Source organism: Kordia aestuariivivens, assembly GCF_014397005.1.
GTDB classification, from domain to species: domain Bacteria; phylum Bacteroidota; class Bacteroidia; order Flavobacteriales; family Flavobacteriaceae; genus Kordia; species Kordia aestuariivivens.
On sequence record NZ_JACGWS010000007.1, the window covers coordinates 57,672 to 115,342 of the forward strand.

The 57,671-nt window shown below is 34.7% G+C and carries 54 protein-coding genes (2 of these 54 cut by a window edge); 30 read left to right on the plus strand and 24 right to left on the minus strand.

Annotated elements, in window-relative coordinates:
* The 17 genes from H2O64_RS12285 to H2O64_RS12365 form a co-directional block, all read left to right on the plus strand.
* A protein-coding gene (locus H2O64_RS12285) for a S53 family peptidase (protein ID WP_187562498.1) crosses the window boundary here: on the plus strand, nt 1–1,312 show its 3' portion. It extends 227 nt beyond the left edge of the window; 1,312 of the gene's 1,539 nt are visible here — the last part of the coding sequence; its start codon lies beyond the left edge, outside the window; it ends in the stop codon at nt 1,310–1,312.
* A gap of 22 nt (nt 1,313–1,334) precedes the next feature.
* Nucleotides 1,335–1,748, plus strand: coding sequence for a hypothetical protein (locus H2O64_RS12290; RefSeq protein ID WP_187562499.1), 414 nt, complete (start codon nt 1,335–1,337; stop codon nt 1,746–1,748).
* 83 nt (nt 1,749–1,831) lie between these two features.
* Nucleotides 1,832–3,076, plus strand: coding sequence for a hypothetical protein (locus H2O64_RS12295; protein WP_187562500.1), 1,245 nt, complete (start codon nt 1,832–1,834; stop codon nt 3,074–3,076).
* A 204-nt stretch (nt 3,077–3,280) separates the two neighbouring features.
* Nucleotides 3,281–4,360, plus strand: coding sequence for a phosphotransferase family protein (locus tag H2O64_RS12300; RefSeq protein ID WP_187562501.1), 1,080 nt, complete (start codon nt 3,281–3,283; stop codon nt 4,358–4,360).
* Nucleotide 4,361: 1 nt separating this feature from the next.
* Entirely contained in the window at nt 4,362–5,420 is a 1,059-nt protein-coding gene (locus tag H2O64_RS12305) for a T3SS effector HopA1 family protein (protein WP_187562502.1), read from the plus strand.
* On the plus strand, nt 5,413–6,678 hold the full coding sequence (locus H2O64_RS12310) for a lanthionine synthetase LanC family protein (protein ID WP_187562503.1): 1,266 nt from the start codon (nt 5,413–5,415) through the stop codon (nt 6,676–6,678). The genes H2O64_RS12305 and H2O64_RS12310 overlap by 8 nt, the downstream gene beginning before the upstream one ends.
* A gap of 793 nt (nt 6,679–7,471) precedes the next feature.
* Nucleotides 7,472–7,807, plus strand: coding sequence for an arsenosugar biosynthesis-associated peroxidase-like protein (locus H2O64_RS12315; RefSeq protein WP_187562504.1), 336 nt, complete (start codon nt 7,472–7,474; stop codon nt 7,805–7,807).
* Between the two features lie 231 nt (nt 7,808–8,038).
* Complete coding sequence (gene arsS, locus H2O64_RS12320; RefSeq protein ID WP_187562505.1) at nt 8,039–9,094, plus strand: arsenosugar biosynthesis radical SAM (seleno)protein ArsS; 1,056 nt, start codon at nt 8,039–8,041, stop codon at nt 9,092–9,094.
* A gap of 3 nt (nt 9,095–9,097) precedes the next feature.
* On the plus strand, nt 9,098–9,613 hold the full coding sequence (locus H2O64_RS12325) for a rhodanese-like domain-containing protein (RefSeq protein ID WP_187562506.1): 516 nt from the start codon (nt 9,098–9,100) through the stop codon (nt 9,611–9,613).
* A 5-nt stretch (nt 9,614–9,618) separates the two neighbouring features.
* The gene (locus H2O64_RS12330; RefSeq protein WP_187562507.1) at nt 9,619–10,227 is read left to right on the plus strand and encodes a TIGR04282 family arsenosugar biosynthesis glycosyltransferase; all 609 of its coding nucleotides are present in this window, start codon (nt 9,619–9,621) and stop codon (nt 10,225–10,227) included.
* A 26-nt stretch (nt 10,228–10,253) separates the two neighbouring features.
* Nucleotides 10,254–11,066 (plus strand): purine-nucleoside phosphorylase, encoded by an 813-nt coding sequence (locus H2O64_RS12335; protein ID WP_187562508.1) that lies wholly within the window; start codon nt 10,254–10,256, stop codon nt 11,064–11,066.
* 124 nt (nt 11,067–11,190) lie between these two features.
* Nucleotides 11,191–11,616, plus strand: coding sequence for a DoxX family membrane protein (locus H2O64_RS12340; protein ID WP_187562509.1), 426 nt, complete (start codon nt 11,191–11,193; stop codon nt 11,614–11,616).
* Between the two features lie 14 nt (nt 11,617–11,630).
* Nucleotides 11,631–12,599, plus strand: coding sequence for an arsenosugar biosynthesis arsenite methyltransferase ArsM (gene arsM, locus H2O64_RS12345; RefSeq protein ID WP_187562510.1), 969 nt, complete (start codon nt 11,631–11,633; stop codon nt 12,597–12,599).
* A complete protein-coding gene (locus H2O64_RS12350; protein ID WP_187562511.1) occupies nt 12,590–12,907 on the plus strand; it encodes a hypothetical protein in 318 nt (105 codons plus the stop codon). Before arsM ends, H2O64_RS12350 begins: the two co-directional genes overlap by 10 nt.
* A 3-nt stretch (nt 12,908–12,910) precedes the next feature.
* A complete protein-coding gene (locus H2O64_RS12355; protein ID WP_187562512.1) occupies nt 12,911–13,789 on the plus strand; it encodes a sterol desaturase family protein in 879 nt (292 codons plus the stop codon).
* A gap of 8 nt (nt 13,790–13,797) precedes the next feature.
* A complete protein-coding gene (locus H2O64_RS12360; protein WP_187562513.1) occupies nt 13,798–14,724 on the plus strand; it encodes a DUF547 domain-containing protein in 927 nt (308 codons plus the stop codon).
* Complete coding sequence (locus tag H2O64_RS12365; protein WP_187562514.1) at nt 14,717–15,487, plus strand: TIGR04283 family arsenosugar biosynthesis glycosyltransferase; 771 nt, start codon at nt 14,717–14,719, stop codon at nt 15,485–15,487. The genes H2O64_RS12360 and H2O64_RS12365 overlap by 8 nt, the downstream gene beginning before the upstream one ends.
* A gap of 307 nt (nt 15,488–15,794) precedes the next feature.
* Here H2O64_RS12365 and H2O64_RS12370 read toward each other — a convergent pair whose 3' ends face one another.
* The 9 genes from H2O64_RS12370 to H2O64_RS12410 form a co-directional block, all read right to left on the minus strand.
* On the minus strand, nt 15,795–16,418 hold the full coding sequence (locus H2O64_RS12370) for a hypothetical protein (protein WP_187562515.1): 624 nt from the start codon (nt 16,416–16,418) through the stop codon (nt 15,795–15,797).
* A complete protein-coding gene (locus tag H2O64_RS12375) occupies nt 16,408–16,911 on the minus strand; it encodes an RNA polymerase sigma factor (RefSeq protein ID WP_187562516.1) in 504 nt (167 codons plus the stop codon). Before H2O64_RS12375 ends, H2O64_RS12370 begins: the two co-directional genes overlap by 11 nt.
* A 12-nt stretch (nt 16,912–16,923) precedes the next feature.
* A complete protein-coding gene (locus H2O64_RS12380) occupies nt 16,924–17,775 on the minus strand; it encodes a TraB/GumN family protein (RefSeq protein ID WP_187562517.1) in 852 nt (283 codons plus the stop codon).
* Between the two features lie 581 nt (nt 17,776–18,356).
* On the minus strand, nt 18,357–21,122 hold the full coding sequence (locus tag H2O64_RS12385) for a glycoside hydrolase family 38 N-terminal domain-containing protein (RefSeq protein ID WP_187562518.1): 2,766 nt from the start codon (nt 21,120–21,122) through the stop codon (nt 18,357–18,359).
* 98 nt (nt 21,123–21,220) lie between these two features.
* A complete protein-coding gene (locus H2O64_RS12390) occupies nt 21,221–21,661 on the minus strand; it encodes a RidA family protein (protein WP_187562519.1) in 441 nt (146 codons plus the stop codon).
* A 251-nt stretch (nt 21,662–21,912) separates the two neighbouring features.
* Nucleotides 21,913–23,175 (minus strand): BamA/TamA family outer membrane protein, encoded by a 1,263-nt coding sequence (locus tag H2O64_RS12395; protein ID WP_187562520.1) that lies wholly within the window; start codon nt 23,173–23,175, stop codon nt 21,913–21,915.
* Nucleotides 23,176–23,179: 4 nt separating this feature from the next.
* The gene (locus H2O64_RS12400) at nt 23,180–24,181 is read right to left on the minus strand and encodes a glycoside hydrolase family 113 (protein ID WP_187562521.1); all 1,002 of its coding nucleotides are present in this window, start codon (nt 24,179–24,181) and stop codon (nt 23,180–23,182) included.
* A 35-nt stretch (nt 24,182–24,216) separates the two neighbouring features.
* Nucleotides 24,217–25,146, minus strand: coding sequence for a hypothetical protein (locus H2O64_RS12405; protein ID WP_187562522.1), 930 nt, complete (start codon nt 25,144–25,146; stop codon nt 24,217–24,219).
* A gap of 74 nt (nt 25,147–25,220) precedes the next feature.
* Nucleotides 25,221–25,937 carry a DUF547 domain-containing protein gene (locus H2O64_RS12410; protein ID WP_187562523.1) on the minus strand — a complete coding sequence of 239 codons (717 nt, stop codon included), beginning with the start codon at nt 25,935–25,937 and terminating at the stop codon, nt 25,221–25,223.
* Between the two features lie 280 nt (nt 25,938–26,217).
* Here H2O64_RS12410 and H2O64_RS12415 point away from each other — a divergent pair, with 280 nt between their 5' ends.
* The 7 genes from H2O64_RS12415 (at nt 26,218) to H2O64_RS12445 (ending at nt 34,298) form a co-directional block, all read left to right on the plus strand.
* The gene (locus H2O64_RS12415) at nt 26,218–27,561 is read left to right on the plus strand and encodes an NAD(P)/FAD-dependent oxidoreductase (RefSeq protein ID WP_187562524.1); all 1,344 of its coding nucleotides are present in this window, start codon (nt 26,218–26,220) and stop codon (nt 27,559–27,561) included.
* Between the two features lie 9 nt (nt 27,562–27,570).
* Entirely contained in the window at nt 27,571–29,160 is a 1,590-nt protein-coding gene (locus tag H2O64_RS12420) for a 4Fe-4S binding protein (RefSeq protein ID WP_187562525.1), read from the plus strand.
* Nucleotides 29,161–29,253: 93 nt separating this feature from the next.
* On the plus strand, nt 29,254–29,730 hold the full coding sequence (locus tag H2O64_RS12425) for a toxin-antitoxin system YwqK family antitoxin (RefSeq protein WP_187562526.1): 477 nt from the start codon (nt 29,254–29,256) through the stop codon (nt 29,728–29,730).
* A gap of 164 nt (nt 29,731–29,894) precedes the next feature.
* Nucleotides 29,895–30,581 (plus strand): glycosyltransferase family 2 protein, encoded by a 687-nt coding sequence (locus H2O64_RS12430; RefSeq protein WP_187562527.1) that lies wholly within the window; start codon nt 29,895–29,897, stop codon nt 30,579–30,581.
* Nucleotides 30,582–32,087 (plus strand): cellulose synthase family protein, encoded by a 1,506-nt coding sequence (locus H2O64_RS12435; protein ID WP_187562528.1) that lies wholly within the window; start codon nt 30,582–30,584, stop codon nt 32,085–32,087.
* Entirely contained in the window at nt 32,084–33,484 is a 1,401-nt protein-coding gene (locus H2O64_RS24290) for a mannosyltransferase (RefSeq protein ID WP_187562529.1), read from the plus strand. The genes H2O64_RS12435 and H2O64_RS24290 overlap by 4 nt, the downstream gene beginning before the upstream one ends.
* Before the next feature lie 94 nt (nt 33,485–33,578).
* Nucleotides 33,579–34,298 carry a hypothetical protein gene (locus tag H2O64_RS12445; protein ID WP_187562530.1) on the plus strand — a complete coding sequence of 240 codons (720 nt, stop codon included), beginning with the start codon at nt 33,579–33,581 and terminating at the stop codon, nt 34,296–34,298.
* Nucleotides 34,299–34,389: 91 nt separating this feature from the next.
* Here the strand turns inward: H2O64_RS12445 and H2O64_RS12450 are convergent, their stop codons facing one another.
* The 3 genes from H2O64_RS12450 to H2O64_RS12460 are packed head-to-tail and all read right to left on the minus strand — an operon-like array spanning nt 34,390 to nt 37,223.
* Nucleotides 34,390–35,055 (minus strand): response regulator transcription factor, encoded by a 666-nt coding sequence (locus tag H2O64_RS12450; protein WP_187562531.1) that lies wholly within the window; start codon nt 35,053–35,055, stop codon nt 34,390–34,392.
* Nucleotides 35,056–35,065: 10 nt separating this feature from the next.
* Entirely contained in the window at nt 35,066–37,021 is a 1,956-nt protein-coding gene (locus tag H2O64_RS12455; RefSeq protein WP_187562532.1) for a tetratricopeptide repeat-containing sensor histidine kinase, read from the minus strand.
* A 37-nt stretch (nt 37,022–37,058) separates the two neighbouring features.
* Nucleotides 37,059–37,223, minus strand: coding sequence for a hypothetical protein (locus tag H2O64_RS12460; protein WP_187562533.1), 165 nt, complete (start codon nt 37,221–37,223; stop codon nt 37,059–37,061).
* Between the two features lie 386 nt (nt 37,224–37,609).
* Between H2O64_RS12460 and H2O64_RS12465 the strand changes: the two genes are divergently transcribed.
* A complete protein-coding gene (locus H2O64_RS12465) occupies nt 37,610–38,362 on the plus strand; it encodes a hypothetical protein (protein WP_187562534.1) in 753 nt (250 codons plus the stop codon).
* 55 nt (nt 38,363–38,417) lie between these two features.
* Here the strand turns inward: H2O64_RS12465 and H2O64_RS12470 are convergent, their stop codons facing one another.
* The 6 genes from H2O64_RS12470 to H2O64_RS12495 form a co-directional block, all read right to left on the minus strand.
* A complete protein-coding gene (locus tag H2O64_RS12470) occupies nt 38,418–39,350 on the minus strand; it encodes a pseudouridine synthase (protein ID WP_187562535.1) in 933 nt (310 codons plus the stop codon).
* A 120-nt stretch (nt 39,351–39,470) separates the two neighbouring features.
* Complete coding sequence (locus H2O64_RS12475; RefSeq protein WP_187562536.1) at nt 39,471–40,427, minus strand: carbon-nitrogen hydrolase family protein; 957 nt, start codon at nt 40,425–40,427, stop codon at nt 39,471–39,473.
* A gap of 91 nt (nt 40,428–40,518) precedes the next feature.
* A complete protein-coding gene (locus tag H2O64_RS12480; RefSeq protein WP_187562537.1) occupies nt 40,519–41,433 on the minus strand; it encodes a geranylgeranylglycerol-phosphate geranylgeranyltransferase in 915 nt (304 codons plus the stop codon).
* A gap of 12 nt (nt 41,434–41,445) precedes the next feature.
* Entirely contained in the window at nt 41,446–42,375 is a 930-nt protein-coding gene (locus H2O64_RS12485) for a mevalonate kinase family protein (protein WP_187562538.1), read from the minus strand.
* 49 nt (nt 42,376–42,424) lie between these two features.
* On the minus strand, nt 42,425–43,507 hold the full coding sequence (locus H2O64_RS12490) for a diphosphomevalonate/mevalonate 3,5-bisphosphate decarboxylase family protein (RefSeq protein ID WP_187562539.1): 1,083 nt from the start codon (nt 43,505–43,507) through the stop codon (nt 42,425–42,427).
* Nucleotides 43,508–43,786: 279 nt separating this feature from the next.
* Nucleotides 43,787–44,995 carry a BaiN/RdsA family NAD(P)/FAD-dependent oxidoreductase gene (locus H2O64_RS12495; protein WP_187562540.1) on the minus strand — a complete coding sequence of 403 codons (1,209 nt, stop codon included), beginning with the start codon at nt 44,993–44,995 and terminating at the stop codon, nt 43,787–43,789.
* Nucleotides 44,996–45,269: 274 nt separating this feature from the next.
* Here H2O64_RS12495 and H2O64_RS12500 point away from each other — a divergent pair, with 274 nt between their 5' ends.
* The 4 genes from H2O64_RS12500 to H2O64_RS12515 all read left to right on the plus strand — a co-directional run bounded on the left by H2O64_RS12500 (nt 45,270) and on the right by H2O64_RS12515 (nt 47,994).
* Nucleotides 45,270–46,127: a hypothetical protein gene (locus tag H2O64_RS12500; protein WP_235982868.1), complete on the plus strand. Its 858-nt coding sequence runs from the start codon at nt 45,270–45,272 to the stop codon at nt 46,125–46,127.
* Between the two features lie 78 nt (nt 46,128–46,205).
* The gene (locus tag H2O64_RS12505) at nt 46,206–46,844 is read left to right on the plus strand and encodes a GH25 family lysozyme (RefSeq protein WP_187562541.1); all 639 of its coding nucleotides are present in this window, start codon (nt 46,206–46,208) and stop codon (nt 46,842–46,844) included.
* Between the two features lie 55 nt (nt 46,845–46,899).
* Nucleotides 46,900–47,640, plus strand: coding sequence for a 23S rRNA pseudouridine(2604) synthase RluF (gene rluF, locus H2O64_RS12510; protein WP_187562542.1), 741 nt, complete (start codon nt 46,900–46,902; stop codon nt 47,638–47,640).
* A gap of 135 nt (nt 47,641–47,775) precedes the next feature.
* Nucleotides 47,776–47,994 carry a hypothetical protein gene (locus H2O64_RS12515; RefSeq protein WP_187562543.1) on the plus strand — a complete coding sequence of 73 codons (219 nt, stop codon included), beginning with the start codon at nt 47,776–47,778 and terminating at the stop codon, nt 47,992–47,994.
* Between the two features lie 65 nt (nt 47,995–48,059).
* Here H2O64_RS12515 and H2O64_RS12520 read toward each other — a convergent pair whose 3' ends face one another.
* From H2O64_RS12520 to H2O64_RS12535, 4 genes are all read right to left on the minus strand, one after another.
* Nucleotides 48,060–48,782 carry a LytR/AlgR family response regulator transcription factor gene (locus tag H2O64_RS12520; RefSeq protein WP_187562544.1) on the minus strand — a complete coding sequence of 241 codons (723 nt, stop codon included), beginning with the start codon at nt 48,780–48,782 and terminating at the stop codon, nt 48,060–48,062.
* Between the two features lie 2 nt (nt 48,783–48,784).
* The gene (locus H2O64_RS12525) at nt 48,785–49,846 is read right to left on the minus strand and encodes a sensor histidine kinase (RefSeq protein WP_187562545.1); all 1,062 of its coding nucleotides are present in this window, start codon (nt 49,844–49,846) and stop codon (nt 48,785–48,787) included.
* Between the two features lie 77 nt (nt 49,847–49,923).
* Nucleotides 49,924–51,324, minus strand: coding sequence for an alpha/beta hydrolase family protein (locus H2O64_RS12530; RefSeq protein ID WP_187562546.1), 1,401 nt, complete (start codon nt 51,322–51,324; stop codon nt 49,924–49,926).
* 116 nt (nt 51,325–51,440) lie between these two features.
* Entirely contained in the window at nt 51,441–52,346 is a 906-nt protein-coding gene (locus H2O64_RS12535; RefSeq protein ID WP_187562547.1) for an SIR2 family protein, read from the minus strand.
* A gap of 119 nt (nt 52,347–52,465) precedes the next feature.
* Between H2O64_RS12535 and H2O64_RS12540 the strand changes: the two genes are divergently transcribed.
* The gene (locus H2O64_RS12540) at nt 52,466–53,296 is read left to right on the plus strand and encodes a class I SAM-dependent methyltransferase (protein ID WP_187562548.1); all 831 of its coding nucleotides are present in this window, start codon (nt 52,466–52,468) and stop codon (nt 53,294–53,296) included.
* Nucleotides 53,297–53,303: 7 nt separating this feature from the next.
* Here H2O64_RS12540 and H2O64_RS12545 read toward each other — a convergent pair whose 3' ends face one another.
* Both H2O64_RS12545 and H2O64_RS12550 read right to left on the minus strand, forming a co-directional pair.
* Nucleotides 53,304–53,981, minus strand: coding sequence for a DUF6090 family protein (locus H2O64_RS12545; RefSeq protein ID WP_187562704.1), 678 nt, complete (start codon nt 53,979–53,981; stop codon nt 53,304–53,306).
* A 45-nt stretch (nt 53,982–54,026) separates the two neighbouring features.
* Nucleotides 54,027–57,671 carry the 3' portion of a metallophosphoesterase gene (locus tag H2O64_RS12550; protein ID WP_187562549.1) on the minus strand. 45 nt of this gene lie beyond the right edge of the window, so only the last 3,645 of its 3,690 coding nucleotides appear in the window; its start codon lies beyond the right edge, outside the window; it ends in the stop codon at nt 54,027–54,029.

Genomic DNA, 57,671 nt, shown 5'->3' on the forward strand with positions numbered 1-57,671 from the left:
GGTAACTTATGATAAAAAAGCACGCGAAATTACAATCAAAGTCAAATCAGAAAATGGTATTGGTTCAGACAATACAAATCCTTCTCTTCATGAAGCATTAAAATTCTTAAACACACAAGGCGACATTCATTTAGATTCGAAAGATCAAGAAAACAGAGATACTGCTAGCCCAGAAGACATTGTAGATCCTACTAAAAAAACTGGTTTCGTAAAAACAAATCAAGAAAAAAGAGTTGGTAGAGGAACTGCTATTCCAATTCAAGAACCAAAGCACGGACATAGCGCCCTTGAAATTGCAGAAGTATATAACTTTCCTGAAGGAGATGGCGCAAAACAAACTATTGGAATCATAGAGTTAGGTGGGAAATTTGAAGAAAGTGATTTGAAAACTTTCTTTGCGCAATACGACATGAAAGTTCCAAAGATTCAAGTGGTTGGAGAACCTGCAACAACACCAATAAACGATAATGTAGAAGTAACAGCAGATATTCAAGTTGCTGGAGTTTTAGCTCCAAAAGCAAAATTAGTTATCTATTATGGAACTTCTATTTTGAATGCAATGAAGAGTGCATTGGCAGATACGAAGAATAAATTATCTGTAATTTCTATTAGTTGGGCTGGATCAGAATTGGGCTATTCACTACAAGAAATTACAGAATTAAATAACGTATTCAAAGAAGCTGCCTTAAAAGGAATCACCGTTATTGGAGCTTCTGGAGACAATGGCGCATTAAACAAACTGAAATTTGCAAATGTAAATGTTCCCGTAAACTTTGAACACGTATTAGGTTGTGGAGGAACAAAATTAAATATTGCAAATGATGAAATCATTTCAGAAACTGTTTGGAATGAATCAACTCCACAAACACAAATAGGAAGCGGTGGCGGATTTAGCCAACGTGTTTCTGAACCAAGATATCAAAAAACAGCTATACAAAACTATATTACAAAATACCCTCAATTTGAACCATACCAAAGAGCTGGCGGAAAAGGAATTCCTGATGTTGGAGCAAATGCTGCAGATGCTTCTGGATATGCCGTTTTCTTTGAAGGAAATTGGGTAAAAATTGGAGGTACAAGTTTAGCAACTCCACTTTGGGCTGCTTTAATTGCACGTATCAATCAAAACTTAGGCTACAATCTAGGATTTATCACTGAGCATCTTTATGAATTAATGGATTCGCCTGCATTTGATCAAATCATAGAAGGGAACAACAATCTATACCTCGCAGCATCTGGCTGGAATCCATGTACTGGTTTAGGTACTCCAAATGGACAAAAATTAATGGAAGCTATTGAAGGCTTAGAATAAACAGTAACTCAAACAAAAAATCATGGCAAAAAAATTAGCATTGGATGAACTTCCAAAGCGCTTAATCGTTGATGGTAAAAAAATAGAAGATGTAATTATGATATACGGTTTTGTTGCAGAAGGACCAGATGATGATAACATCACATTCTATTTAGACACCTTATTAAAAACTTCCGTAGTCATCAAAGATGAAGACATCATTCACGATGTAAATATTACCAAAACGCATAGTGCCATTGGTGGAACCATTATATGGGTTAAAAACGCTTCCACATACCTACAAGGAAAACCAGCACAATCACAGGAAGATGCAGCACAATTTTTTCAAGGAGACATCTATCAACAATATGCCAATACTGTGCAAGGAAACACTGCTACACAACAACCAAATGGAGTAAAAACGCCTATTTGTGGGTGTGGTCAATGCGGAAATTAAACAATAACTGGCATACAATTTATATTAAGTATAAAAACTCTTTAGAGTTTAAACCATATTATTAACCTTTAAATTTAACTATTATGTTTACATTTTTTCAAGGATGTGGAATTCCTCCTGTTACCCTAACTTGTGGTGACGGTACAGGGCAAGCACAAAATGTTGGTGTTACAGGATGGCAAGGATGTCATTTATTAGGACCAACAGGTACGCAGCAAGGGTGTACGCCTCCTATCATAGGACCAACAGGTACACAAGGGTGTACGCAACCAGGTCAGTGTGTTGGGTCAACTGGAACACAAGGGTGTCACCAAGGTGGTGCACAAGCACAGACTTTAATTACCACACTATTTCTTACACACGTTGGAGCGCAAGCTCAAAATGTAGGACCAACTGGTTACCAAGGATGCACTGTTGTTGGGCCAACTGGAACGCAACAAGGATGTACGCCTCCTATCTTAGGACCAACTGGAACACAAGGGTGTACAATGCCTCCTCAATGTGTTGGACCAACAGGAACATTAGGTTGTACTGTTGTTGGACCAACTGGAACACAAGGATGCACTATGCCACCTAACTGTTTAATTGGACCAACAGGTACGCAAGGATGTCACCAAGGTGGTGCACAAGCACAAACGTTAATTACGACACTATTTCTTACACACGCTGGAGCGCAAGCTCAAAATGTAGGACCAACAGGAACACAAGGTTGTACGCAACCAGGTCAGTGTGTTGGACCAACCGGAACGCAAGGATGTCATCAAGGTGATGCACAAGCGCAAACACTCTTACCAACATGGTTTGGAAGTTGTGGAATTCCACCAGTAACAGCAACTTGTAACCAAGGTGGTGCACAAGCACAAACGTTAATTACCACACTACTTCTTACAAGAGCAGAAGCTCAAAATGTAGGACCAACTGGTACGCACGGATGTACAGTTGTTGGACCAACTGGAACACAAGGATGTCACCAACAAGGAACTGCTGCTACAGTATGCACACAAATAGGATGTGATACTACACAAAATATCGGATATACAGGATGGGAAGGATGCCAACCACAAGGAACTGCTGCTACAGTATGTACACAAGTAACTTGTGAGGCTGAAGCACAAACCATTGGACATACAGCATATCCAGGTTGTGGAGAAGCAGGAACTGTTGCTACAGTGTGCACACAAGTAACTTGTGAGGTTGATGCACAAACATTGGGACATACAGCTTATGAAGGATGTGGACAAGCAGGAACTATAGCTACGGTTTGTACGCAAGTTCAATGTGGACCAACACACCTTTTAGGATGTACAGGTTACGAAGGATGCCACTAATCAGCAGGAACTACTGCTACAATGTGTACGCAAGTAGGATGTGATAGTGGAAACACACAAATTATCAGTATTCCAACACGTAATTGTACAGAAGGATCCAGCATGTTAATAATAGCGTATCTACACTAGATACTACTATTTTTATGTATAGAGCTGCCTGTTTATCAGGCAGCTTTTATAACCCAAACCAAAAAAATATTTTTTATGCGCTTAACAAAGAAAAATATCACACATTATCTTTTAGACAAAGGTTTTTTAGAACCTTCTTCATTCATGTCAGGAGATTATATGCTTACCCAAACTCATAGTAGAAATTCTATCTTTAAAATTGAACAACAAGAAGCCAAAGGATTATTTGTTAAGCAACTCATCACACAAGATCCTACCAATAGTTACTTAATGCAGAAAGATGCAACAAGTCACTATTTAATTCATCAATCTAATTTATACAAAGAAACATCGAATCATATTCCAGATTATTACGGATATGATCCTTATCATAATATCTTGGTTACTGAATATTTTGCCAACACAAAAAATGTTCATGAAGTCATTTATCGAGATAAAAAACTATCAAAAACACATGCAGTTAAAATGGCGCATATTTTAGCTTCTTTTCATTTTGATATTAGTGAAGAACTCAAAAAAAATAGTTCATTACAATTTTTCAGCAAACAATTACCTTGGATTTTAAACACAAGTCAGTTACTAAATACTGATCCGAAAAAAATTACCAATAGTGTGATTTCCCAAATTCAAAAACATCAAGATTTAGTCAAAAAAATTGAGAAAGTAGCTTCGCAATGGGAAACTACAAGTTTGATTCACGGTGATATTAAGTGGATGAATTTTATTGTGATGCCAAACAATGAAGATGTAAAATTAGTCGATTGGGAAATTGCTGATTTAGGCGATCCATTATGGGACGTTGCAGGCGTTTTTCAATCGTATTTTAGTGCGTGGGTTTTAAGTTTCAATAATCAAAACATTCAACAACATCAGCAAGTACAAGGAACCGAATTTTTATCTATCGAAGCCATTACTCCTATTGTAAAAATACTTTGGGATACCTATGTTGGGAAACAAAAATTTACACCTTCGGAAGCAAAAGAAAAAGTACAAAAAGCACTTTCATACATGGCAGTCAGAATGATTCAAACTGCTTTTGAAAACAACACGAAACAAAACCAAATTCATCCAAACTCGGTACGCATATTACAGTTCTGCAATCACATTCTTGGAGACGCAGAAGCAATCGCGAAACAATGGAAATTAATAGCCTAAGATGATGAAAGACACTACATACACACAACAAATAAAAGCAATTACCTCAGCAATAGAAATCACTTCTTTAAGCACCTATAAAGTGCATGAAGAAGAAACGTATGTAAAAAATCAGATGCCGTATCAAACGTTCGCGGAAGATTTTAAATCGTTCGGAAGTAACGCTACGGTTGACACCAATCAGCAACGCATCAACCTTACAAATGCATTAACAAATACAATTTACGCTCAATTCTATTGTGGAATCAAAGATGGTGACCATAACTCTAAAATTCCTCCAAAAGGAGAACGAGAAGCATTTATGGACAAACTTTCACCAGCAAATACGTCCACAAATGGTTTGGATTATAACTGGAATATTTACAATATAGATGCTGCTTCAGGCAATGCGTATATTCAAAAAAATGACGAATTGCGTTGGTTGCAACCAAATGGATATCATTTTGTAAACCCAAATCAAAAACAAGCAGTTGTCAATACAAAAGTAAACTTGATTCGCTCCAAAGAGAAAAGAGACATTCAACCTGTATTCTATCATGTATTTAGCAATGAAATGTTTCCACAAGAAGTAGAATTGGGACGAATTTACTGGAATGTTTCGCCAGAAGGAGCACCAAAATTGATCAACTTACTCACAACTACGCTGAATGATTATAAAATTCCGTTTCAATTTAAATGTTTAAATCATCCTGAATTATATGTACGATCAGATTCTGCAGTTTTATACCTGAGTAAAAAACACGTGCAAATCGTCGCTATTATATTAAATGCTGTAATTCCAAATTTAGAACCGTATCTTGTTGACGAAATTCCGATGTTTACCAAACGGCTTCAGAAAGGTGTTGGGTACGCGGAAGACCCTGGGAAAGGACAAAGTTTTGGAATGAGTAGGTCATCAACCATTGCAGAAGCACTTGTAGATGCTTTTCAGAAAGAAATGGACCAAAAGCAAACGTTTGACAATGTAATTCATTTCTTATCGAAAAAAGGAATGATGCTAGATCGTTTACACTTAAACAAACATACAACACTAACGCCAACGTTCCCGACTTATGAATAACATTGAAATCACTCCAAAAACAGACGTACAAGTGTATATAAAAACAGCACACAACATTGGGAAATATTTGGCTAAAGAAGCTATTTGGTATAAAGATATGTGCAACTGGACAGGTCATGAAGTATCTGTCGTTGGCGGCAAATACGAAACTGTTGTAAAAGCATGTAGCATTGATTTATACAGCGGACTTACAGGAATTGCATTATTTCTAACCGAACTCGTTCACAAAACACAAGATCCGATCATATTACACACATTAAATGGTACGTTAAATACTATTTATTATAATCTGGAAAAGAGCAAAGTAAACAACTTTGGATATTATTCTGGGAAAATTGGTGTGGGTTATACGCTGTGGCGGATTGGAAAAAAAATGCAAAACCCACAACTTGCAGCAAAAGGATTGGAATATGTAAAATCTGTAAAAGACGAAGAAATCACCGATCATGAAGTAGATATTATTTCTGGAGCTGCCGGATCGATCTCAGTATTACTAAAACTATATTATGCTGAAAAAGATGATGAATTTTTAGACATTGCAAAAAAATGTGGTCAATTTCTACTAAAAAAAGCCATCAAAAACGGAGAAACTTGGTCTTGGATGACGGTTGATCCAAAGCGTGCACTCACCGGATATTCGCATGGCGCATCCGGAATTGCTTCTGCAATGATGGAATTATACGCAACTACCAAAGATGAAGAATATTGGCATGCGGCTATTGGCGGATTCAACTATGAAAAAACATGGTACAATGATCAGGCAAAAAACTGGCCCGATTTACGTCAACATGAAGAAAACAAACCCTTAAACTATGGAACCATGTGGTGTCATGGTGCACCAGGAATTGCAATTGCAAACCTAAAAGCATACGAAATGACAAAGCTTGACTATTTCCTAAATGAAGCTAAAATTGCCATAGAAACCACTAAAAGAAGTGTCATCAGAGAAACGCAACCAAACATTGGCGCAAACTTTTCATTATGTCACGGATTGGCTGGAAACGCAGACATCTTACTATACGCAAGTCAAATACTTGAAACTCCTGAATATGCACAAATTGCACTAAAAGCAGGCGATTTAGGAATTTCACTATACGATACAACTGGAACCGTTTTTCCAAGTGGCGTCAACGATCCAAGCGGAGTAACGCGCGGACAACAAGAAAATCCGGGACTCATGTTAGGACTGTCAGGAACAGGAATGTTCTACTTACGTTTAGCTGATATGATAAGTATTCCGTCTGCGTTAGTTCCTTAAAATACATTAAAACTATATATATAAATTGTCTCAATTTTTCTTTCGTTAGAGAAGTTGAGACTTTCTTTTTAAAACGATATACAAGTTTTGAATCATTCTCGATACAATTTTTCTCCATTCCATTACGAAAAATCACTCGAATTGACGTAATAATTATAGAACGTCACTTCGAGTATTATTGAGATCAAAATATATTTTGATTGAAAATACCTAGCGTAGCTATGTGAAACAAATTAGTATCGAGAAGTACTTGAAGTGTTAAATATTTTTTCATTTACAAAACAAATTTCCTACAACCAAAACTTCATAATATGGGTTATTTTCCCTTTTATTTCTAAGGTATTCCCTAAGGTATAACTTCCTCGAAGCGCGTACATTTACCATCTAAAAGTTCGAGGAAATAATCTGATTATAAATGTATTTATGAATAGAGGTTGTAGTCATTCATAAAATTGTAAATGCATTTTCAACATCGAACTTCCGAAAATCCTAAGTCTCGTACTTAGGATTTTTACTTCAATGAAACTCAAAATTGAAAGTTGAACTGATCCCGTTGCAGAACGGGATCTCAAGCTTAATAACATAAGTCCATTCGCTAAGTTCAAAAAACCTATCATTTTATCTCATTCGTCTATATTCTTGTATCTAAAAGCGTAGCGATCTTTTATCTTTTGACAGACAACAATGATTTTCTTTCATTCCACTGTAAAGTATCTAAAAAAATCTCGTCTTACCATAGACTATTTGATTTTGCGTATTTTTGCAAATCTCAAAACACAAACAAGCGTACAACATGGACAAATCATATTACAACCCTAGAGACTTAAAAAAATTCGGAGCAATCTCAGAATGGAGCGAAGAACTTGGGAATAAATTCTTTGACTATTACGGAAAAGTCTTTGAAGAAGGCGCATTAACACCGCGTGAAAAATCGTTAATTGCATTAGCTGTTGCACATACTGAGCAATGTCCGTATTGCATTGATGCCTACACACAAGATGGTTTACAACGTGGAATTACCAAAGAAGAAATGATGGAAGCACTCCATGTTGGTGCAGCAATCAAAAGTGGCGCAACATTAGTACACGGTGTACAAATGATGAACAAAGTGAATAAGTTAGAGATGTGAGCAGACTGTTGATTTTGCTTTGCAAAATCTTACAGATCGCTCATACTGACGAAGGTCAGTATCTCATAAATTTGAATCTTGTGTTTCTAAACAAAGAGATTCAGTATAAGTAAAACAAAAAAGATAGTAAATATTAGATCCTGACTTTCGTCAGGATTAGTTCAACTTACAATTTTGAGTTCGTCTTTCAGACTTCTCAAAATCGAGTTTCACTAAAAATAAAATTGATCAATGGCGACAAAGTCACTACAAAAAAGAGAAAGCGAACTTGCAAATAGTAACAGGCAATTGGAAATTCTATCGAACGGAATTTTTCAAAATGGTGAATTGTCAACGTTTGCAAACAAAATAAAAGAAACAAATCAATTTCCCCTAAGACCTAAAAAAATTGAAATTTTACAAATCAATTTGGGCTACATGTGCAATCAAGTATGTTCACATTGTCATGTAGATGCAGGTCCAGATAGAAAGGAAATCATGACGCGTAAAACCATGCAACAATGTTTGGATGTTATTGCAAATACAGGCGCGCATACACTCGATTTAACTGGCGGCGCTCCAGAAATGAATCCACTCTTTCGTTGGTTTGTAGAAGAAGCTTCCAAAGTTGGTGTAAAGGATTTTATTGTACGATCGAACTTAACGATCATTCGTGCCAATAAAAAATATCACGACTTACCTGAATTTTTCAAGAAGCATAACGTTCATGTCGTTTCTTCCATGCCACATTGGACACGTGGAAAAACAGACAAACAACGTGGTGACGGAGTTTTTGACAAATCAATCAAAGCCTTGCAAGAGCTCAACGCAGTTGGGTACGGAATCCCTGGAAGTTCATTACGATTAGATTTAGTGTACAATCCATCAGGTGCATTTTTACCAGGCGATCAAGTCGCGATGGAAAAAGATTTCAAAAAAGCATTAATGGACGAATTTGGCATTCAATTTCACAATCTATTTGCTATCACGAACTTGCCAATCAGTCGTTTCTTGGATTACCTAATTGCTTCTGAAAACTACGAAGATTATATGTATTCGTTGGTGGAAGCCTTTAATCCGAGTGCAGTTGCAAATGTGATGTGTACCAACACCATTTCTGTCAGTTGGGACGGTTGGTTATACGATTGTGATTTCAATCAAATGCTCGATTTAAAAGTGGCAAGTAAAGTAAAACACATCTCAGAATACAACGAAGAAGCGCTTCAAAACAGAAACATTATCATCTCACAACACTGTTACGGTTGTACAGCTGGCGCAGGAAGTAGTTGTCAAGGAACTGTGGCTTAAATCATGAAACATATAATCTACATAACTGTTTTTCTTTGTTTCGCTTTCGCGAATGGACAAACGGCATTAGACAGTCTGTTGCAAAAAGAAAACAAACAATCTGTTCCCTACATCACGGTCGAGGAATTGGCAAAAAAGAAAAATTTCGTACTGCTCGATAGTCGCGAAAAAGTAGAATATGAAACGAGTCATATTGAAAATGCAAACTTTGTGGGTTATGACAAATTCAAACTAAAAAAAATAAAACAACTACTTCCAAAAGATAAAAGTGAACCAATAGTAGTTTACTGTTCTTTAGGAATTCGCTCAGAAGATGTTGCCGAAAAACTTCAAAAAGCAGGTTATACCAATGTGTACAATCTGTATGGCGGAATATTTGAATGGAAAAACAAAGACAATCCTGTCATTGATCCTGAAGGAAACGAAACAGAAAAAGTGCACACTTTTGATGAAGATTGGAGTATTTGGCTCAAAAAAGGCATCAAAATCTTCGAAAAGAAATCTAAAAAAGACAAGTAATACACATGCACAAGAATACAACGCTTCTCATGACGTTTACACGAAATCCTGAGCTTGGGAAAGTCAAATCGCGCTTAGCAAAAGGGATTGGAGAAAAAGCAGCTTTAGAAGTGTACATCAAACTTTTAGAACATACTGAAAGTGTCCTTCAAAAAGTAAACACAGACAAATGTGTTTGGTATTCCGTTTCCGTTAGAGAAAATGATCTCTGGAATGATGATGTATATCAAAAAAAGACACAAGTTGGAACTGATTTAGGCGCACGTATGTTGTATGCATTTCAAGATGCTTTTGACAATAACTACGAAAAAGTAATGATCATTGGAAGCGATTTATACGATTTACAACCCAAACACATTGAAGAAGCCATCAAAGCTTTAGACACAAATGATATGGTCTTCGGTCCGGCGCAAGATGGCGGCTATTATTTATTAGGCATGAAAACATTGCACGAGAAAGCATTTTTACCTAAAAATTGGGGAACAGAAACGGTTTTGGCAGACACGCTAAACGATCTGGACAACCAAACAATTCACTTTCTAGAAACATTAAACGATATAGATCACGCGGAAGATTTAGTACCTTACGACGCATTTAAAAAATACCTACACTAAATTTATACGTAATAAACGAATTACTTATGTTAAAACACATCACAGAAACTACAGAATACTTAGTAAATAAAGGATTTGACAAACCAGAAATCGGAATCGTTCTCGGAACTGGTTTAGGAAAATTGATTGACGAAATTGAAATCATCGCGGAAGCACATTATAACAACATTCCACATTTTCCATTGGCAACCGTAGAATTCCACACAGGAAAACTCATCTATGGAACAATGGCAGGGAAAAAAGTGGTGGTGATGCAAGGACGTTTTCACTTATATGAAGGTTATGATTTTATAGATATTACATATCCGATTCGCATCATGCATCAACTAGGAATCAAAAAACTATTGGTTTCAAACGCTGCAGGAGCTATCAACCTAAATTATAAAAAAGGTGATATTATGATTATTGACGATCATATCAACTTACAAGGCGGATCACCGTTAGCATTTAAAGGTGTGAGTGAATTTGGCGAACGTTTTGCAGATATGAGTGCGCCTTACGACGCAGAAATGATTGCAACTGTTGAAAAAATTGCGGCAGACAAAAATATCAAAATTCAAAAAGGAGTCTATGCAAGTGTTGTGGGTCCACAATTGGAAACACGCGCCGAATATAGAATGCTCAAAATTATTGGCGCAGATGCTGTCGGAATGAGCACAGTTCCGGAAGTCATTGTAGCCAATCATCTAAACGTACCGTGTTTGGCAGTTTCCGTTTTAACGGACGAATGCGATCCTGATAACCTAAAACCTGTAGATATTTCAGATATCATTGCAGTTGCAGGACAAACAGAACCAAAAATGATTACACTTTTTAGCGAATTGATTAAAACATTATAAAATCATTAGTAATGAGATCTTAGTATTGAGTATTAAGAAAAATGGCATTGAAGTTTAATAGTTTATAGGTTTAATCAAATCCACAAAAAACAAAAGCGTCAACGACAAAACCAACAACAACAAAATGAACACCAACAAAAAAATTGCATTACTCACCATCAGGCTTTTACTTGGGTTTATATTTTTCTTTCAAGGATTTGGAAAAATATTCAAGTTTGGCGTTGACAATGTGTACAACAACTTTTTTGCAAAAACGTACGACGGTATTTTACCTGAATTCTTATTGCAAGCTACAGCGTATTACACATCATATATTGAATTTATTGGTGGCGCGTTGTTAATTATAGGTTTTAAACGCGACTATACATTGTATGCATTAGCTTCGGTGTTAGTCATTGTAACCTTTGGACATGGTTTGGTAGAACCAATTTGGGATTTATCACATGTACTATTTAGAGCGATACTATTACTAGCTTTGCTCCTATTACCTCAAGAATGGGATCATTATCGATTAGATACAATATTAAAAAAAAATAAAAATATACATTAATTTTCATACAATAAATGAGTTATTTAGATACTACACACGACGTTTATAAAGAAGCAGCTTTAACACCTGATGTTGGACTTTGCTGTACGACGAATCCAATTTGGGAATTGCCAGGTTTAAAGATTCCTAGAATCATGCAAGAAATGAATTATGGTTGCGGAAGTACGGTTCATGCGCGCGATTTGACAAACAATCCGACGATGTTATATGTTGGTGTTGGCGGCGGAATGGAATTGTTGCAATTTTCATATTTCAATCGTCAAAAAAGTGGCGTTATTGGATTGGATGTTGTAGATGAAATGTTGGAAGCTTCACGTAAAAATTTCGTGGAAGCGGAAGCACAAAACGATTGGTTCAAAAGTGAATTTGTTGATCTTCGTAAAGGTGACGCGCTCAACTTGCCAGTAGACGATAATAGTATTGATGTCGCAGCGCAAAACTGCTTGTTCAATATCTTTAAAACAGACGATTTAAAAAAGGCGATTGCCGAAATGTATCGTGTGTTAAAACCACATGGAAAACTTGTCATGAGCGATCCAACCTGTGAACAACCAATGAACGAAACGCTTCGCAACGACGAACGTTTACGTGCATTATGTTTAAGCGGAAGCTTACCAATTGGGGAATATGTGAAAATGTTGACTGATGCAGGATTTGGAACCATTGAAATTCGCGCTAGAAAACCCTATCGTATTCTCGATCCAAAGAGTTATCCAACAGACGAATTGATTTATATAGAATCTATTGAAGTTGCCGCAATTAAAGATCCAATGCCAGCAGATGGACCTTGTATTTTTACTGGAAAAGCAGCAATTTACTTTGGTACAGAAGATTATTTCGATGATGAAAAAGGACATATTTTACTAAAAAATCAGCCAATTGCTATTTGCGATAAAACCGCAGGTGCATTAGCTGATTTAGGTAGAGATGATGTTTTCATTTCAGATTCTACCTATCATTATGATGGTGGTGGATGTTGTTAGAAAATAGAAAAAAAGAAATCACCGCAAATCATTATGCGTATGTAATTACAGAACTGACAAATGGAACTTTAAATTTGTTTGATTTGAGAAAACCCAACACAAATTTACTCGAACATGTAGATGAAATAACGCAAGTTGGCAATTGTATCCGTTTTAAGAAAGACAACTTATACGGATATTATGGAATGCACACGAAAGTTCACTTCAAAAAACTCGACCAATTTCAAGGTTTTTATGCCCGTTTTGAATTGCCAAACGGAAAACGAGGTTGGCTCGATAGAAACGGAAAAGAATACTTAAATTTGTAGTCTATGGAAAAGTATCTCGAAATCATCAAACAATCATACAATGACTATTGGAATTATTTTCAAGGTCAAGTATTTTTTCAAAATTGGGAAAACTATTTTTATGGTTTAATCGCGATTTCGTTGATCGTTTGGGTGTTGGAAATCATCTTTCCATGGCGAAAAAATCAATCGATCTTTCGGAAAGATTTTTGGTTGGATACCTTTTACATGTTCTTCAACTTTTTCATCTTTAACCTCATCATTTTTGTGGCACTTTCCAACACGGTTGCTGCATTTTTCAATGATCTTTTAGGAACAATTGGTTTATCAATCGGAAGTTTTCAATTGTTTGATGTTGACGATTTACCAAAATGGCTTGGCTTACTCATTTTCTTTGTCGTAGCAGATTTTGTACAGTGGAATACACACAGAATGTTGCACAGAGTGAACTTTTTATGGAACTTCCACAAAGTACATCATTCGGTAAAAGAAATGGGCTTTGCAGCGCACTTACGGTATCATTGGATGGAAACCGTTGTCTACAAATCAATGTTGTACATTCCAATGGCAATTATTGGCGGATTTAGCGTGAATGATGTTGCGTTTGTGTACTTTTTTACGATTGCTGTCGGACACTTGAATCATGCCAATTTAGGTTGGGATTATGGTTTCTTAAAATACATTTTCAACAATCCAAAAATGCATATTTGGCATCATAGCAAAAAGCTTCCTGTAAGGTATGGCGTGAATTTCGGACTAACGTTAAGTGTTTGGGATTACCTATTCAAAACAAATTATGTTCCTAAAAACGGACGTGATATTGAACTCGGTTTTACGAACGATGAGTCGTTCCCACAAGATTTTTTACAACAAGAAATCTATCCCATCAATCTAAAAAAATAATACCTTTTATGATTCGATCTATATTATTATTTTCTGTATTATTCTTTGCCTGCGGAACTAACAAGAACGTTATTGAAGCTTCAGAATTAACAACTAAAGAAATTACACAACAAATTGAGGCTCCTAGATTACTTAAATCAGTTGATTCATTAACTATTGTACAGAAAGGAGATTTTCTTTTTGTAAAAAAACCTAATGACAGCACGATTTTAGCAGGTGAATTAACAGTAAAGAGCGATAGTGTAACTTTTATAAAAAACGCCAAATTTACAAGCAGTAAACCATTTGTTGCTTCCAATCACAATTCTTGGAATACACTATTGCAAAAACATGTTACCAAAGATGGCGTTGTAAATTATAAAGGATTCAAAAAAGATCACGCACAGTTACAATCATATATCTCTTCATTAAGTGATGATAGTGATTCTCATAAAACTTGGTCTAAAGAAGATAAACTTGCCTATTGGATCAATGTGTATAATGCATTAACTGTTGATTTAATTTTACGAAATTACCCTATAAAAAGTATCAAAGACATTAAAAAACCTTGGAATCAACGTTTGTGGATGATTGGATATTTGAGGCAAAATTTAAATGATATTGAACATAAAATTCTTCGCAAAATGGGCGAACCACGAATTCATTTTGCCATAAATTGTGCTTCTTTTTCATGTCCACCTTTATTGAATGAAGCGTTTACCGCAGAAAAACTAGAAAGCCAATTAACACAAGTTACAAAAGCATTTTTAGCCGATTCAAAACGAAATACGATTACTCCAAACAAACTTGAACTTTCTAAAATTTTTAAATGGTTTTCGAAAGATTTTAAACAAAACGGTTCACTGATTGATTTTTTAAACCGATATAGCGACATCAAAATTAACGCAAACGCAAAAAAGAGTTACAAAGATTACAATTGGAATTTGAATGAATAGCATTTCTATTATTATACCAATTTTCAACGAAGCTAACAATATTGTTTCGTTGCTAAATCATGTACTAAAATCATTAAAATATCAACACCATGAAATTTTGTTGATTGATGGTGGAAGTACAGATAACACGGTTGAAATTGTTACTGAATTCATTTCCACATTTCACACACAACATAATTCCTCTCAAAAAAGATGTGTCGATTCATTGTTTGAAAACAAAACTTCAAAGCTTCACATTCAACTCTTTTCTTCTGAAAAAGGGCGTGCCAAACAAATGAATTTTGGCGCACAAAAAGCTACTGGAAATATCTTGTATTTTTTGCATGCAGATACGTTTCCACCAAAACATTTTGACGCGTTTATTCTCACGGAAGTAAAAGAAGGGAATCAAGCAGGTTGTTTTCGTTTAAAGTTTGATTATCCACATCCTGTGTTGTTGGTTTCACAATTTTTCACACGTTTCAATATCAGTTGGTGTCGCGGCGGCGATCAATCTTTATTTGTGATGAAATCTTTATTTGATGAATTAAAAGGCTACAATGAAACCTATTCCATTTATGAAGATTGTGAGTTTATCAATCGGCTGTACGATGAAGAAGAATTTACCGTGATTCCTAAAAGTGTCAAAACATCTGCCCGAAAATACAAAGTGAATGGCACTTGGAAATTACAATATCATTTCGCCATGATTCACATTAAAAAATCCAAAGGCGCCACACCTGAAGAGTTGCATGCGTATTATAAAAAACATATTGCTTCATAGACTCGTTCCTCTTAGACGAGAATCTCTTGGACGCGCTTTGCTTTTCGATTGTTGGACTTCTTAGACTTCTCGGACTTATTAGAACGTCAATTCGAGTGATTTTTTGAAATGAAATGAAGAAAAATTGCATCGAGAATCTCTTTGAAAATTCTGAGAAGATCTCGATACAAATTTGTTGCACAAATTCACTCGATCTGACGGCTTCTGCTTGTTAATCAATCTGTCAGTTTGAGTAAAATATTGGGAAGGTTTTGTATCAAGAACCTTTTAAAGTAAAAGCTAAAAGCAAACAGCTAATAGCCAAAAATTATTCCTCCATTTGTACTAAAATTTCTTCTAATTTCCGAATATGTACGCCATACAATTGATCTGCCCATTTTACAGTAATGTAATAAATAAATACTCCTGAAAGTAAATACCCAAAAATGACAAGCAGTAACGTTGTGGTTGGCATTTGCAATAAAAACCATTCCGAGAAACGATCAGGACCATACTTTTCGATTCCCATAAACATTGCCGTTACAGAAACTGGCAACAATAGTGAACCCGCAATAATTCCCGTTTTATACACTTCCATGGTCAATTTAATATCGTGAATAAAATTCAAAATTGTTTCTTTCGTTTGCTGTCCAACATTGGAAGTTCTTCGTAAAAACCAACCCATTTTTGCCAAATATCCTAAGGTCATCAAACTTGTAATGAACATAAATATAAAGTAAACGGCTCTCGGCAATTCGTACATTTTCACTAAAAAAGGAAAGGTGAAAAAGACAACGATTCCGACTAATTGCATGACAATTTCACCTTTCATGGTTTTGCGAATTTTGGCAATTGGCATTTGACTTTCTTTTAAGTTTTCTAAACTTGTTGGCAACTGAAAATCATCTCGATTTTCGTCGTCCATGAGTTCTTTTATTTTATCAAAATCCATGATGCTGATGTTTTATAATTTCTTGTAATTTTTTCTTTGTTCTATTAAGCTTTACGCGAACATTTACAGGTGACATTCCTAAGTTTTTCGCGATTTCTTCTCCAGAAAATCCTTCGATAAATTGAAAAATCAATGCTTTTTCTATCTTGTTTAATTCCTGAACTGCTTTATAGAAAACTGTTAATTGCTGTTCTTTTTCATCAGAATACGCTTCATGCTCTAACTGAACATGTTCGGGCATTCTGTAATTGTCAGGTTTTCGTTTTTCTTTCTTAAAAAACACAATCGCTGTGTTTAATGCCACACGATACATCCAACTTGAAAATTGACTTTCCCCATTGAATGATTTCAGCGATTTCCAGAGTTGCAAGATGATTTCCTGTACCAAATCCTCACGGTCAATCGCATCTTCAAAATAGATGCGAGAAACCTTATGGATAATCCCTTTATGGACCGTAATTGCTTTAAGAAATTCTTGTTCGGTTAGTTCCAACGAATGTGCGTTTTAATATACAGGAGTTACTTTATATCCTTCTTTGCGCAATAATTTAATCACGCCATTTTCACCTACTAAATGTGCTGCGCCAACGGCAAATAAGTTCGATTGTTTTTTCATCATTTCAGGCATTATTTCTATCCAATTTGTATTTCGAACGGTTAACATCCAATGTTCTGCATTTTTATTGAAAAAGCGTTCATCTTTTATACCTTCAACTAAAGTGCTAATATCTTCATTTTTATACGATGTTACCATCTCTTGAAAAGCAACTTTGTATTCATCATACAATTCTATTTGTTGCCATAAAAATTCTGTTGGATACGCTTTCGCGAAGAAATCAACCTGACCGTTTAAGGTTTCCAATCCAGCAACTTTTTTATTTTTAGCTTTCGCTAGATTGATCAATTCAAACTCATACATTTTCTTAGTTTCGCATGGTAAACTATGTTGAATCAATAAGGAGTAAATGGTCATTAAGCTATAATTATCAACCATTTTTAAAGACATTTTCAATTCTTTTTTCAGTAAGTTGTCTAAATATTCTTGTCGTTCTTTAGGTAATATTTCGCTTAGTTTTTCTTTGGAAATCATTGATTTTTGCATTTCCATCAAAGCGGCAGTATCTGACAAATCTACTTCCAATACTAAATTTTCAGTAGCATTAAAAGCTTTCGTTACTTTTTCAGGAATGGAGAAATCATCTTCACATAAAATATGAATCGTTCCTAAAAGATAGGATGGTTTTGCTAAATCTTTGTGTTCAATTTTCCACAATACGGAATTTTCAAGTGTTGCATCTTGCGCATTTCCGATGAAGCTACACATAATAAAAGCGATAAGAATATATAATTTTTTCATGTTTTTGTTTTTACGGTTTTTCGTCATGCTGAACTTGATTCAGCATCTCACTCGCGATTTTGAGATCCTGAAATAGATTCATGACGCATCATTTATAATCTATTTGCTCCGTAAGTATCGACTTTGAAAATATGTTACAAGAAAATATAAAAATTCTTTTCAGCCAGCATAGTTTTGACTTAATCACCCTAATTAAAAAAGCATTTACACCTATTATAATCAGCCTTTTAACTATTTCAAAAACAGTAAACTTCATCTTTCTTTGTATCGAACATAAAATAGAAACATTATGAAAAAAAGAAACTTAAAGGGTTTATCGCTTAAAAAAACATCTATCTCAAATTTGGAGAAAACAAAAGGAGGCATTATCGATTCACAAAATAGTTGTTATGGTTCATGTCTACCAAACAATACGTGTTATTTAAATTGTCAGTATGATCCTGTACCTCATCAACCTCTTCCTGTACCAGCTTCATCCTTACTCTTTTGGCTATGTCCTAGATAAAAAAAGAAGTAAAAAAACAGCGTTATGAAATGGTATTCATAGCGCTGAATGTTAATAACATAATGTTACTATATTATTAATAGTTAACTTTCAAAGTTGTAACTGCTTTCTCCATCGTAACTTTTACTGTACTTATTGAAGTATTACAGTTGGAATTTGGAATTGAATTTACAAATGATTTTTCTAACGCCGTTACAATTTCACAACCCGAAGGTGATTTTGCTAAATTGATGGTTTCTGTTGTCGTAGTATTTGAAGCTTGGTAGGTTCTCAAAATTAAATCATCAGTATTTACAGAAGACCATTTTGCCGCAGTAATGAGCGTATTTGTGTTTCCAGTTGTAGAAGCTAACGAATATTGACTTGGCAAGTTACCATTTCCAGTTGCTGCAATGGCAACCATTGGTGTATTGTATTGTCGTGCTTCTTTTAATGGATTTCCTGTTTTGGCAGATGCCAATCCACTTGGAATTCGCAATGCGTATTCTTGTGTGTGTTCATCTCTGTCACTTCCGTTAGCTCCGTAACCGTGACTACAATTTCCTCCGGGTGTATTTCTTAAAATAACACCATATAACATATTACTATCAGAAGTCCAAGCTGGCGTTGCACTGTGATAAATAGCTCCTAAAGTTGCTCCGTTGGAATCTTTAGGTACAACAAAATCATGTGTTGCCCACATCGTTGCATTAAAATCTGTATTACTGCCGTATTCCATTGGATATACTGTATTCCAATGATATGGCGTTCCAACATCCATAGCATTCACTTTAGATGCTAAAGGAAACTTTACCATTACCGTATACGAAGGTTGTGGATATACCTGACTATTTGGTGCTGTTCCTGTTGTGGAAATTCGTAAAAATGGTTCTCCTTGTCGTAAACTATACGTAATTGTATATGGAAATGTTATTTTATCAACAGTATACTGTTTCTTAATCGTGATGGACTTGTTTAGTGCATTTGTTGTATCTGCTGTAATTGATTGAATCGTATAACTAACATTTGTATCTTCTGTGAATCCGCAACCTGTTTCGTATCCAAAACGATAAATATCTCCAGAATCTTTATAAAAAACGATTTCATTTGCATTCGCTGAAAGAATATTATTTCCGGTAGCTTTATCTATTACACTACTAATTTCTCCTGTTTTTTGATCGAATGTTGCCGTCAAAAAACTGTTTTGAAAATAATAATCGCCATTCGGATTTATTGCCGATTTTAAGCTTCCATCTCCTTTAGAAGCTGCTGCAATATCATTCAATTGGTATCCTAAAGATGGTGCTTCTACATTCAAGTAAGAAGTTTTTCCTCCAGAATCATACGCTACAATTCCTTTATTTGACATTCCAAGTTGATTAAATACTGCGATTGCTCCAGGGATTTGTTTAATATTATTTGTGATGTTTTGCATAAAATTTTGTGTCAAACTAGTTCCTTGGGTTAATGTTTGATCCAGCATTGGTAGTTGCTCATTCATATACACCCCATCAACAGCTGTCCCAGTTATATAATCGTGATGTGTACTCGCTGCTAAGGTATTCCAAGCATTATAAATAGCTGCTGATTGCGTTTTTTTCTCCGTAGCATTTGTTCCCAAAAGTGTATTTTCTAGTACTTGAAAAGATTCGGCACTCAATAAACTTTTTGTGGCTTTATTGTGTAAAATTTTCAATTCAGGTCTGCTTGCGTAATATCCCATCCAATATGGATTTGGCGCAAAATCTGTGGCTGCTGAAGCTGCATTATAGGTTCTTGTTTTCAACTTATTTTTATGATTATCAACCAATCGAATGTATTCATCAAAAGTAGCTACAACTACATACACACCTGTTTTTGCATATCCCTCAGCACTCTTATTCCAATCAATAGCATCTTGAACAAGATTCTGATGAGGAAGTAAAAAATCACTGCTTACATGAACATAAATATATGGTGTTGGTGATACAGGCTGATTCGCTCCTATATACGATGTAATATGTCCTATATTTGTAGATGAATTAACTTTATTCCCACAATTTATAATCGCTTGCGGAGTTGCATAATCTGATGCGGTTACGTCAATATTATTTCCTTGATCGTAATGATCTTCCAACCAATGCGCAATGACTTCAGATCCATCTGCACCTTGCCAAATAAAATCTACATCACCATTGTTTGTGTCTAATAAATTTTTTGCTGTAGTATTGAAACCATCTTGAGGATTTCCATCACATGCACCAGGAATTCTAGCAAATCCAACGCCCATAGCGTCCATAGCATTTAGCATGACAGGCAATTGTGGATCATGACCAAAATCGTCTGGAATCCAAACTTGTGTTGACCATGGAACTTGTGCTTCATCTAACCAAGTATTGGCTACTAAATAATTTCTGAAAAAAGTTTCTCCGTTTGGCAGTAAATTATCTGGTGAGGTTATTCCACCACCAACAACACGCATGCGTCCAGATGCTTTCATTTGACTAAAAAGTGATGGTTTATTTTTTGCAAAAGCTCTTAGGAAGCCCATTTCACACACAGAATAATAATATGCGGAATTTTGCAGATTCTCTGTAGCTTTTGATAGTATACTATCCGCAGGTTGCGTATTTCCTCCAAAGTAATAAGGATTATACGCCTGTCCGCTTTCATCAACATTATAAGGAAACATATTTAGCCAATCCCAATCCATGTGTGCAGCATGACTTAGAATTAAAACCTGCTTGGCAGAATTTGGAATGTTTAAACTTTGTCTGATTGTTTGCTCTGTTGTTTCTACAACATCTGATTCTTTTGGATTACACGCCATAAGAAGAAATGAAAAAGTCAACAATAGAAATACGAAAGCTTTTAAGGTTTTCATCTTTATTGATTTAATTGGTTATAAATCAAAAATAAATAGAAAAAATCACCTTTGTAAGCGTACAACTACCTGATTTTCAATAAAAATAACGAAAAATACTACTTTGCAGCAATCACATCAATTTCAATTTTTGCATTCGCTGCTAATCCGCCAGCAGCAAAAGTTGTGCGCGCAGGTTTGTTTGGAAAGTATTGTACGTACACACTATTAAAATCAGCAAAATCGTTGATATCTGCTAAAATCACGGTACATTTTACCACACGATCTAAGGATGAATTATGTTGCGCCAACACCGCTTTGATGTTTTCCAACACTTGTTTTGTTTCCGCTTTGATTCCGCCAGAAACTAACACGCCTTTTTTATGATCTTTCCCTATTTGACCCGATAAGAATAATAAGTTTTCAGTTTCTACGGCGGCACTAAACGGCGTATTTTGTCGCTCTGCTAAATGTGAAGAATGAAATGTAATGTCTTTTTTGTTGGATTGACAACTTACAAAAAGTAGAATCACGGCAACTATTGATACGATTGATTTCATGTGAGAGTTGATTGGTTTATGACAAATTTAATGAATTTACACTTGCGTCATTCTGAATTTATTTCAGAATCACATAACAGTGAGTGAGATGCTGAATCAAGTTCAGCATGACGTAAACAAGTAACTATTTAATAATTTGAAAAAATCGAGCTTCGCAAGAAAAAGTCTAAAAGCAAAGCGATCTAAAATCTAGCAGCGAAGCGGTCTAGCATCTGAGATTCCCGCCTGCGCGGGAATGAAAAAAATGTCCTTTAGAAGTACTGACCAATTCCGAAAACAATTCCGCGACTTGAATTTTTGGTAACTCCATGTCCGTAATCAATTCGGAAAATAGCATTAAAGATTCGTTTGTGAATGAAACGCAAACCAACGCCAGGATATACTCTAAAGTTATTGCTATCTACAAAATCGCCAAAGTCACCACCTGGATTTCTCCAAGTTCCAGCGTCTACAAATCCATTTCCTTGCAAAATAAACCATCCTTTTTCATATAATGTATACCGATATTCAGTATTCAAAACCATACTTGCCGTTCCACGGTCTATGATGTTTCCAACACCGCGAATATTCAAATTATTGTCTACCGAAAATGGCGCAAACGGACTTGCATTGTTAGACGCAACTCCAAATCGGAAACGGTTTGCCCAATTTCCTTTTTCGCCCACACGTTTGAAATACATAAAATCACTCCAACCAATTAAGAAATTATCTTGAAAGTCATTTTCGGTCGTGACATATTGTAAATAGAAGGTGTTTTTTATTCCTTCAAGGTATTGATAGTCGTAATTTAAGTTGTCATATTCATACACAAGTTTGAACATGAGCTTGTCCAATTCTAAACTTTGCGGAATGGCGTCAGATGTTAATCCGTTGAGATAACTATATTCTTCCGTAAATACATTTGCACCAAATTGCAATCGATGTTTAAAGTTGATTTGATATAGTAATAATGCTTCAAACGACGTATTGCTATATTTGTAATTTGCTGAACCTTCATCAAAGTATAGTGGTTCTTCGCTTGTCCAATTTTGATGATTTAAAGCAATTCCAAAGTTTCGCGAAAACAAATTCGGTGCGCGCAAATTGATTCCGTACGAATCAAATCCGTTGTTCTGGTAAAATCCACCAAAAGCGATATTTCTTCCCAAGAAATTATAATCATACAACCCAACTTTATACGCCAATTGTTCGTTTGTTGTTGTCCAAACATTGAGGTTTGGAATCAGTGTGAAGTTTTCTTCAATGCTAAAAAATACATTGTATAAGTTGTCGTTCGAGAAAAATACTTGGTAATACGCATGCGAAACTCCTGCCAAACGTTTTAATAATATCACATCTTGATCTAGTTGTAAAGAATCGAGCACATCGCCATTTCTAACGCTGACATATTTCTTTAAGAAACCAACCTTGTTTTTTTTCTGACCCTGAAATTTTACATCATAGACAATTTTGTCTTGCGCAATTCCTTGAAAACATAGACTTAAAAAAAAGATCGCAAGTATGATTTTTTTCATGAATTTACTGATGTTGTTTATAATGCTGTCGCAAGATTTCTTCCGCAGGTTTGTTTTGTGGCGTAAATTGATCGTTGTTTATTCCACCCGATTTTTCATAGCTGTGAAACCATTTCCAGATAAATCCGCCAGCAAACCAATCTTCTTTCCAAAACTCATTAAATAATGCTTTTAGTGCAACTTCTTGCGCTTTTAGGTTGAGTATTTTTCCTCTGTTAGAATCCCAAGGTTCTTTGCCAACATAATCCATACTTCGATATCCATATTCGGTAAAAAGCACTTTTCGGTCTAGTTTTTTGGTTAATGCAACAATCTTATCTTTATGTGATTGCCAGCCTTTTTGTAAAGTTTCTAACGATGGCATTTTTTCTTCACTTAGTGGAAAATACGCATCAACGCCAATAAAATCAAGTTGTTTCCAAAACGGAACTTTATCAAACGAATCCCAATTTTCGGCATACGTGAGTTTCCCTTTGTAAACGGCTTTTACTTTTGTGATGAGTTGTTTCCAGAATTCTGGTCGTGCTGCGACAAATTTGTGCAATTCGGTTCCGATGCAATACATTTCTGCATTTACTTCTTGCGCCAAACTTGCATATTCTAAGATGAAACTTTCGTAAGATGCTTCAAACTGTTTCCAAGTTTCTTCAGATTCCATGGCAATGAAACCTGTAAAATCACCATCCCAAACCCAAATTTGCGGTTTAATCATGATTTTGATGTTGTTCTCCTGCAAGAGTTCCGCATATTGCTTTGCTCCTTTTCGAGTTTCGCCAAACCATTGTCGATCTGTATTGTGAATGACTTCTGGTGCTTTTAATGATTTTAAAAAACCAAAAGGCATAATCGCTGCATAGTTTGCATTAACCTTAATGACAGGATCTATATGAGTTTGATCAATGGCATCTCTTGAAGCTACAAAGCTCACACCATTTACTTTTTTGGATTGACTTGTACATGAAAATTGCAACAAGCCAAAAAATATACAAAGGAGTCTAAATTTCATTTGTGACTGTTTAGACTCCTAATTTACTATATTATTTAAAAAATTGCTCTTAATCCTATGCTAAAAGTTTGTCCTAATCCTTGAAAATTGCTTCCTCTCACAAATTTATCAAAAGAAGCTTCTACATTTAACACATCGCTTAATTGGTATTTACTTCCAACTCCTACAGATGTTGAGTTTTGAGAGAAATCGTTCCCTAAATCAATTAAGAATGCTTGTTTTGTATTGACATATACTGTAGATTTTGTAGTTGGAAAGTAGCTTAAAAATACACCTAATGGTAAAAATAAACTGTTGTTTGCAAAACGTTCACTTACGTTAGAATCTGCTGGATTTGCATCTTCACTTTTTTCTCCAAAGTTAAATCCGAAATCAGCTTGTGTAAATAGTTGCCATTTGTCTTGCCCAAATGTTTTGTCGTAGAAGAATTTTGTTTCCCAAAACACACTTCTTTTGTCTAAATACGGAGCGTTTGCTTTGTCTTTGAATATTGGCAAATAGATTGAACTTGTAAACGAGAAGTTTGAAATATTTTTGAAAGGTTGCACACGAATCGATGGTGCAATCGTAGTTAATCCGCTTCGTGCGGTGTCATTATCTCTAAAACTCAACACATCTAAAGCGCCTGCGCCACCAAAGGTATTTGATCGTACTTGAAAGATGAATCCGATGTTGATTCTTCTGTTTTTACTAATTCCTGTGTAAATTTCGGTTGTATTGGTAAAAAACGTTTCTCTCGGAATTGTTACCGAAGTACTTCCTGCATCTGTACGTTCGGTTTGTGTGTAAATACTGTTGAAGAATTTAATATCCCATTGCCCTTTTTTCAATAATTTTGAAGGTGTAAATTCTTGAATATTCGTCATAGTACCTGTTGCATCATCATCTTGATCTTCATCTTGTGCAAAAGAAACGCTTACAAATAATAAGGCAAGCATGGTTAAAATTAGATTGTTCTTTTTCATTTTAGTGTAATTAATTAGTTTGTATTTAGATTTTTCATTCCCGTGAAGACGGGAATCTTAGTTTAGTTATAGGTTTACTTTATTTCATTCAATTTCCAGTTATACGAATAGTAACTGATTTTAGATTTTTCTGCTATTTTTTCTTCTCTGTATTTGTTGATAAAGTCGATTTCGTTTCCGTTTTGGGTAAAATCTTCTTTATACCATTTCATGATTTCAGAAAGTTGCACACGTTTTTTCTTTGCGTTTACTTTAATGAATTCATCATTATTTAAGGCAATTCGTGTTTGTGTATCTAATTGCTTGTCTAAAGTATTTGGCATGTATGCTTCCGCGATAATTGGAGGACAACCTAGACCTGCGCAAACCAACACAAAGTGAAAACGCGCATCGTTGAATTGTCCGCGTAACAACTTGTTTTCGATATCATTTAACGTAATTTCTTTTCCGCCAACTGCATGTTTTGTTTTGTCGAAAAAACCAGCAATATCTAAAGGAGATTTTACAGGATATTTCTCAATAATTCCTTTAATAACTGTTAGATTATAAATATTAATCCAATACGCTTGATACGTGTTTGCATCACTTTTCGCAACTTTAATACTATTTGTAGAAGCCAAAATCTTTTCAAGTTGAGCAGGATTCTCTTTGATAGCTTTGTAATTTATTTTTCCATCTTTTACATATTCCTCAAAAAAAGCATCAGACGCTTTAAAGAATTCTGTGGTGTTTTGTGCAAATCCAAAAGTAGTAATGAATACTGCAATTAACGTGATGATTGTATGTTTCATAATAATAATTTTCAATTTAATTTCATTTGGTAATGATGCTTAAGTCCGTAAAAATTTTAGGAACTTACAATCTTTTAAAAATATTTTTTATCATTTATATAATTGATTTCCAAGTTCAAAACGCGTTGCTGTTTTTTAAAATCCTTACAAAATATTTTTAATTTATAATTATTCTAAATTCGCTATCTTGTTTAAGTTATTAACTTTACTATCGACATAACCTTCGACACAAACCAATTCCTGCATAAAACAGGAAATCTTAAACACCAATCACATTTTTATGGAACATATTGTAATTATAGGTAATGGAATTTCTGGCGTTACGGCTGCCAGACATATTCGAAAACTTTCCGATAAAAAGATTACTATCATCTCCGCTGAAACCGAATATTTTTTCTCACGTACTGCGCTCATGTATGTATATATGGGACACATGAAGTTTGAGCATACACAACCGTATGAGAATTGGTTTTGGAAAAAGAATCGCATCGAACTGAAAAAAGGTTTCGTAAAAGAAGTAAAAGATGCTTCTAAAGAACTTGTTTTTGCAAGTGGCGAAACCATGAACTATGACAAACTCATCATTGCTACAGGTTCCAAACCCAATAAATTTGGTTGGCCAGGACAAGATTTGGAAGGTGTGATGGGCATGTATCACAAGCAAGATTTAGAAAATTTAGAAAAATACGCGCCAAATAATAAAGCATGCAACAGAGCTGTAATTGTTGGTGGCGGATTGATCGGAATTGAACTCGCGGAAATGTTGCGAAGCAGAGATATTCCAGTAACGTTCTTGGTGCGTGAAAAAAGTTTTTGGAATGGCGTGTTACCTGCTGGCGAATCAGAAATGATTAACAGACATATTAAAGAACATCATATTGATTTGCGCTTAGGCGTGAATTTACAGGAAATAAAATCTGACGAAAGTGGAAAAGTAAAATCCATTATCATTAAAGAAACTGGCGAAGAAATTCCGTGTACTGTAGTTGGTTTAACCGCAGGAGTTTCACCAAATGTAGATTTTTTAAAGGATTCAAATATTGAACTTGGACGCGGCGTAAAGGTCAATCGAAGATTAGAAACCAACATTCCAGATATTTATGCCATTGGCGATTGTGCCGAACAACATGAAGCTATTGGACAACGAAGACCTATTGAAGCCGTTTGGTATACGGGCAGAATGATGGGCGAAACCTTGGCACAAACACTTTGCGGAAATCCGAAAGATTACAATCCGGGACATTGGTTCAATTCTGCGAAATTTTTAGATATTGAATATCAAACTTACGGCTGGGTTTGGGCGCAACCAAAGGAAAACGAAGCACGTTTTTATTGGGAACATTCAGACGGAAAAATATGTATTCATATTAATTATGATAAAAATACCAACGAATTTATAGGCATCAACACATTCGGAATTCGCATGCGTCATCACAGTTTTGATGCATGGTTGAACGAAAAACGTTCTGTAGAATATGTATTGGAACATTTAGCGGATGCAAACTTTGATCCTGAGTTTTATAAACTTCATGAAAAAGATATTGTCGCAAAATTCAATCAAGAAAACAACACAAATATCCAACTCAAAAAGAGAAGTTGGAAACGTATTTTTCAATTCTCTTAATTACATATTATGAAAACAATACAAAATTTAGGGCTTAGCATCTTTTTACTAGGATTAGCCATTTTTACCATACTTCCATTTATAGGTTCTTATGAAATTTCATCTGAAAAATTGGAAGAAATTGTCAATAATAAAGGCATTAAAAGTGAACTTTTTATTGAAGACTTAAAAACGACCACGGTTGGAAAAGAATTTTCAGATCCGTTTTCGTTTTCTTCAAACATTACGTCAGCAATTGCAAATGCAAATGTTACTCACAAAGAAAAAAGTGAATGGGACAAAGTTATTTGGGATAAACCACATAGTTTTTCTTATCAAATTGCCAAAGATGTTGGTGGCGGACCTGTAAAAGAGAACAAAGGATTATTCTGGTTTCTGACGTTTGGTTTAGGGATTATTGGAGCCTTATTATACATTATTCCTGGCGTAGTTACTTTAGGTCCTGCGGGAATTAAAAATAACGGAATTTGGTTCAATGCTGCCACCAACAGAGGTTGGATTGGTTGGTTTGCCTTTGTGTTCCTTGTCGGATTTTATGTTCTATTATATTTCTTTCCAGATTATATTGTGAATTGGACGTATGTAGTGGATCCATTTAGTGAAAGCTTAAGCGGAAACATGGCAAGTCAATGGTTTTTGTACGGGTTTTTGTATTGTACGGTAATGACTGTGATGGCAATTCGGATGTATATAAAATATCGTCATAATAAGTATCAAATTTTACGAACGACTTCGGTTTTATTTTTTCAAATTGTATTTGCTTTTTTAATTCCAGAAATATTAGTTCGTTTTGAAAAGCCTTGGTATGATTTTAAGAATGCGTTTCCATTAGATTATGACTTTTTCTTTAAATGGAATTTGGATGATTTGATTGCGAATGGCGGATTTGGCTTGTTCATTTTGGTTTGGGGAATTGTGTTAACCGTTGTTATTGTACCAATAATGGTCTACTTTTTTGGAAAAAGATGGTATTGTTCGTGGGTTTGTGGTTGTGGCGGATTGGCAGAAACATTGGGCGATCCGTACAGACAATTATCAGATAAATCATTAAAATCATGGCAAGTAGAACGTTGGTTGATTCATGGTGTATTGGTTTTTGCCATTGCTATGACAGGAATTACGTTGTACGCTTATTTTACTGGAGCTGATGCCGTTTCAGGAATTAAAACACAAACCATTCAAGATATTTACGGATTCTTAATTGGTTCTATTTTCGCAGGTGTAATCGGAACAGGATTTTACCCAATTTTCGGAAATAGGGTTTGGTGTCGTTTTGGTTGTCCATTAGCCGCATATTTAGGAATTATTCAACGTTTTAAGTCTAAGTTTAGAATTACGACAAATGGCGGACAATGTATTTCCTGTGGAAATTGTTCTACGTATTGTGAACAAGGAATAGACGTTCGCGCGTATGCCCAAAAAGGACAAAATATTGTGCGTTCATCATGTGTTGGATGCGGAATTTGTAGCGCAGTTTGCCCAAGAGGTGTTTTAAAATTAGAAAATGGAAGCGATGATGGCTCAACACGTTACGAAACTCCTGAAGTTATTTTAGGAAACGATATTGATTTGTTTGAAATGTTGGAAGAGAATAAGTAATCTGGTTGTTAGTTGCTGGTTATTTGTTGTTGGAAAGGAATCAAAGATAAACAGCTAAAAGCCAAGAGCTAGAAACTAAAAGCTAAAAAAACCATGAAACATCTATTTATCATTATTTGTCTCAGTGTCACATTCAGCGTAAGCGGGCAAAAAGAGTATCAAAAAAACTACTATGATACTGGTCAACTCAAAGAAGAAGGTTGGCTTAGAAAAGGCGTAAAAACAAAATACTGGAAATTTTACCATCCAAACGGCGCTGTTCAGAAAGAAGGAAGCTTCAAAGATGGAAAACCAACGAAATATTGGTATTTTTATCGCAAAAATAAAACGAAAGAAAGCGAAGGACATTATATTGCTGGCAAAAAGAGTAAATGGTGGCTTTTTTATGATGAAAACGAAAAAGTGAATCATAAATGTCAGTTGAAAAATAATCAAAAAAATGGCTATTGTTTGCGCTATAAAGACGAAGAATTGATTCGTGCTGAAAAATACAAAAACGGAGAAAAAATTGGCGAATGGAACGATTTAAAGAGCTTTAAAAAGGAAAATAGCGTTTGGGATTTGAGGTAAATTCGTTGTTGGTTGTTGGTTGTTGGTTTCAAGCGTCAGTTCGAGTGATTTTAAAAGAAAAATTTTAAATACTAAATAGATTCCTGCCTGCGCAGGAATGACAATACAACATAAAAAAAGCCAACGGCTAAAAGCAAACAGCCAAAAGCTAACTAATAAAATATATGATTATAAAAGTCATCATTCCTGCATATAATGAAGAAGATTCTATTGCGAATGTTATTCAGGAAATCCCCAAAACTGTAACCGAAGTTATTGTTGTAAGCAATAATTCAACCGATAACACGGAAGCCAACGCAAAAGCGGCTGGCGCAACTGTCCTTAAGGAACCTCAAAAAGGCTACGGATACGCATGTCTGAAAGGAATGGAATATATTGCCCATCAAGATGAAAAGCCCGATATTCTCGTGTTTTTAGATGGCGATTATTCAGATTATCCAGAAGAGTTAACTAAAGTTGTCGCACCAATTATTGAAGATGATATCGATTTTGTTGTGGGCGCACGCGTAAAATCATTACGTGAAGATGGTTCTATGACACCGCAGCAAGTTTTTGGAAATTGGCTTGCTACTTTTTTAATGAAATTGTTTTTTGGTGCAAAATTTACCGATTTAGGCCCTTTTAGAGCTATTAAATACAAGACACTTTTACACTTGAATATGCAAGATAAAACGTATGGTTGGACGGTAGAAATGCAGCTCAAAGCATTGAAACAGAAACTGTCTTATGTAGAAATTCCTGTGAAATATAAAAAGAGAATTGGTGTCTCAAAAGTTTCAGGAACCGTAAAAGGTACTATATTTGCTGGCGTAAAAATTTTAGGTTGGATTTTTAAATATAGTTTTAAGTAGATGGAATTTGATGCAGAATTTTTCAAACTAGCGTTGTCATTTGTCATAATGGGCATATACGCTATTGCTTTGATATTGATTTTAATGTATAGCTTGGCACAATTGAACTTATTGGTCAATTACTTACGTGCGAAGAAGAATGAAGATACTTCTCCTCGTTTTGATTTGAATAATCCTGATGAAGTTCCGTATGTGACTATTCAGCTTCCTGTGTACAACGAATTGTACGTTATGGAACGTTTGTTAGATAATATTGCTAAAATAGATTATCCAACTGAAAAACTAGAAATTCAAGTATTGGATGATTCTACGGATGAATCTGTCCTTTCTACCGCAAAGCAGATTAAAGAATTACAAAAACTAGGTTTAGATATTACACATATTCGTCGTGATGACAGATCTGGTTTTAAAGCTGGCGCATTGAAAGAAGGTTTGATTGAAGCCAAAGGAGAATTCATCGCTATTTTTGATGCAGATTTTCTTCCGAAAGAAGATTGGCTCAAACAAACAATTCCGTATTTTAAAGATAATGAAATCGGCGTTGTGCAAACACGTTGGGGACATTTGAATCGCGATTACTCCTTATTGACAAAGATTCAAGCATTCGCGCTTGACGCACATTTTACGCTAGAACAAGTTGGGCGAAATTCTAAAGGACATTTTATCAACTTTAACGGAACTGCCGGAATATGGCGTAAAACCTGTATTATCGACGCTGGAAATTGGGAAGGCGATACTTTAACCGAAGATTTAGATTTAAGTTACCGCGCACAGTTGAAAAACTGGAAATTCAAATATTTAGAAGATGTAGAAACGCCTGCCGAATTGCCCGTAGTGATCAGCGCAGCACGTTCGCAGCAATTCCGTTGGAACAAAGGTGGCGCAGAGAATTTCAGAAAAATGTTCAAGCGTGTTATCTTTTCTAAAAATATATCATTCAAAACAAAAATTCACGGAGTTTTACACTTGCTCAACAGCACCATGTTTTTAAATGTGTTGATTGTTGGTGTGTTAAGCATTCCGATGTTGTACATTAAAAACACGTATGGACATTTAGAAATTTACTTTACCGTTTCGAGTTTCTTTATCCTCAGTACTATCATATTTTTTATCTGTTTTTGGTTTCCGTACAAACGTGTTCAAGGTGGCGGATTTATGAATTTCATCGATTATATTAAGATGTTTTTCGTCTTTTTCTCTGTCGCGATGGGATTCTCAGTGCACAATTCTGTTGCCGTTATAGAAGGTCATATGGGAAAACGAAGTGAGTTTGTGCGTACGCCAAAATTCAACATTAAAAACTTAAAAGATTCTTGGAAAAATAACATTTACATCAAAAAGAAAGTTTCAGCAAATACGATTATTGAAGCTATTTTAATGGTGTATTTCTTGTTTGGAATGTACAGCGCATATCCATTAAATGACTTCGGATTATTTCCGTTTCACTTGATGTTATTCTTAGGGTTCGCCTTTGTATTTTTTAACTCTATTCGTTCAAAAGTGTGATTGCTTCCGAAGGGAAATATCATACATTCTCCATCATACTTGTGCTTGTCAGCGCCTTTGTATATTATTACATTGGCTATCCGCTTGTGCGAACTGATGTGACGATTTTGATTTCATTATACAGTATTGCTTTTTTAAGTTTTTTCGGATTGATCCGATTAGAAAAACAAAACTTTTTTCTCCTTGCGGGAATTGCCATTGCGTTGAGATTGGTCTTTTTGGGAAGCATTCCAAACTTGTCACAAGATTTTTACCGTTTTATTTGGGACGGAAGAATGCTCGTTGAAGGCTGGAATCCGTATTTATATTTACCTAACGATTTGATGGCTTCTGGAACTGCACCAATTGCGGAAGCGCAGGAATTATTTAATGGAATGGGGAATTTGAGTGCTTCGCATTACACCAATTATCCGCCCATAAATCAGTTGTGTTTCGCTTTCGCGGGATTGTTCTCTGGGAATTCTATTCTGAGTTCAGTCGTTGTATTGCATATTTTGATCATTCTCGCAGATTTAGGAATCTTGTATTTCGGTAAGAAACTACTTGAGAATTTAGGTTTACCTATCAAAAATATTTGGCTCTATATTTTAAATCCATTTATCATCATTGAACTCACCGGAAATTTACATTTTGAAGGCGTGATGATTTTCTTCCTGATTTGGAGTTTGTATTTGCTACAAAAAGGATTTTGGAAATGGGCAGCCGTATTGTTAGCAGTTTCGGTTTCAGTAAAGTTAATTCCGTTGCTCTTTTTGCCACTCTTTTTTCAATGGTTTATCAACTATAAAAACTCTGAAAATAAGCAGCTTACATTTTCCATCGTAAAAAAAGGCTTCCTAAAACTCATTACATTTTACGTTATTGTTTTCGCAACAATTAGTGTATTGTTTTTACCATTTTTGTCTAAACAATTTATTGCAAATTATCAAGAAACTGTCGGATTGTGGTTTCAGAATTTCGAGTTTAACGCAAGTATTTATTATATCGCACGTTGGATTGGTTATAAAACTATCGGCTGGAATATGATTGCCACTATTGGAAAAATTACACCAATTATTGTGTTAGTTTTCGTCACAGGACTGAGCCTTTTCAGGAATAATTCTGATTTCAAAAAAATTATTACCGCGTTGCTTTTTGGGCTTTCTTTTTACTTTTTTACCACGACGACCATGCATCCTTGGTATTTAGCAACATTGCTGATTTTGAGTGTGTTTACCAACTATCGATTTACCGTTATTTGGTCATTCATGATCGTTTTTAGCTATACGGCATATCAAAATGAAGGCTATGCAGAAAACCTAGGTTTTGTAGCGTTGGAATATGTTGTTGTATATGGCTTTTTGATGTACGAAGTATTCAAGTATTACACAAAAAAGCCACGTCTAGAAACTTCTTAATCAGCACTTCAAATCTACTTTCTTTCATAAATAGTCAAAAAAATCAACATTTTTTCAGTATTTTTATACTTAGAACCAATTTATTAAGACCATTATGAAATCATTACGACTGTTACCTATCGCATTTTTATTTTTGTTTAGCGCATCTTTGTTTGCTCAAATGAGCGGCGCTCCAAGAGAATTTGAAACTACTTCTCAAATTTATGATCAACTTCGAAAGATTATAAATACCAAAGAAAAAGAACCCTATAAAATTGATTGGGAGAATGTAAAAGGAAGTCCATATTTAAATGAAAGTTATAAATTGGCACAATTTTACATTGCAGATAAATCATACGGAAATATTATGATGCGTTTCAACACGTATTCAAACGAAATAGAGTTGTTACCAGAAGATGGACAAGAAATGGAAGCGTTAATGAGAGTTGATGGTTCTAAAATTATGTTTGAAGGCAAAACGTTAAAATTATTTACGTTTAAAGACGAAGAAGGATATGAGAAAAAAGCATATTTTTTAGTCTTAAATACGGAAGAAAATGTGCAGTTACTATTGAGAAAGAAATGTAGATTTTCTCCAAATGAAAAAGCACTTACGATGAATCAGGCTGATAGAGCAGCAAAATTCACACAATATGATTATTATTACATCGTAAAAGATGGTGAGCTAGTTCAGGTTGATGCTAAGAAAAAAGATGTTTTAAAGTTATTTCCTGAGAAAGAAAACGACATTAAAAAATATATCAAATCAGAGAAATTAAAACTGAAAAAAGAGAAAGATTTCGCAAAATTAATCGATTATATTGCGACTATGTAATATTGAATCGACATTGAAAATAGCCACTATATTCAGATACTAAACCATCTATTGTAGTGGCTATTTTTATAGTATAAAATTTCTAATTTCTTTAAATCAATCCTAAATCTTTTGCATTCGCAATTAAGTGAATGGCATTGTTTGCTTTGAAATAAATTTTTAATTTACTCAATCGTTTTTCAATGGAACTTAAGCTGTTAGGCGAAATACTTCTGCCTTTTAAATCGATTGCAATTTCATCTTGACTCATTCCTTTGGAGAGTAATTTGAGTAGTCCGATATCGTAATCATCAATTTCCATATCGTTTTTGTTGCTCAGTGCATTTTGCACTTTTGGAGAAAGATGTTTTTTCCCTTGAGAAACGGTTTTTATGGCTTTTACCAATTCCTTTAAACTCTTACGACCTTTACACACATACGCATCAATATTGTATTGATTGAAAAGTTTGCGCACACGTTGCTGTTTGTCTTCAACAGAGTATACAATCACTTTTAGCTGCGGTTGTGCTGTTTTTAACTTAACAAGTAACTCTTCTCCTGAAGCTAATTTTTGTTTTCGATGATCTTTTACAAAAGATAAATCTGTAATGAGCAATTCATAAGGTTCATTATCTTTTAATGCTTTTTTTGCTTTCAAATCTGCATCATCGCAGTATTGAGCTTGATCTATCGTAGCAATCTCCAATTCGGAAAGTGCTGTGAGGACACCTGTGTTGATGTCGTCCATATCTTCGGCAATTAAAACTTTAGTAAACATAGGCTATCTATCATACTGGAACGTTAATACTAAACTTACACCCTTTGTGTAATTCTGTATCAAAAGTAAGCGTTCCTTCAATTGCATGAATACGGTTTTCCGCATTCTGTAATCCATTTTTTGAAATTTCTTCGGCAAAACCTTTCCCGTTATCTATGTATTGAATGAACAATTGTTTGTTGTTTTTTTCAATGGAAACCACTACTAACACAGCATTACTATGTTTTTTCATATTGGTTAATAGTTCTTGTAATACGCGATAAACGGTTATTTTTATGTGTGAAGAAATTCCGTTCCAAATATCAATATTGTATCGTTTTAACAATACATTTACTTCTTCAGATTGATAACTTCTGAACAAATTACTGAGTTCTTCCGCAAATCCTTCTCCAGTTTCTACACCTTGAATTTGCTTTGAAATGTCGCGTGCTTGATTGTAAATTACGTCTAATTTATCTAAAATTGTCTCTTTTTCAGGATCTGTAGTTTCTAGTTGAGAAATCAGTTTGTACAAGTCGTTTGCCAATTCGTCGTGTACTTTTGAAGAAATTCGTGCTTCCGTAACATGTACCGTTTTTACTTTTTCAATTTTATGACGGCGTTTTATTTTTTGGTAAATGAAGTAAATTACTACGATTAAGACAATTAATAAAATAATTAAAATTAAAACTATGTTTTGAGATAAAGCTTTGTCTTTTTCTGCTTTATTTGCTTTGTTTTCTACAATTATTTTTTCGTTTTCTGCTTTATTATAATTGTATCGTTCATTTGCAAACAAACTTCCTAATTCTTCTTCTTTTTGCTCCAGCTCTTTATCTAAAGACATGTATTCATTTACATATTCATTTCCAAGCGCTACCACTATTTTCATTTGGATTCCTTCATGAATCGCTTTTTTATTAACCAAGTCTCTTGCATAAGTAATTGCACGATTTACAAACTCAATGGATCTTTCTTTATCCTCATCTTTATATAATTCTGCTAACTTTAAATATGTAGAGTGCAGACCAGATGCATAATCTATTTCTTTATTTATTAAAAGTGAGTTGTTTAATAACGAATCAGAACGTTTATTAAATCCATTTTTTAAAAATAAAGTATGTGCTAAGTTTCCATTTATGCGAGCACTCTCTTTCATTGAAATAACAAGCGATTTATCAACTAATAACTCTTCATAAATTTGAATTGCATTATCAAATTCTTCAAGCTCTTTATATATGTTTGCTTTAGTATTTTTGAATTGTATAATACTTTTGGCATCTATCTTTTCTCTTCCAATTGAATCTTCTACCAATTTTAAGGCTTGATCAATTCTTTCAATGGCCATATCAGTATTTCCTGTTTCCCTAGAAGCCACAGATAACACGTGATAAAGTCCTCCTAAAGTTTTTAATTCATTTGTATTCTCTACATAGTTTAACCCTTCTAATGCTGATAATTGACTCGCTCCAAAATTACCTTGTTTTTTCTGTAAATATGCAATTTCTGATAGAATACTAGCTACTCTTATAGTATCATTTATTTGTAGATACAATTTTTTTGCTCTTGAAAATTTATTGAAAGCTTCTTGAAATTCCCCTTCTCTTTCAAGTAAAGTTCCCTGACTTCGGCTTGCACTGGCCATCCAACGTGTATCGTTTAATCTTTCCGATATGTCATACCATTTTTGAAGATATAAAAACATTGAGTCTGTATTCCCAATTTCTCTATAATTCGTATACTGAGTGAAATAACCAAATTGTATTGAAGATGAATCTCTTAATCTGCCTGCTACTGCTATCAGTTCATTTTGACAAACTATTGCGTTATCATAGTCATTCCTTTTTCTAAATTCTTTTACCTTCTTTTTTAACGCTACGATTTCTGGAGACTTACTTCTCTTTTTTACTACTTCAGATTCACAAGCACTAATCACCATCAAAAAGATAGCAAATAAAAAGAAGGATGTCGCTATTGGTAGTTTCATCCTTCTAAAATAGTAAAAATATAATTACAACTAAAGATTAATCGCCAGTAGGTTCATCAACATCTGGAATGATTTTTCCATCATCTCCTTCCGTTGCTTGCTGTTCAAATTGTATTTCATCCTCTGCAATTGAGTTCGGTGTACAAGAAAATATTGCCCCATTGAGGAAAACCGTAAGTATTATTAAGCTGAATTTTTTCATTTTGTTAGAATTTAAAATTGGACATAGGTGTTGCCGTCCGAGAAATACTCAGCGTATTAATGTGCAGCAACACAGTGAAATAGAAAAGGCGCCGTTTTCTTGTGTTTTTAGGAAGTGTGAGATAATGACAGGTAGTTTGGCTACTTCCAAATAAGCCATGCTATTGCTTCTTATCTCTAAAGTCAACCAAGTTTAAATGCAGGAGATCAAATTGATTTATGCCTCAGTTGTGAAATATTTCTGAAGCAAATAAAGTGAGGAATCATGGGAATGAACGGAAATTTTGGGGAAGAGTAAGGGAAAGTTTCGGGAAACTAATTTCCGCTTTTTGCATACCAAATTTGATGGACGCTTTTATAAAAAAGAGAAATCTAAAACTACAAGTAATGCATAAAGAATTAGTATTAAGTGCTTTTAAAAAAGCTAGGAAAGAAGTAAAGGAAGCAACAGGCGTAAATATGTCTGTTACTGGGATTGCTAAGAGAATTTCAGATTATATGATGGACGAATGCCACTTCCAATATCATGAGAAGAGTTTGCGGAATAAGTACAACCTCGCATTAAAAGATGAGCAAGATGTCGAACTTAAAAGTTCGGTTGCAAATTGTCTCTGCTGTTATCTCGGTTATGAAAATTATGCCGAATTTATTATGAAGAATAGTATTCCACTTGCTTCCCCCGAAATTGTGGAAAACATTATTATTGAAGAAGAGTACCCACCAAAGAAAGAACCTTCTATCGGTGAGAAATTAAAAATTGTGATTCAAAAGAATAAAGTCACCCTTATTTTTTGCTCACTTATTTTTTTACTGTATTTCGGATTGTATATGGTAAATAGACAACAATGGATGGTTTGGGATACTGATCGTTATGTAGAAGTACAATTTGATGTAGAAAAGTACGGGCTGTCCAATTTAAAATTGTACAAACATGAACGAATAAAAAAATTTAGAGAAGTAAAGCCCGATTGCAATTATCTTTTTTTTAAATCAGATGGAAGTGAAAATTTGTGGTATCAAAAAGCAACTAATGGAGAAGTAACGTTTTTCACTTCTTTCGGATTGCATCCAGAAACAGGCAAAACATTGAAGAAAATTACGCCGTATATGATTCGAAAATATATTTGTGAAACGTATTAAACCAAAAAAACCTCCCAAATTGAGAGGCTTTCGTATTATTTATTATGAATAAAATTTATGAATTTTTCAAATTAACAACTTCCTGAGCTGTCAAATGTCGCCAATTACTTCTTGGCAAATCTTTCTTAGTCAATCCTGCAAAAACAACTCTATCCAAACGTGTAATAGTATATGATAAATGCTCAAAAATTGCTTTTACCAAACCATTGCTTCCTGAATTTACTTTAATTCCAACTTCACGCTTCGAAGCACCTTGAATCCAAGAAATTTCACCAACTTCGTGTATTTCTCCTCGAATATTAAGTCCATCTTTTATTTTGTTGAAATCTGTTTGACTTAAGTTTTTGTCCAACTCAACATGATATATTTTTCGAATTTTTTCATGCGGATCTGTTAACTTTCTTGCTAATTCTCCATCATTTGTAAACAATAATAAGCCTGTAGCTTGTCGTTCCAATCGTCCAACTGGTACAATTCTAGATTTTGTAGCATTTGCCACTAAATCCATCACCGTTTTGCGATCTTTTTCATCTTTTGTCGTTACCAAAAATCCTCTTGGCTTGTTGAGTAAGATATATTCTGTTTTTTCTGGAGAAATAACTCTTCCATCAAATCGTACTTCATCACTCACTTTTACCTGATATCCCATTTCTGTGATCACTTTACCATTCACAGTTACACTTCCAATAGAAATGTGCATATCTGCTTCACGTCGTGAACAAATTCCTGAATTCGAAATATATTTATTTAAGCGAATCTCATTTGGATTGCTTTTAGATTTTGGCTTTTGCGCTGGTCTTTTTCTGTATTCTGACTTTTTCCCATCAAAAGGTTTCTTTCCTTCAAATGACTTTTTATCATCAGAAGACTTATTTCCGTCAGAAGATTTCTTTCTATCAAAAGGTTTTTTCCCTTCGAAAGGCTTTTTTCCATCACGTTTTTTCTTTCCTGAAGTATCTCTGCTCTTCCCGTGTCGTTCTTTTGCCATTATAAATTATGCTATAAAATTTTTGCAAAGATACTTTTTAATTTGCGATAACCGAATGTAGATTCAATTATTCGTTTTATAGTCGAAAAATAGATAATTCATTCAAAATCAACTTGTAATCTAATCTTTAATCCTGATGGTACTTTGACGTTCTCTATTCACTGTTAATTGTGTCACATCTGGACGCGAATAATGTCCGACTGCATCAAAATTCTGACGCTCTTCTAATACTTTATTGAAATCGAGTGTAGCAATGATTAAGCCTTCTTTGTGTAAAACTGGCGAAACTAACCATTCACCATCAGGACTCGCAATACACGATCCGCCATTTGCTAATTCATCTGGAACATTTTGTAGAATTTTTTCCAAATGTGGAACATTCGCTGGAATGTCTTCTTTTCGCATCAAACTAGACACAGAGATTACATACGAACGTGATTCGCGTGCAATAAACCGTGTAATATCTTTGGTATTGACTTCACTTCCTGGCCAAACAGCAATATGCAGATTTTCGCCCATTCCGTATAGAGCAGCTCTAGGCAGCGGCATCCAGTTTTCCCAACAGTTGAGTCCGCCAACGGTAAAATCTTTCAGTGGGTGCACGCGCAAGCCGTTTCCGTCGCCGCTTGCCCACGTTAAACGTTCCTCGTATGTTGGCATGAGTTTTCTGTGCATGGATTCAATGCTTCCTTCCTGATTTATATATGCCAACGAACAATAAATACTATGTCCGCCTCTATCTACCGCGCGTTCCATCAAACCTAAGTAAATAGCAATGTTATGTTGTTTTGCTAAGTTGCAAATTTTATCTAAATCGCCTTTTTCAACTTGTACCGAATTTTGAACGTAATGCGAATGAATTTCTTTTTGTGTAATAGAATCGAACTCAGCACCATTTGTATAAGAAATCCAAAATGGATAACCTGGCAATAATGCTTCTCCAAAAACGATAAGCTCACAATTTTCCTGACTAGCATCGAGAATTTGTTGTTTTATTTTTGTTAGTGTTTTCGATTTATCCAACCAAACAGGCGCAATTTGTGCTAATGCAACTTTTAATTCGTGTGAAGATGACATGGTTTTATTTTTGTGACAAATTACCAATTTTCAAGAAGAAAAACGCAGGTATGAATCGCTTTAACAATTTTGAATGTTTCCTAAACTTTTATCACAATACATTTGTGATTTTACTCAGAATAGCTTCAATATTAAGTAACGGAATACTGAAAACGCCTGCGACAATAATAAATTTTAAAATGTTATGTAGTAAAAGATAGTGCCGTCTTGATTCTGCTCTGTAAAGTATCATAATTGAGAAAACCAACAACAATATACTTCCGTAAAAGTAGAAACGCATGTAACCCGTGTCGTATTGAAAAATTAGAAATAGCGTGACTAAAATTGCGATGGTTGCAAATGAAGTAATGAATCCTTTCGAGACTTTTTCGCCATAAATAATCGGAATAGTTTTGTAATCTTGCGCTAAATCGCCTTTAATATTTTCTAAATCTTTGATGAATTCGCGAATGAGAATTAAGAGAAATAGAAACGTTGCATGCACAAAAATAACGCTGCTTAGGTTTCTATAATAGATAAATACTGCGAAGAAAGGTGTAATTGCCAACATAGCGGACGTCAAATTTCCAAGAAGCGGAATCTTTTTCATTTTGTGTGAATAAAACCAAATTCCAAAAATGTATCCAGAGAAAAAGATAACTGCGTTGATTGATACAAAACTGGCAATAGCAACCGAAATAAAGTTTAGCGTGAAATATGTTGCAATTTTTGTCCGTTGGCTCACCAATCGATCTAACATTGATTTTTTAGGTCTGTTGATCAAGTCTTTTTCGGCATCGTAAAAATTATTGATGATGTAACCTGCGGCAATGGCAACCGCCGAAGCGAAGATTAATGCAAATAAATGGCCGTCTAAAACAATCTCCATATAGCGTTTATTGGGAGCCAAGATAAACTTAGCCGCCAAATATTGTGCGATTACGATGATAAGAATGTTATAACCTCTTACAACGGAAAATAAGCTAAAGAGTTTGTAGTAGAATAGCTTGTGTTTTCTAGATAACATTAGTGCTCAACTTTAGAAATTATAAACCACTTCTAGTTTATGATCTTTTAAAGTTTCTTTTGTTTTTTCGATGTTTTGCGTGAATCCAAGAATATATCCACCACCACCAGAACCACAAAGTTTTAAGTAGTAATCATTTGTTTCAATTCCTTGTTTCCATAGCGAATGAAATTGTTGTGGTATCATTGGTTTGAAGTTATTGAAAACAACTTTTGACAATGATTTTAAGTTTCCAAATAAAGACTTTACGTCTCCTTTTAAGAAATCTTCCACACAAGAATCGGTATGTTTTATAAATTGATCTTTCAGCATATTACGGAAACCTTCTTGCTTCATGCTTTCCATAAAGATATTTACCATTGGTGCAGTTTCACCAATAATTCCGCTATCTAATAAAAATACCGCACCAGTTCCAGCTTCGTTTTGTGAAGGAATTCCTGTAGGTTCAATATTATCTTGGGAATTGATTAAAATCGGTAAGCTTAAATAACTATTTAATGGATCTAATCCTGAACTTTTTCCATGAAAAAACGATTCCATTTCACCAAAAATCACTTTGAGTTTTAGTAATTTTTCTCGCGTCAAATTTTCTAAAACCGTAATTCTATCGTGTGCATATTTATCATAAAAAGAAGCGACTAATGCGCCCGAACTTCCAACACCATATCCTTGTGGAATAGAAGAATCAAAATACATTCCTTTAGCCAAATCATTCTGTAGAGCTTCAATGTCAAACGTAACAAGTTCCGCATCTAAACCTTCTAAATGCTTTGCAAATTCTTTTAGACTTTCGTTAGAATTCTTAGCTTCTTCCGAAAGACTTTCGTCAATTTTCAAAGCACCTTTGTAAAAATTATAAGGAATAGATAATCCTTTAGAATCTTTGATGATTCCGTATTCTCCAAAGAGTAAGATTTTAGAATAGAAAAGAGGTCCTTTCATCTGTTCGTTGTTATTAGACTTTATTTGAGGCGTTTTATACCATGTAAAATTACACTTTTTTTGCTCCAAAACCTATTCTGTCGCAAATGTGATGTCCGTTTTGGCAAAATTTTACCAATTCTTTTTGAATGAACGAGTACACAATTTCTTTTTCATTTTCAGGATATAATATATGAACATTTGCACCAGCATCTAAGGTAAAACAAATATGCGTTCCAGATTCTTCACGGAATTTCCAGATATGATTGATGATTTCCAAGGTGTTTGGCTTCATCAAAATGAAATACGGCATCGAAGTCATCATCATGGCATGAAGCGTTAAAGCTTCACTTTCTACAATGGCAATAAATTCGTTTAAATCTCCATCTGCTAACACCGATTGCATTTTGGTTAAATTTTCATGTGCTTGTGCAAAACGTTGTTGTGCAAACGGATGATTGTGCATTAAATTGTGTCCAACCGTACTGCTGACTTGCTTTTCGCCTTTGTCAACCAACAAAATAGTATCATGAAAATTCTTGAAAATTTCGTGTACTTTGTATGGATATTTGATCGCGAATACATCGTTACTTCCTATTGTATCAAGATGTTCTCCCCAAACAATTAAATCGCCTTCTATGCTTCTACTTGCGCTTCCAGATCCTAATCGTGCTAAAAATGATGCTTTTCGGTTAAAATCTTTATCAGTCATTGTCGGATTGAGTTCTTTTTCCAAGCTCATCAAACACAACGCCAATGCACTCATTCCTGAAGCTGACGAAGCAATTCCGCTACTGTGCGGAAACGAATTTGAAGTTTCAATCGTAAAATGAAAGTCTTTTAAAAACGGCAGGTATTGATGAATCCGTTCTAAAAATATGTTGATTTTTGGTTTGAAATCGTCCTTTTGTTTTCCTTCAAAGAATAACTCAAATGAAAAATGATCGTTCGTCACTTCTTTCTTTTTGTATGTCAACGTTGTTACCGTTGCGCACGCATCAAGTGTAAAACTAATCGAAGGATTTTGTGGAATTTGATCTTCTTTTTTTCCCCAGTATTTGATGAGTGCTATATTACTTGGCGATTTCCAAGTGACACTTCCATTGTCAATACTTTCGGTGTATGTTTTCGGTAGAAATGTTGCTATTTCCATGGACGATTTTAAAATTTAGGCAAAGATACGACTTTAGACTTATTTAGACTTCTTGGATTTTTAGATTAGTTAGATGCATACTGTCCTGTGAAATTGAATCAAATCTTTTTTAGTTTGTTTGTCTGCGTGAGTTTCTTGTGGGAAGTTGAATCAAGTTCAACTTGACAAAAAAAGAGGAAGAAAATCATCGAGCCCGCGAGATAAAGTCCAAAAGCGGAGCGTTCTAAGAGATTCTCGCCTACGCGGGAACGAGCCTAAAAGCTAAGTACGTCTAAAATTCTAAGAAATACTTTTCGCAATAATATAACTTCCTGTCCACGCATTTTGAAAGTTGAATCCGCCAGTAATGGCATCAATGTTGAGAATTTCACCTGCGAAGTATAGATTTTTTTGTTTGCGACTTTCGAAGGTTTTGAAATTCACTTCTTTGAGATCAATTCCGCCAGCCGTGACAAATTCCTCTTTAAACGTACTTTTTCCTTTTACATTGAAAATGGCTTCTGTGAGTTGACTTGCCAATTGTTCGGTTTGTTGTTTGTTCAAATCTGCCCAACGTCCATCTTCTTTGATTCCTGAAGCAGCGACTATTCGTTGCCACAAACGTTTTGGAACTTCAAACGGATTGTTTTTTTGAACCATTTTTTTAGCGAGTTCTATTTTGAAATCTTTGATATTTTCCAAACAATCTTCTTTAGAAACGTCATCCAACCAATTGACTTGAATTTGAAAGCTGTAATGTTTGTCCGCCAATATTCGTGCGCCCCAAGCAGAAAGTTTTAAAATTCCCGGTCCGCTCATTCCCCAATGTGTGATGAGTAATGGACCGTTGGTTTCTAGTTTTGTACCGACTACTTTTACGCTTGCTTGCGTTGCAATTCCGAGTAAATCTTTGATGCGTGCATCTTTGATATTGAACGTAAATAAGGAAGGAACCGCAGGAATAATGGAATGTCCCAATGTTTCCATCGCTGCCCACATTTTTGGATTGCTTCCTGTCGTCATCACAACATTTTTGGCTTCTAATATTCCCTGACTTGTGTCAACTTGCCACAAATCGTTTGCTTTTGAAATGCTTTTGACAGCATGATTTGTTCGAAAGTCTACGTTATACTTTTTTGATTCATTCAGAAAACAATCAATAATAGTTTGTGAAGAATCTGTTACAGGAAATATTCTGCCATCGTCTTCTATTTTGAGTTCCACGCCGCGTTCTTCAAACCACGCCATCGTATCGCCACAACAGAATTGATGAAAAGGTCCTAACAATTCTTTTTCACCTCTAGGATAATAGTTTACGAGTTCTTTTGGATCAAAACACGCATGCGTTACATTACATCTTCCGCCACCAGAGATGCGAACTTTCGTTAGAAATTCTTTTCCTCTTTCTAAAATTACAACAGATTTTTCAGGATGCTTTTCGGCAACATTTATTGCTGTGAAAAATCCTGCTGCGCCGCCGCCTATTATAAGAACATCTATTATTTGCATGTGTGTATTTTGAAGGTGTAAATGTAGTGTTTTTTTTAGGTTGTTAGCTGTTAGGTCGCTTCGCTTTTGGGTTTTAGGTTTCTCAGCATCACGACCAACTTTATGTGACCTTGAATCTAGTTCAAGGTGACGTTTCTCAAAAGTGATATCTAAACTTCTAATAATCCAAGAAGTCCAAAAATCTAATATCTCTAAATCCTAAACTCTTCTTAATTGCGCTGTAAAATTTCATGTTATGTTTTGAAACCTTTATTTTTGAGAAAAATCCATATTAATGAAATTCCACTTTCTTAAATACCTCACTTTTATTCTGTTGTTTACAAATTGCGCTGTAAATTATGGTCAACTGAATTATGTTGCAAAATTGCCAAGTGATTTAAAAGAAGTTTCAGGTGTTGAGAGCATTCCAAATTCGGATAGTTTTTGGATGGTAAATGATAGTGGAAATCATCCAAGAATGTATTTGGTAAACAGAAAAGGGTATATTGATAAGACACTTTATATTGAAGGAAAGAATACTGATTGGGAAGATTTAACGAAAGACAATGCTGGAAATGTATATATCGGTGATTTTGGAAATAATGCAAATGATCGAAAACATTTAAAGATTTATATGCTTGCGACAAATGATCTTGCTACTAAGAAAAGTATTGTTCCTGAAGTGATCAAGTTTTCATTTCCGAACCAAAAGAAATTTCCCCCAAAAAAGAAAGACAGACATTTTGATGTAGAATCGTTTTTTCATCACAACGGTTATTTGTATTTATTTACAAAAAGCCGCACAAAGACAGCGTATGGACGTACCGATTTGTATAAAATCCCTGCAACTCCTGGGAAACACAAAGCTGAATTTATCAGTACTTTTAATACGTGTGATGAGTTGGAATGTTGGATTACTTCTGCCGCAATAAGTCCTGATGGAAAGAAAGTCGTATTGCTTTCACATGATACTGTTTGGCAGTTTACCGATTTTAAAGACGATGATTTTTTGAGTGGAACAATGAAAAAATTCGATTTAGGTCATACTTCACAAAAAGAAGGTGTTTGTTTTAAAGACAATAGTACAGTTTATATTACGGATGAAAGAGCGCATGGAAAAGGGCGAAATTTATACGTATTTCTACTTGATTAAGCGTTCTTTTTTTGTGACAGAATTATTTTTTAGTAACTTGATTATTTATGCTAAAATTAATTAACCAAAATTACTACTATGTCTAACAATGCTAAAGGAATTGACATTTCATATAACCAAGGAAATTTAATTGATTATATTGACACCAACAACACTGATTTATCGTTTGTAATTTGTAAAGCTTCTGGAGGAATTACGATTCAAGATCCCGATTTTGCTCATAATTGGGAAACGATCCCCCAAAAAGGATTTATCAGAGGAGCGTATCATTTTTATTATACGAATGATGCGCCACAATCGCAAGCAGACAACTTTTTTAATGTGGTTGGAAATAGTTTTCCATTAGATGCATTGCCGCCTGTTGTTGATTTTGAAAATGGAAGCATCAAAACAAGCGATCATGCGCAAATAATTACTGATTTACTAGATTTTCTTGACCTTTTAGAACAAAAATACAATCGCACACCTATTATTTATACTAATCAAAGCACAGGCGATAGTTACCTGAATGATGCTAGATTTGCTAAATATCCGCTTTGGGTTTCAAATCCAACTACTGCTCCATCTCCAAAAATGCCAAGTACATGGCCCAACTGGACAATTTGGCAATATAGTTTTAATGGAAACATTAATGGAACTGATGTTGATGAAGATTATTTTAATGGCGATTTAGACGATATGAAACAATTTATTCAACAAAGTTCAAATTCAATGTAAGCTTCTAAAATGAAGCCTGTTTTTTCCTTAGCTTTGCAAACTGAAAGGATTTTAAATGAGCGAACTACAATTGACAAGAATCAACAAGTTTTTAAGTGAAGCTGGCTACTGTTCGCGCAGAGCTGCTGATAAGCTTATTGAACAACGACGCGTTACTATTAACGGCGTTGTTCCTGAAATGGGCACAAAAATTAAACCTGGCGATGAAGTACACGTTGATGGTAAATTGATTTCTGATTCAAAAGAAAAACATGTGTATTTGGCATTCAATAAGCCCATCGGAATTGTGTGTACCACAGATACTAAAGTTGAGAAAGATAATATTATTGATTATATCAATTATCCATCGCGAATTTTTCCTATTGGACGTTTGGACAAACCCAGTGAAGGCTTGATTTTATTAACAAGCGATGGCGATATTGTCAATAAAATTTTGCGTGCGCGAAATAATCACGAGAAAGAATATGAAGTAACTGTAAATCGTCCGCTTACGGCTGATTTTATCCAGAAAATGGGTGATGGAATTCCAATTTTAGGAACGCTTACGCGAAGATGTAAAGTGGAGCAACTCACAAAATATACGTTTACCATTGTTTTGACACAAGGTCTGAATCGTCAAATTCGTAGAATGTGCGAGTATTTAGATTATAATGTTGTCAAGCTGAAACGTACACGCATTATGCACATTACCTTGGATGTTCCTGTTGGGCAATGGCGTAATTTGACCGACGAAGAATTACAAGGAATTAACGATTCAACGAATGATTCTTCTAAAACGCATCTCGATAAAACATAATTTACGATTTCATAGTATCGTTTAAAATTGATCAAAAAAAACACTCACAGAAATTTAATTTTTAAAAAGGTATAAATTTGGGTAACAGCATCTTATATTTTGAACTGATAGGTATAATCACAAAAACTTATCATTATGAAAAAAAGAGAATTGAAAACATTAAACCTTAACAAGAGATCAATTTCAAGCTTGAAATTCCAAGTTATCGGTGGTCGTGCAAACTTAACAGCTGATGTAAAAGATTGTCCAGACAACACATTGGCTAAAGATTGCGAATCATTAGGCGCTTGCCCTGATTCTTTTTGGTGTTCATCAGTAACAACAAGCCCATCAGACGACGGACCAATAGTGTAATCTATTGTTAAGATTGAAAAAAGGAAAGCCTGACGTTTGTCAGGCTTTTTACTTTTATACTTGATTTAAAACCCAAGCAATTCTTTAAATTTATATGATTGCCTGCGTGAAATTTCTATTTCCTGAGTGGAGTTTTTGATCGTTACTTTTAGTTTTCCATTGAACCACGGAATGACTTTATCCACATGATTGAGATTGATGATTTGTTGTCGATTGGCTCTGAAAAAAGTCGCTTCTGGCAATTTTGCTTCTATTTGGTTGAGCGATTTGTAAATTAATGGTTTGTTGTCTTCAAAATACACACGCGTATAGTTTCCAACAATTTCGAATACTGAAATTTCTGAGATTTTAATTAGCCAACAGTTTTCGCCTTCTTTTATGAAAATTTGACGATGTAACTCAAATGGTTTTTCGTCCGTTGTTTCTTTTTCAATCGCAGTAATGACCTTTTCTATTGTTTTGGAAAATCGATCTTGATTGATAGGCTTTAGTAAGTAATCAAACGCATTGTATTCAAATGATTTAATAGCATATTCATCATACGCCGTTGTGAAAATGGTTAACGGAACATTGTCTAACATTTCCAATAATTCAAAACCGTTTTTTTCAGGCATGTTAATGTCTAAGAATAATACTTTCGGTTGTGCTTCATTGATGAGTTCGTAGGCTTTGTCTACATTTTCAGCTTCTCCCACCAATTGAATTTGCGGATGCTTTTTTAAGAGTTCTTTTAATTCATTTCGCGCTAAGCGAGAATCTTCTACAATGATTGCTGTGATATTTTCCATGATTACACTAATGGTATTTGAATGATGGCGTGTACTTCATTTTCCACTTCTTTCAACCTAAATTGTGCCGTATCTCCGTACAATAATTCCAAACGTTTTTTGATGTTGTCTAAGCCAATTCGAGTAGAATCGGTATCTGCTTTTAACGTTCCAGTATTGTTAACTTGTAAAATAATTTTTTCGTTATTATCCGTGATGATTAACGTAATTTTTCCACCATTTTTCTGATCAGAGATTCCATGTTTGATGGCATTTTCCACCAACATTTGCAATATCATTGGCGGAATTTTTATTTGTTTGAGTTCTTGTTTTATTTCTTGTTGATACGTTAACCGATCTTCCAATTGTATTTTGGATAGCGCAATGTAATTGTCTACAATTTCGAGTTCTTCTTCAATGCGAATTGCATCTACATTGTTCATGTTTAACGAATAGCGCAACATTTCTGAAAGTCGCGTAAGCATGTCTCTTGCTTTGTCAACATCTTCTAGCATGAGTCCGCGAATGTTATTCAAACTATTGAACATAAAGTGTGGATTCAGTTGTCCTTTTAAGGTATTTAGTTGCGAATCTTTCAAAGCCGCTTCTAGCTTTAAGCGATCAATTTTATTTTTTCGCAAACGCGCCAACGATTTAATTACCACATAAATAACAGACCAAAAGAATATGAAAATAGAGACATTTAATGTTGTTGAAAAGATCTCTAACAGGGTAAAATCATTTGATTCCTCATGAAGATACTGAAACATGTAATATGCACTTACTAATAATATTCCTGAAAAAATACATGATGCAAGTCCGAAGGCTATAAACGCTTTTATGTAATTCTTTTGATTCTGATTTGCTATAAAGTCAATTCGTTTCAGGTAATTTCGAAACAATGTTGTCAGCGTGATTCCTAGCGTTATAAAGATTAAACCTTCAAAAAAAAAGTACTCAGGTTTTACTTTATCTGGCGAAACTAAAAATATTTTTGCCCAAATATTTGCAGAGGTTATAAATCCCCAACCGACAAATTGTAAGATCCAGAAAATTAATGTATTTACTTTTTTTGTAGTTGCCATCTGTTTGAAAATCCTTTGTAAATAATTGAAATGCACTTTCTCAAATTTGAAAAAGTGCATTTTTTATTGATTGATGATTAAAATCGTGCGTTGATCCAAGCAGAAACATAGTTCAATGCTATTGGAGCAAATGTTTCTTCTATTTCAGCATATTCGCTTAAAGCGCCTGTTTCCGACGTTTGGAATAAGTGGTTTAAGTCTTTGAATTGTTTGATGGTTACATCTTTGTTATGCTTCAATCCTTTTTCAATGGCATTTAGATTTAAGTCTGAAATTACCTGAAAGTCTTTTTCGCCATTTATGGCTAATACCGGACAGTTTACTTTTTGTAAAGATGTTTGTGGGTCGTATTTGATAAATGCTCTCATCCATGGTGATGTAATCATTTCTGCTTGTTGATTCATTACCTGCTCTGTGAATTCTGCTTTTGCTTTTTCAAAAGTCAATTTTGCTTTTAACTCTTTAAATAATGCTACTATTTTTTGTTTTGATGCTTCTCCTTTATAGTTTGCAGAGATATCAAAGACTTTCGCAGATACTTCTTGAGAGTTTGCAATATCAATTACTGGATAGCCTTCTAGTTCTGCTGCTCTTTTTCCTTGTGTTAATAAGATTTCTTTTCCATCAACTCCTGGTCCTGCAAGCAATACACAGAATGCTACATTTTTGTTTTTGGCAGCTACAATTGGCGCAATTAACCCGCCTTCACTGTGTCCTACCAATCCAATTTTGTTTACGTCTACGACGTCGCTTCTTGTTTGTAAATACGCCATTGCTGCTTCAACATCTGACGCAAAGTCAAAAGAAGTTGCAACTGAAAAGTCGCCTTCTGATTTTGCAGTTCCTCTATCGTCATAACGCAATACTGCAATTCCTTGTCGCGTTAAATGATCTGATAATACTAAAAATGTTTTGTGTCCTAATAATTCTTGATTGCGATTTTGCGGACCCGAACCTGTAATGAGAATCACTACTGGCGGATTTTTCACATCTTTAGGCAACGTTAATGTTCCTGCAAATTTAATATTATTGGCGTTCGCATTTTCAAAAGTAACCTCTTCAGAAGCGTATGGATAAGGTTTTTTAGGATCTTGTGGTTTTACTTTTTTTACTACTTTTTCTCCTTTCGTTAAATCTAACGGAAATACTTGTCCTGCTTGTTTGAAAGTACCTTTGAAAGTTCCGTCAGTATACGTTGCGGTGTATTCCAATCCCATTTGACTTTGTATAATGGTCAATTTGTTTTCTACAAACGTAGTTTCATCTGTTGGCAATCCAAAAGCATTTTGTTTTGGACTGTCTAAAGTTGTGGTAAGTGTTCCGTCAGTTTCTGAAATGTTGAATGCTAATGGTAATTCCATTCCTTGCACTTTTAAAGCACCTTTCCAGGTTCCTGAAATGTCTTGTGCCGAAGCAATCAGCGTTCCTAAAAAGAACGCTAATCTAAAAATGATTTTGAATATTGTAAATAACTGCATGTCTGTTGTTTTTTGATTACGATGTAAAAGTATATTGTTTTTATAATTGTACATCACAAAATATGATAAACGGAAAATTCAATATGGTGAGTGGTAAATGCTACTTTAGTCGCAGTTTATTTCCAAATGTCTTCATATAATGCTGGATAATCAGCTACTTCAATTACCTGAATTCCAACTGATTTTAAGAAAAATCTCTTTCCTTTTGCTTTTTCACTGTCTTCAGCTTTCATCAAATACCAACCTTTATGATTGTATTCTGGAAAACGCTTGAAGAATTTTGCGCGTTGTATTAGTAACCATCTGAAAAAAACTTCAGTTTCATCTAAACCCAATCCGAAGATACACAAGGATTTATTGAATATGATATCAATCCAAGTGTTGTTCATATCCCACGGATTTTTACCTTCAGTATAGGAATGACCATAATTACTGTTTACCATTTTTCGTGCACGTTCTACATTTCCCATGTATTCTGACAACCCTAATTTTATACTTCTGTGATAGTTTACCATTCCATTCATGTACCAAACACCAAAACCGTCTAACGGGCTTTTCATTTCGGTTTCGCCATAATAGGAAGCCCACGGGTAATGGTCTGTAAAACTCGTATCCGTAATTCGTTGCAACGGTAATTGCATCGATTTCGGAATGAGATTATCAAAATTTGTAGTTAATATTGGTGCGTTAAATGATTTTATTTTGTCTAATATTAAGTTTTGTGCATCATCTTGTATCCAGTCAAACATTTTCTTTTTTACATCTTTTTGTAGTTGCGTAGTAAATCCCCATTTATTGACATTTTGCAGATTAAGCGCATCATAGAATTCGATGTATGATATTCCATCTGGAATTTCTGTCATAGGATCTTCTGAATGTTTTTTCCATAAATCTAACAGTAAATCATTCCATGAAACATTATCATCTTGGTAGTGTAGGTTGATTCCGTTTCCTATGATAAAAGCTAGGTCATTTTTGTTTTCAGAAAATAATGCTTGAACTTCTTTTGCTGTTTTTTTCATACCACTAGAATTTAAAAATTTATTCTCACGTACACTTTTATGCATTGATTGTTGATTAACAGAGAGATAAATCTATTTTAAAAAATAAACACCTATTTTTAGTACATAAAGGTACTACAATGGAAAATTTAAATCAAAATATAGAAAATCATTATCTTAAAGAAAATCTTTATGAAGACATTATTACGCGTCTTAAAGAACAGCAGATTGATTTGAATACAGTAAAGAGAGCTGATATTGCTGGTGTTGATGAGTTTCATGTACGAGGCGCTACAGTATCGAAAGAGCTTGCCACAAGTATTGATTTGAATGGAGCATCCGTTTTAGATGTTGGTTGTGGCTTAGGCGGACCTTGTAGAATGCTTGCAGATGCGTATAATTGTCAAACTACAGGAATTGACCTTAGTACAGAATACATAAGAACAGCAAATAAGTTATCTAAACTTGTGAATTTAGACAGTAAAACTACTTTTATACAGGGAGATGCTACAAATCTTCCGTTTGCAGATCATAGTTTTGACGTTGTTTGGACACAACATGTTCAAATGAATATTCCGGATAAGAAAAAATTTTATTCAGAAATAAATAGAGTATTGAAAGTTGGCGGGCATTTTCTTTTTTACGATATTTTAAAAAAAGGAACGAAAGAAGTTAGTTTTCCAATGCCTTGGGCAAGTCATGCAGAGCTTAGTTTTTTATTTAAAGTAGAAGAAATGGATGCTATTTTGAAAGAACTTGACTTTACAAATGAAAAGTTGACAGATGAAACACAAGCTGGAATTGATTTTTTTAATGCACTTGTTGCTAAACTGAAAGAGTTTGGTCCTCCAAAAATAGGATTGAACGTATTAATGGGCGAGACAACAAAACCAAAGTTAATGAATTTACTAAGTCATTTAAAAAACGGTAAACTTGAACTTAAAAGTGGCGTTTATAAAAAGAGAGCATGATGAAAAATCATTCTCTCTTTTCTATTTCTTCTAAAATGACTTTTGCTTGTTTTTTAAATTTTTCTAATTCAGGTAAGAATACTTTATAGGTTACAAAATATGCACTTGCAACTCTGTTTTTGTAATCAGGATCTGTGATGGCGTATTCAATGAATTTTTGATTATTTTTCATCGAGATTAAATCTGCCCACCATTCATAATTTTTTTTGTAGTGTGAATAGTTATCTTGAAAATCTTTTGCCCGCAAATCATCGTCTATTTCAATTTCACGCAAACGTTCCGTATAAAATTCTATGATTTGTGTTGGTAAACTATCTTGAAAATTATCTGTATTAAAATCTGTCAATTGATTGTAACCACGTTTGTCGAATACTATTTCAGGAAATCCTATGGTTATGTATGTCAATTGCGGATTCATTACGTAATCCATCCGTTTTATAGAATCATTCAGTATTTTAGAATATAATGGTTCTGCTGCTGTATAGAAACTTTGTATTTTATCTATTTCTTTTAAATCGTTATTTAATTCGTCTGCAATAATAGTATAGATATTGAGAAGCTGTTGTTTTTCTTTTCGATTTTGATTCCAATTGTTAAGCGAAACCGCAATAAGGATTCCAATAACAACCAAAATAATTTCACCAATCGCATACGCGAAATAGTTTCCAATTTTTTTATTTTTCAAGAGCTTGCTTCTTTGGTTTCTAAATAGTTTCATGAATGTGATGTGTTAAAAACCAAATCCAATTCCGAATGCAAAACGCATTCCATCATCCGAATTGAATAATGATAAATTTGCCGTCAATACATCAGCTCCATTTAGCCAAATTCCACCTCCAAGTGATGTATTCCATTTTCTAGACGGATCGCCACTAATCCAAATACGACCATAATCAAATCCTCCAAAAACACCAATATTTACAGGCAATAATCCTGTTTTTATTTTGCGAAGATTCCAACGAATGTCTGTTGTTTGTACAAACGCACGTTTTCCTGTGAATCGTTGGTTTCTATACCCTCTTAATCCTGTGTTTGCGCCTAAGGTTGCTCCTTGATAAAATTCAAATCCTTCTCCAAAGTTTATATGTCCGCGCAATTTTGTTGCCAATACCACTTGTCCACTTGAAGTCAATCGATGATTGATAGAAAATTCAGGAATTACATATCCAAATCCTTTGGAAGTGCTCACATTGTTTTTGTATCCTGTTTCCAAACTTACTTCCATTCCCATTGTTGGAAATGCTTTGTTATCTCTATTTTCAAAATGATATTTTGCTTCGGCTCCAAAGAAATCTTGTTTGTCAAATAGACTTGAGTTTGCAGGCAAACTTTGATCTAAGAAACGTCCTGTAGTGCGTTCTATTTCGTTACTTTCATATAGTAATCCTGCGCGAAGACTTCCGCCCAATTGTCCACGCCACATTAAGGAAGGTTTAAGTCTGAATGTTCGTATTTTGACACGATTGTAGTCTAAATCTACTTCCAATCCGTCATCGTCATCCGCTTCAAAGTTTGGTGTATCGTTTCCAAATCCGAAGAAGTTAACAGCATAATTAGGACTGTTGAAATCTACACCAATGAGTAAATTCAATCTACCAATAATATTGTTGAATTCTCCTAAATATCCTACATCAAATCCATTGGTTGCAAAGTAATATGCAGCTCTGTAACTGTGACGCGAAGTGTATGGATTGCGTTCAAATCCGTAATTGGTTTGTACCGCTGAAAATCCTAGTTTGAAACCATCATCCGGATTGAAACCTAAGACTGGTAATATTTGCGTTGTTCCGTTTTTTAGTTTTTTGTAATCGTATACATTCGTTTCGTAATTGTCCGTTAAAACTTTGGTTCCTTTGTTCGTTTTAATGGTACTTTTCTTAGACTTGTAATCATAGAAAGTTAACTTTTTTCCGTTTTGAATGTCATACGTATCATTGTTTTGTCCACCAACCAAACGCACTTTGATCATTTTAGTTCCTGTTCCATGTACATGAAAAACATCATCATCGTCTAATGCGTAAATCCAGATTTCAGCTGTTTCCTTTTTGTTATATACACGTTCGTGAAAGATGTCTTTCTTTTCTCCACCTTTTATTCTGTAGGCAGTCACTTTTGTTTCGCCATTTGGCAAACGTTCAATGTCAAACCAATCGTCTTTGTTGGTTCCTTTGATAACCGCAAGTCTGTTCACTAGTTTGAAATATCGATCTGAAATTGCTTGCAGGTTTTTGCGTCTTCCTTTTAGACTCTTTTTTATTTCAGCAATAGCTTCATCACGTACTTCTGCTGGAAATGCTAAAAATGCTTCTTCAATGACTTCATCTGTCAACCCTTCTCGAATCATTTTTACTTGCGCGTCCCAAACATCTTTTCCAGATTGTTGAATGAGTTCCATATCGAGTGGATATGGTTCTACATTAACGCCTTTTACATCTACTAAGTCTTCTTCATATTTACGTAATAATCGTGCTGTTGGAATTATTTTTACCGCAGTTCCTAGTAGAAATCCGTCAGACATGATGGAAAACGCCTGATCACGATCGCGCGGAAGCGGACGATATACTGTTTTACCATTTTCTTTAAATACTATCCAACGCCATTGATCTTGGTGTCTGTCCCAATCGCCAATGAGCATGTCAAATAAACGCGCTCTAATGTACGATGCTTCATCAATGACAAGATCTTCATCTTCGTGGAGTTTTTTCATTAAATCGTCCGTACTTATCAATTTGTTTTGATAGCCAAAACTCGCTTTGTCGCTATGTCCTTCCGAAGTATGTTCTTCTATCATGTACAATTCGCCACCAAAATTTTCATTGTATTTCCCTAAGGCATTTTGTTTTGGCACATAGTACAGTACAGGATTCGTGTGGTATACATTTACGGCATCTGCCAAAGTTCCGACGGCAAAAGGTGCGTATGGATGTGCACCCGAAAATACATCCAATAATAAATCTTCTGTAGCTGTATCGTCAAATTGACCTTTGATGTATTGATCTCTAAAAAGTACCGCTTGCAAGTAGCGTAATGCTTGTTTTCGCAACGCGCGCATTACGTATTGCGTTCCGTTTTTATCTTCAAGTCGTAAGGATTTTGATTGATTTCCTCCGCCCATTCGCACAGGTTTCAATCCGCCAAATAAGGTATCTAAGTCTACCGTTGGTGCTTTTACAGACGTGCTGTATTGTTTTCGATATCGATCGCCCCATAAAAATTTATAGAAATTAGATTTGTCCGTTTCTTCTTTGGTATAAATTGATGCTGACATTTCTTTTGGAAATGTTGCTGGATAGACTGTTTTTGCTTTTTCTGCATCCGCTTTGATGACTTCCGTTTCAAAAACTATTTTATTGTCCGTAGCCGAATAGAATCGCACATAAGAAGAACCATCTTTGAAAACATCTAATCGTGCATAACCATAGGTTCCGTACGAGAATTGCCCGCCACCAACATTGCGTGTTCCTGATATTTTTGCTCCTGAACCACTTACAATTTGATGTAAATTATCTTCTATAATGTATTGCAAACTGTGTTCGTGTCCTGAAACAAAGATGACTTTATCATTTTCTTGCGCAATGGTAACCATTCGCTTTTTGAGTTCATTGTAACGTTTGTTAGACATATCCACATTGGCAACTCCGCTTGTAGAGCGAACTATATTTTTCAGTGTTCCCAATACTGGAATTGGTGATAAATGACTTTTAAACGTGTATTGTCCGTTGTGTGAACCATTTGTATACATCGGATGATGTATGGCAACAATCGTTGTTTTTCCACGTGCTTTTTTGACCAAACTACTAAATTCATTTAAGAATTCTGTTCTGGTTTTGATATCGCAATCATCATTGATGGTTGGATGGTTGTCCCAATTGGTAATGTACCATTGACTGTCAATTAAAATTAATTCGATGTCTTTACCAATGTGAATTTTTTCAATAGGGCATCCGTTTTCTGGCAGAAAAGTATTTTTCTCAAGAATTTTTTCTACATATTTTTCTTGACGTTTTAATCCTTTTAAGCCGTCACTATACCAATCATGATTTCCTGGAATGAAAATTGTTTTCCCTTTAAAATCTTTTACAATTCCTGTTTGAACATCTAATTGATGTGCTGCAAAAGCTCTTTTTTCATTTGATTTTTCAGGCAATCCGGCAGGATAGATATTGTCTCCTAAAAAGATTGCTGTACTATTTTTGGAAGCTTTTTGCAGTTCTTTTTCAAACATTTGTAACGCAATCGAAGTTTCGCCTAGTGGAGAATTTCCAGCATCACCGATAAGATAAAAAGAATGTTTTATTTCCTTCTCCGCTGGAAACGGATTTACGCTCATTTTATCAGCATATTGTGCTTTGAAGGTAGCACAGGCACTAAAACA

Coding starts and splice junctions, on each gene's coding strand:
- H2O64_RS12290 (WP_187562499.1), top strand. CDS start 1,335: ATGGCAAAAAAATTAGCATTGGATGAACTTCCAAAGCGCTTAATCGTT.
- H2O64_RS12295 (WP_187562500.1), top strand. CDS start 1,832: ATGTTTACATTTTTTCAAGGATGTGGAATTCCTCCTGTTACCCTAACT.
- H2O64_RS12300 (WP_187562501.1), top strand. CDS start 3,281: ATGCGCTTAACAAAGAAAAATATCACACATTATCTTTTAGACAAAGGT.
- H2O64_RS12305 (WP_187562502.1), top strand. CDS start 4,362: ATGATGAAAGACACTACATACACACAACAAATAAAAGCAATTACCTCA.
- H2O64_RS12310 (WP_187562503.1), top strand. CDS start 5,413: ATGAATAACATTGAAATCACTCCAAAAACAGACGTACAAGTGTATATA.
- H2O64_RS12315 (WP_187562504.1), top strand. CDS start 7,472: ATGGACAAATCATATTACAACCCTAGAGACTTAAAAAAATTCGGAGCA.
- arsS (WP_187562505.1), top strand. CDS start 8,039: ATGGCGACAAAGTCACTACAAAAAAGAGAAAGCGAACTTGCAAATAGT.
- H2O64_RS12325 (WP_187562506.1), top strand. CDS start 9,098: ATGAAACATATAATCTACATAACTGTTTTTCTTTGTTTCGCTTTCGCG.
- H2O64_RS12330 (WP_187562507.1), top strand. CDS start 9,619: ATGCACAAGAATACAACGCTTCTCATGACGTTTACACGAAATCCTGAG.
- H2O64_RS12335 (WP_187562508.1), top strand. CDS start 10,254: ATGTTAAAACACATCACAGAAACTACAGAATACTTAGTAAATAAAGGA.
- H2O64_RS12340 (WP_187562509.1), top strand. CDS start 11,191: ATGAACACCAACAAAAAAATTGCATTACTCACCATCAGGCTTTTACTT.
- arsM (WP_187562510.1), top strand. CDS start 11,631: ATGAGTTATTTAGATACTACACACGACGTTTATAAAGAAGCAGCTTTA.
- H2O64_RS12350 (WP_187562511.1), top strand. CDS start 12,590: ATGTTGTTAGAAAATAGAAAAAAAGAAATCACCGCAAATCATTATGCG.
- H2O64_RS12355 (WP_187562512.1), top strand. CDS start 12,911: ATGGAAAAGTATCTCGAAATCATCAAACAATCATACAATGACTATTGG.
- H2O64_RS12360 (WP_187562513.1), top strand. CDS start 13,798: ATGATTCGATCTATATTATTATTTTCTGTATTATTCTTTGCCTGCGGA.
- H2O64_RS12365 (WP_187562514.1), top strand. CDS start 14,717: ATGAATAGCATTTCTATTATTATACCAATTTTCAACGAAGCTAACAAT.
- H2O64_RS12370 (WP_187562515.1), bottom strand. CDS start 16,418: ATGGATTTTGATAAAATAAAAGAACTCATGGACGACGAAAATCGAGAT.
- H2O64_RS12380 (WP_187562517.1), bottom strand. CDS start 17,775: ATGAAAAAATTATATATTCTTATCGCTTTTATTATGTGTAGCTTCATC.
- H2O64_RS12385 (WP_187562518.1), bottom strand. CDS start 21,122: ATGAAAACCTTAAAAGCTTTCGTATTTCTATTGTTGACTTTTTCATTT.
- H2O64_RS12390 (WP_187562519.1), bottom strand. CDS start 21,661: ATGAAATCAATCGTATCAATAGTTGCCGTGATTCTACTTTTTGTAAGT.
- H2O64_RS12395 (WP_187562520.1), bottom strand. CDS start 23,175: ATGAAAAAAATCATACTTGCGATCTTTTTTTTAAGTCTATGTTTTCAA.
- H2O64_RS12400 (WP_187562521.1), bottom strand. CDS start 24,181: ATGAAATTTAGACTCCTTTGTATATTTTTTGGCTTGTTGCAATTTTCA.
- H2O64_RS12405 (WP_187562522.1), bottom strand. CDS start 25,146: ATGAAAAAGAACAATCTAATTTTAACCATGCTTGCCTTATTATTTGTA.
- H2O64_RS12410 (WP_187562523.1), bottom strand. CDS start 25,937: ATGAAACATACAATCATCACGTTAATTGCAGTATTCATTACTACTTTT.
- H2O64_RS12415 (WP_187562524.1), top strand. CDS start 26,218: ATGGAACATATTGTAATTATAGGTAATGGAATTTCTGGCGTTACGGCT.
- H2O64_RS12420 (WP_187562525.1), top strand. CDS start 27,571: ATGAAAACAATACAAAATTTAGGGCTTAGCATCTTTTTACTAGGATTA.
- H2O64_RS12425 (WP_187562526.1), top strand. CDS start 29,254: ATGAAACATCTATTTATCATTATTTGTCTCAGTGTCACATTCAGCGTA.
- H2O64_RS12430 (WP_187562527.1), top strand. CDS start 29,895: ATGATTATAAAAGTCATCATTCCTGCATATAATGAAGAAGATTCTATT.
- H2O64_RS12435 (WP_187562528.1), top strand. CDS start 30,582: ATGGAATTTGATGCAGAATTTTTCAAACTAGCGTTGTCATTTGTCATA.
- H2O64_RS12445 (WP_187562530.1), top strand. CDS start 33,579: ATGAAATCATTACGACTGTTACCTATCGCATTTTTATTTTTGTTTAGC.
- H2O64_RS12450 (WP_187562531.1), bottom strand. CDS start 35,055: ATGTTTACTAAAGTTTTAATTGCCGAAGATATGGACGACATCAACACA.
- H2O64_RS12455 (WP_187562532.1), bottom strand. CDS start 37,021: ATGAAACTACCAATAGCGACATCCTTCTTTTTATTTGCTATCTTTTTG.
- H2O64_RS12460 (WP_187562533.1), bottom strand. CDS start 37,223: ATGAAAAAATTCAGCTTAATAATACTTACGGTTTTCCTCAATGGGGCA.
- H2O64_RS12465 (WP_187562534.1), top strand. CDS start 37,610: ATGCATAAAGAATTAGTATTAAGTGCTTTTAAAAAAGCTAGGAAAGAA.
- H2O64_RS12470 (WP_187562535.1), bottom strand. CDS start 39,350: ATGGCAAAAGAACGACACGGGAAGAGCAGAGATACTTCAGGAAAGAAA.
- H2O64_RS12475 (WP_187562536.1), bottom strand. CDS start 40,427: ATGTCATCTTCACACGAATTAAAAGTTGCATTAGCACAAATTGCGCCT.
- H2O64_RS12480 (WP_187562537.1), bottom strand. CDS start 41,433: ATGTTATCTAGAAAACACAAGCTATTCTACTACAAACTCTTTAGCTTA.
- H2O64_RS12485 (WP_187562538.1), bottom strand. CDS start 42,375: ATGAAAGGACCTCTTTTCTATTCTAAAATCTTACTCTTTGGAGAATAC.
- H2O64_RS12490 (WP_187562539.1), bottom strand. CDS start 43,507: ATGGAAATAGCAACATTTCTACCGAAAACATACACCGAAAGTATTGAC.
- H2O64_RS12495 (WP_187562540.1), bottom strand. CDS start 44,995: ATGCAAATAATAGATGTTCTTATAATAGGCGGCGGCGCAGCAGGATTT.
- H2O64_RS12500 (WP_235982868.1), top strand. CDS start 45,270: ATGAAATTCCACTTTCTTAAATACCTCACTTTTATTCTGTTGTTTACA.
- H2O64_RS12505 (WP_187562541.1), top strand. CDS start 46,206: ATGTCTAACAATGCTAAAGGAATTGACATTTCATATAACCAAGGAAAT.
- rluF (WP_187562542.1), top strand. CDS start 46,900: ATGAGCGAACTACAATTGACAAGAATCAACAAGTTTTTAAGTGAAGCT.
- H2O64_RS12515 (WP_187562543.1), top strand. CDS start 47,776: ATGAAAAAAAGAGAATTGAAAACATTAAACCTTAACAAGAGATCAATT.
- H2O64_RS12520 (WP_187562544.1), bottom strand. CDS start 48,782: ATGGAAAATATCACAGCAATCATTGTAGAAGATTCTCGCTTAGCGCGA.
- H2O64_RS12525 (WP_187562545.1), bottom strand. CDS start 49,846: ATGGCAACTACAAAAAAAGTAAATACATTAATTTTCTGGATCTTACAA.
- H2O64_RS12530 (WP_187562546.1), bottom strand. CDS start 51,324: ATGCAGTTATTTACAATATTCAAAATCATTTTTAGATTAGCGTTCTTT.
- H2O64_RS12535 (WP_187562547.1), bottom strand. CDS start 52,346: ATGAAAAAAACAGCAAAAGAAGTTCAAGCATTATTTTCTGAAAACAAA.
- H2O64_RS12540 (WP_187562548.1), top strand. CDS start 52,466: ATGGAAAATTTAAATCAAAATATAGAAAATCATTATCTTAAAGAAAAT.